At 32.9% G+C, this 57671-nt stretch carries 52 protein-coding genes (1 of these 52 running past the window's edge); 1 reads left to right on the forward strand and 51 read right to left on the reverse strand.

Annotation, left to right across the window (positions count from 1 at the left end):
• Positions 1-229: 229 nt before the first annotated feature.
• From glgA to spoIIIAA, 27 genes are all read right to left on the reverse strand, one after another.
• Entirely contained in the window at positions 230-1666 is a 1437-nt protein-coding gene (glgA, locus tag KQI85_RS14055; protein WP_216576698.1) for a glycogen synthase GlgA, read from the reverse strand.
• A 104-nt stretch (positions 1667-1770) separates the two neighbouring features.
• Positions 1771-2562, reverse strand: coding sequence for a sporulation transcription factor Spo0A (gene spo0A / locus KQI85_RS14060; RefSeq protein WP_216576699.1), 792 nt, complete (start codon positions 2560-2562; stop codon positions 1771-1773).
• A gap of 182 nt (positions 2563-2744) precedes the next feature.
• Positions 2745-4805 (reverse strand): glycoside hydrolase family 127 protein, encoded by a 2061-nt coding sequence (locus KQI85_RS14065; RefSeq protein WP_216576700.1) that lies wholly within the window; start codon positions 4803-4805, stop codon positions 2745-2747.
• 433 nt (positions 4806-5238) lie between these two features.
• Positions 5239-8679: a collagen binding domain-containing protein gene (locus tag KQI85_RS14070; RefSeq protein ID WP_216576701.1), complete on the reverse strand. Its 3441-nt coding sequence runs from the start codon at positions 8677-8679 to the stop codon at positions 5239-5241.
• A gap of 515 nt (positions 8680-9194) precedes the next feature.
• Positions 9195-9929, reverse strand: coding sequence for a tRNA pseudouridine(38-40) synthase TruA (gene truA, locus KQI85_RS14075; protein WP_216576702.1), 735 nt, complete (start codon positions 9927-9929; stop codon positions 9195-9197).
• A 217-nt stretch (positions 9930-10146) separates the two neighbouring features.
• Positions 10147-10362: a hypothetical protein gene (locus KQI85_RS14080; protein WP_216576703.1), complete on the reverse strand. Its 216-nt coding sequence runs from the start codon at positions 10360-10362 to the stop codon at positions 10147-10149.
• A gap of 294 nt (positions 10363-10656) precedes the next feature.
• A complete protein-coding gene (locus KQI85_RS14085; protein ID WP_216576704.1) occupies positions 10657-12267 on the reverse strand; it encodes a hypothetical protein in 1611 nt (536 codons plus the stop codon).
• Positions 12268-12481: 214 nt separating this feature from the next.
• Positions 12482-13744: a SpoIVB peptidase gene (gene spoIVB / locus KQI85_RS14090; RefSeq protein WP_216576705.1), complete on the reverse strand. Its 1263-nt coding sequence runs from the start codon at positions 13742-13744 to the stop codon at positions 12482-12484.
• A 199-nt stretch (positions 13745-13943) separates the two neighbouring features.
• On the reverse strand, positions 13944-15620 hold the full coding sequence (gene recN, locus KQI85_RS14095) for a DNA repair protein RecN (RefSeq protein WP_216576706.1): 1677 nt from the start codon (positions 15618-15620) through the stop codon (positions 13944-13946).
• Positions 15621-15673: 53 nt separating this feature from the next.
• Positions 15674-16129, reverse strand: coding sequence for an arginine repressor (argR, locus tag KQI85_RS14100; protein ID WP_216576707.1), 456 nt, complete (start codon positions 16127-16129; stop codon positions 15674-15676).
• 117 nt (positions 16130-16246) lie between these two features.
• Complete coding sequence (locus KQI85_RS14105; RefSeq protein ID WP_216576708.1) at positions 16247-17110, reverse strand: NAD(+)/NADH kinase; 864 nt, start codon at positions 17108-17110, stop codon at positions 16247-16249.
• Positions 17111-17160: 50 nt separating this feature from the next.
• Positions 17161-17967, reverse strand: a complete 807-nt coding sequence (locus KQI85_RS14110; RefSeq protein WP_216576709.1) for a TlyA family RNA methyltransferase — start codon at positions 17965-17967, stop codon at positions 17161-17163.
• A gap of 1 nt (position 17968) precedes the next feature.
• Positions 17969-19843 (reverse strand): 1-deoxy-D-xylulose-5-phosphate synthase, encoded by a 1875-nt coding sequence (dxs, locus tag KQI85_RS14115; RefSeq protein ID WP_216576710.1) that lies wholly within the window; start codon positions 19841-19843, stop codon positions 17969-17971.
• A 20-nt stretch (positions 19844-19863) separates the two neighbouring features.
• Positions 19864-20775 (reverse strand): polyprenyl synthetase family protein, encoded by a 912-nt coding sequence (locus KQI85_RS14120; protein WP_216576711.1) that lies wholly within the window; start codon positions 20773-20775, stop codon positions 19864-19866.
• Positions 20765-20968 (reverse strand): exodeoxyribonuclease VII small subunit, encoded by a 204-nt coding sequence (gene xseB, locus KQI85_RS14125; RefSeq protein ID WP_216576712.1) that lies wholly within the window; start codon positions 20966-20968, stop codon positions 20765-20767. The genes KQI85_RS14120 and xseB overlap by 11 nt, the downstream gene beginning before the upstream one ends.
• Positions 20952-22184: an exodeoxyribonuclease VII large subunit gene (gene xseA / locus KQI85_RS14130; RefSeq protein WP_216576713.1), complete on the reverse strand. Its 1233-nt coding sequence runs from the start codon at positions 22182-22184 to the stop codon at positions 20952-20954. Before xseA ends, xseB begins: the two co-directional genes overlap by 17 nt.
• Before the next feature lie 82 nt (positions 22185-22266).
• Entirely contained in the window at positions 22267-22665 is a 399-nt protein-coding gene (nusB, locus tag KQI85_RS14135) for a transcription antitermination factor NusB (RefSeq protein WP_216576714.1), read from the reverse strand.
• 166 nt (positions 22666-22831) lie between these two features.
• Positions 22832-23221, reverse strand: a complete 390-nt coding sequence (locus KQI85_RS14140) for an Asp23/Gls24 family envelope stress response protein (RefSeq protein ID WP_216576715.1) — start codon at positions 23219-23221, stop codon at positions 22832-22834.
• 86 nt (positions 23222-23307) lie between these two features.
• Entirely contained in the window at positions 23308-23988 is a 681-nt protein-coding gene (locus KQI85_RS14145) for a SpoIIIAH-like family protein (RefSeq protein ID WP_216576716.1), read from the reverse strand.
• Between the two features lie 17 nt (positions 23989-24005).
• Complete coding sequence (locus KQI85_RS14150; protein ID WP_216576717.1) at positions 24006-24635, reverse strand: hypothetical protein; 630 nt, start codon at positions 24633-24635, stop codon at positions 24006-24008.
• A 33-nt stretch (positions 24636-24668) separates the two neighbouring features.
• Positions 24669-25253: a stage III sporulation protein AF gene (locus KQI85_RS14155; protein WP_216576718.1), complete on the reverse strand. Its 585-nt coding sequence runs from the start codon at positions 25251-25253 to the stop codon at positions 24669-24671.
• A gap of 74 nt (positions 25254-25327) precedes the next feature.
• Positions 25328-26707 (reverse strand): stage III sporulation protein AE, encoded by a 1380-nt coding sequence (locus KQI85_RS14160; protein WP_216576719.1) that lies wholly within the window; start codon positions 26705-26707, stop codon positions 25328-25330.
• Between the two features lie 3 nt (positions 26708-26710).
• On the reverse strand, positions 26711-27085 hold the full coding sequence (locus KQI85_RS14165; protein WP_216576720.1) for a SpoIIIAC/SpoIIIAD family protein: 375 nt from the start codon (positions 27083-27085) through the stop codon (positions 26711-26713).
• Between the two features lie 36 nt (positions 27086-27121).
• Complete coding sequence (gene spoIIIAC, locus KQI85_RS14170; RefSeq protein ID WP_216576721.1) at positions 27122-27316, reverse strand: stage III sporulation protein AC; 195 nt, start codon at positions 27314-27316, stop codon at positions 27122-27124.
• A gap of 15 nt (positions 27317-27331) precedes the next feature.
• Complete coding sequence (locus KQI85_RS14175) at positions 27332-27853, reverse strand: stage III sporulation protein AB (RefSeq protein ID WP_216576722.1); 522 nt, start codon at positions 27851-27853, stop codon at positions 27332-27334.
• A 376-nt stretch (positions 27854-28229) separates the two neighbouring features.
• Entirely contained in the window at positions 28230-29594 is a 1365-nt protein-coding gene (locus KQI85_RS14180) for a citrate/2-methylcitrate synthase (protein WP_216576723.1), read from the reverse strand.
• A 135-nt stretch (positions 29595-29729) separates the two neighbouring features.
• On the reverse strand, positions 29730-30641 hold the full coding sequence (spoIIIAA, locus tag KQI85_RS14185) for a stage III sporulation protein AA (RefSeq protein WP_216576724.1): 912 nt from the start codon (positions 30639-30641) through the stop codon (positions 29730-29732).
• Positions 30642-30750: 109 nt separating this feature from the next.
• Here spoIIIAA and KQI85_RS14190 point away from each other — a divergent pair, with 109 nt between their 5' ends.
• The gene (locus KQI85_RS14190) at positions 30751-31632 is read left to right on the forward strand and encodes a DUF368 domain-containing protein (protein ID WP_216576725.1); all 882 of its coding nucleotides are present in this window, start codon (positions 30751-30753) and stop codon (positions 31630-31632) included.
• Positions 31633-31770: 138 nt separating this feature from the next.
• Here the strand turns inward: KQI85_RS14190 and KQI85_RS14195 are convergent, their stop codons facing one another.
• The 24 genes from KQI85_RS14195 to pta form a co-directional block, all read right to left on the reverse strand.
• Positions 31771-32595: a transglutaminase domain-containing protein gene (locus KQI85_RS14195; protein ID WP_216576726.1), complete on the reverse strand. Its 825-nt coding sequence runs from the start codon at positions 32593-32595 to the stop codon at positions 31771-31773.
• A gap of 228 nt (positions 32596-32823) precedes the next feature.
• Positions 32824-34788 carry a fructose-1,6-bisphosphatase gene (locus KQI85_RS14200; RefSeq protein WP_216576727.1) on the reverse strand — a complete coding sequence of 655 codons (1965 nt, stop codon included), beginning with the start codon at positions 34786-34788 and terminating at the stop codon, positions 32824-32826.
• Between the two features lie 12 nt (positions 34789-34800).
• Positions 34801-35559, reverse strand: coding sequence for an HD domain-containing protein (locus KQI85_RS14205; RefSeq protein ID WP_216576728.1), 759 nt, complete (start codon positions 35557-35559; stop codon positions 34801-34803).
• An 82-nt stretch (positions 35560-35641) separates the two neighbouring features.
• Positions 35642-36706 carry a PTS transporter subunit IIC gene (locus KQI85_RS14210; protein ID WP_216576729.1) on the reverse strand — a complete coding sequence of 355 codons (1065 nt, stop codon included), beginning with the start codon at positions 36704-36706 and terminating at the stop codon, positions 35642-35644.
• A 154-nt stretch (positions 36707-36860) separates the two neighbouring features.
• On the reverse strand, positions 36861-37709 hold the full coding sequence (locus KQI85_RS14215) for an MYG1 family protein (protein ID WP_216576730.1): 849 nt from the start codon (positions 37707-37709) through the stop codon (positions 36861-36863).
• Positions 37710-37724: 15 nt separating this feature from the next.
• Positions 37725-38609 (reverse strand): N-carbamoylputrescine amidase, encoded by an 885-nt coding sequence (aguB, locus tag KQI85_RS14220; RefSeq protein ID WP_216576731.1) that lies wholly within the window; start codon positions 38607-38609, stop codon positions 37725-37727.
• A gap of 4 nt (positions 38610-38613) precedes the next feature.
• Complete coding sequence (gene aguA, locus KQI85_RS14225) at positions 38614-39717, reverse strand: agmatine deiminase (protein ID WP_216576732.1); 1104 nt, start codon at positions 39715-39717, stop codon at positions 38614-38616.
• A gap of 328 nt (positions 39718-40045) precedes the next feature.
• Positions 40046-41185, reverse strand: coding sequence for a carboxynorspermidine decarboxylase (gene nspC / locus KQI85_RS14230; RefSeq protein WP_216576733.1), 1140 nt, complete (start codon positions 41183-41185; stop codon positions 40046-40048).
• Between the two features lie 42 nt (positions 41186-41227).
• Positions 41228-42427, reverse strand: a complete 1200-nt coding sequence (locus tag KQI85_RS14235; protein WP_216576734.1) for a saccharopine dehydrogenase family protein — start codon at positions 42425-42427, stop codon at positions 41228-41230.
• A gap of 41 nt (positions 42428-42468) precedes the next feature.
• Positions 42469-43320, reverse strand: coding sequence for a polyamine aminopropyltransferase (speE, locus tag KQI85_RS14240; RefSeq protein ID WP_216576735.1), 852 nt, complete (start codon positions 43318-43320; stop codon positions 42469-42471).
• Between the two features lie 2 nt (positions 43321-43322).
• Positions 43323-44777, reverse strand: coding sequence for an aminotransferase class I/II-fold pyridoxal phosphate-dependent enzyme (locus KQI85_RS14245; RefSeq protein ID WP_216576736.1), 1455 nt, complete (start codon positions 44775-44777; stop codon positions 43323-43325).
• 900 nt (positions 44778-45677) lie between these two features.
• Positions 45678-45959, reverse strand: coding sequence for a DUF6465 family protein (locus tag KQI85_RS14250; protein WP_216576737.1), 282 nt, complete (start codon positions 45957-45959; stop codon positions 45678-45680).
• A gap of 77 nt (positions 45960-46036) precedes the next feature.
• On the reverse strand, positions 46037-46285 hold the full coding sequence (locus tag KQI85_RS14255) for an HPr family phosphocarrier protein (protein WP_216576738.1): 249 nt from the start codon (positions 46283-46285) through the stop codon (positions 46037-46039).
• A gap of 80 nt (positions 46286-46365) precedes the next feature.
• On the reverse strand, positions 46366-47217 hold the full coding sequence (locus tag KQI85_RS14260; protein ID WP_253293911.1) for an ATP-binding protein: 852 nt from the start codon (positions 47215-47217) through the stop codon (positions 46366-46368).
• 115 nt (positions 47218-47332) lie between these two features.
• Entirely contained in the window at positions 47333-48550 is a 1218-nt protein-coding gene (gene ilvA / locus KQI85_RS14265) for a threonine ammonia-lyase (protein ID WP_216576740.1), read from the reverse strand.
• 150 nt (positions 48551-48700) lie between these two features.
• A complete protein-coding gene (ftsY, locus tag KQI85_RS14270) occupies positions 48701-49645 on the reverse strand; it encodes a signal recognition particle-docking protein FtsY (RefSeq protein WP_216576741.1) in 945 nt (314 codons plus the stop codon).
• A 112-nt stretch (positions 49646-49757) separates the two neighbouring features.
• Complete coding sequence (gene smc, locus KQI85_RS14275; protein ID WP_216576742.1) at positions 49758-53324, reverse strand: chromosome segregation protein SMC; 3567 nt, start codon at positions 53322-53324, stop codon at positions 49758-49760.
• Between the two features lie 7 nt (positions 53325-53331).
• Positions 53332-54045 carry a ribonuclease III gene (gene rnc / locus KQI85_RS14280; protein WP_216576743.1) on the reverse strand — a complete coding sequence of 238 codons (714 nt, stop codon included), beginning with the start codon at positions 54043-54045 and terminating at the stop codon, positions 53332-53334.
• A 48-nt stretch (positions 54046-54093) separates the two neighbouring features.
• A complete protein-coding gene (gene acpP, locus KQI85_RS14285) occupies positions 54094-54324 on the reverse strand; it encodes an acyl carrier protein (protein WP_216576744.1) in 231 nt (76 codons plus the stop codon).
• 3 nt (positions 54325-54327) lie between these two features.
• On the reverse strand, positions 54328-55356 hold the full coding sequence (gene plsX, locus KQI85_RS14290) for a phosphate acyltransferase PlsX (RefSeq protein WP_216576745.1): 1029 nt from the start codon (positions 55354-55356) through the stop codon (positions 54328-54330).
• 234 nt (positions 55357-55590) lie between these two features.
• Positions 55591-55770 carry a 50S ribosomal protein L32 gene (rpmF, locus tag KQI85_RS14295; RefSeq protein WP_216576746.1) on the reverse strand — a complete coding sequence of 60 codons (180 nt, stop codon included), beginning with the start codon at positions 55768-55770 and terminating at the stop codon, positions 55591-55593.
• 2 nt (positions 55771-55772) lie between these two features.
• Positions 55773-56231 (reverse strand): DUF177 domain-containing protein, encoded by a 459-nt coding sequence (locus KQI85_RS14300; protein ID WP_371820663.1) that lies wholly within the window; start codon positions 56229-56231, stop codon positions 55773-55775.
• A 174-nt stretch (positions 56232-56405) separates the two neighbouring features.
• Complete coding sequence (locus KQI85_RS14305; RefSeq protein ID WP_216576748.1) at positions 56406-57605, reverse strand: acetate kinase; 1200 nt, start codon at positions 57603-57605, stop codon at positions 56406-56408.
• A 63-nt stretch (positions 57606-57668) separates the two neighbouring features.
• On the reverse strand, positions 57669-57671 hold the final stretch of the coding sequence (pta, locus tag KQI85_RS14310) for a phosphate acetyltransferase (protein ID WP_216576749.1). It continues 990 nt past the right edge of the window; the window shows 3 of its 993 coding nt (coding positions 991-993); its start codon lies off the right edge, out of view; it ends in the stop codon at positions 57669-57671.

The following is a 57671-nucleotide window of genomic DNA, read 5'->3' on the forward strand; positions in this document are numbered from 1 at the left end:
CCGTAACTTTGAGAATTTTAGAAATAGAATTTTGCTATCAACGACTTAGTTATATTAAAGAAACCTGATGCTTATGCACCAGGTTTCCAATATGGGATTTTACCCCCGCTCTTGACAAAGAGCCATTAAAAAGACAGATGAGTTAATTACATATATTGCTCATCTGTCTTTTTTAATCTATACACTTTAACTTATGTATAATAACCTATACAACATACTTTGCATTATACTACAGTGTATCATATAATTCTTCATATTTCTTTGCCGAAGTCTTCCATGAAAAATCAGCTTTCATAGCTCTGTCAACAATCTTATTCCACTCACGTTTTCTATCATAATAGATTCTCTCAGCATATCTTATTGTTGAAAGCATCTCGTGAGCATTATAATTAGCAAATGAGAAACCTGTTCCTTTGCTCTCGTACTCATTATATGGTTCAACAGTATCTTTTAATCCACCTGTCTCTCTTACAATCGGAACAGTTCCATATCTAAGGCTCATAAGCTGGCTTAATCCACATGGTTCAAATAATGAAGGCATTAAAAATGCATCACATGAAGAATATATCTTATGACTCATCTCTTCTGAATAGTAGATATTAGCTGATACTTTATTACCATACTTCCATGCAAAATGTCTGAACATATTCTCATATCTTGCCTCACCTGTACCAAGAACAACTATCTGAACAGCATCATTACAAAGTTCGTCCATAACACACTGGATAAGATCGAAACCTTTCTGATCAGTAAGTCTTGATACAATACCAATCATAAATACTTTATCATTCTGTTCAAGTCCAAGTTCAGCCTGAAGTGCTCTCTTGTTTTTAATCTTTTCTTTTCTAAATGTAATCTGATTATAATTTTTGACTATATATCTATCTGTCGCCGGATTATATACATTATAATCAATTCCATTAACAATTCCCCACAGATCATTAGATCTAGCACACATAAGACCATTAAGTCCTTCACCATAAAAATCAGTCTTAATCTCTTGTGCATATGTCTCACTTACAGTTGTAATCTTATCTGCATATACAAGACCACCTTTTAAGAGATTACCATCCTTATATGATTCAAGCTTGTCTGGTGTAAAGAAATACTCTGAAAGTCCTGAGATATTCTTAACTGTATCAATATCCCATACACCCTGAAACTTAAGATTATGTATTGTCATTATCGACTTTATATCTCTAAAGAATTCGCCTTCATGGAATCTCTCCTTAAGATATACAGGCACAAGTCCTGTCTGCCAGTCATGGCAATGCACAATATCCGGTCTGAAATCAAGTAATGGCATAGCTGAAAGTGCTGCTTTACTAAAGAAAGCGAATTTCTCAATATCCCACTTTGTATCGCCATAAGGTGCCTGACCACTGAAATAATATTCATTATCTATAAAATAGAATTTCACACCTTCATATTCAGTCTCAAGTACGCCAACATACTGTGTTTTCCATGCAATATCAAGATAAAAATGCGTTCTATATCTAAGCATATCCTTATATTCCTGTTTCATACACATATATTTTGGCAATATAACTCTTACATCATATTTCTCCTTGTCAAAATATTTTGGTAATGAGCCCGCAACATCAGCAAGACCACCTGTTTTAATAAAAGGTACAGCTTCTGATGTAATAAATAAAACATTCTTCATTCCACAATTCCTCCCATACTTTTACATCTCCCTCTTATTATACCTTATAATATAAATAAATTAAAGGTAAAACAAGAAATATTATGTACAATTTTAAGAAATTGTTAATTTGCTCGTTCCAAATTGAGTTTATCTACAATAAGTGCTACAAATTCTGAGTTTGTCGGTTTTCCCTTGCACTTATTAATTGTATATGAAAATATACTGTCAATTGTATCTATCTTTCCTCTTGTCCATGCCACTTCAATCGCATGTCTTATTGCTCTTTCAACACGACTTGGTGTTGTTGCATTCTTCTTAGCTATTGCAGGATACAAAATCTTTGTGATACTCTCTAACATCTCACTGTCATTATATGACATAATAATCGCATCTCGAAGATATTGATATCCTTTTATATGTGCAGGAACACCAAGTTCATGTATTATCTCTGTCACTTTTGTCTCAATTCTTCTGTCATTTTCTGGCATATTCATATTCACATTAGCGGTAACAACAGCGATATCTTTTTTTGCTTCCTTATCCCCATACTGTTTAATTCGTGCAATTAGATGTTCATTATCAAAAGGTTTTATTATATAATAATCTGCTCCTTTCGAAAATGCTTCGACTGTAATCTCGTCTTTTGCAACCCCTGATACCATAATAAATACCGGAACTTTCTTTATGTCTTTATCATTTCTGACATTTTCTATTACATTTATTCCATCTTTTCCCGGCATACATAGATCAAGAAGCACTACATCCGGTTCCTGTTTCTTAATAAGACTTATTATCTCATTGCCATCTCTTGCATCCCCAATTACTTCAATGTCGTTATCTGTCTTTAGTATGTTGTATAAAAGTTCTCTCATCCTCTCGTTATCATCTGCTATTGCCACATTCAATCTCGCCATTTTAAAGAAATTCCTCCCTGCATATTTCTACTATATATTTTCTATATTTAACATTATACCTTTATACAGTGATATCTTGCAAGAATTAATGCTCGCAACATACGACACTATTCGACATATATTCTATACTCAATTCCATTATTTGTATACATTATCTATGCAATTTCAAGTAAAAAATATAATTATGCTTCTTCATATCCTCTTACGAACACACTCATCTCGCCTTCCCCTCTATTCGCCCATTGAAAATATGGAACAAACGTAATATCAAATGGCTCATACTCATCTTCAATGTCTGCATCATAATATAATTGTCTATTATTATTGTCTAAATACTGTTTTTTGTCATTGTTAATATCATCATCAAGTCTTATTTTTCTTCCATTAGCAATAATTTTCTTAGTCTTATTGGCAAAAATATCATTATCGCAAACAGTAAGTTCAGCCTTTTTTGACAACTCAATCAGATGAAGATTTGCACCATTATCAGCTTCCTCCATACAATATACAAGCGGACCTCTTACAACAGCATATTTACCTATTTCTTCTCTCACACGTCTATCTGCCTTGACAATCGCCGGTTTCATATCAAAATCGACTTCAATTACTGTCTCTTTTTCAAACATCTTAGTAATGTATATATATCCATCTTTTATAATAATCTCATCATCAGTCACATTCTTAAGTGAATATATATTATTGCACCAATAAGGTATTCTTAATGCCAAAGTTGTCCTAACAGGTTCATCTGCTAATACTGTAATCTTTACATTTCCATCTTTTAGAAGATTGGCATCCGTTGATATATTAAGAACCTTTTGATTAACAATTCTCTTAAACTCGCTTTTTACATATAGATTGAAGAATAATATATCTTCATTTTCTGTATAGATATATGTATTAAAAGATCCTATAATTCTCGCTATATTAGGCGGACAACATGCACATCCAAACCATTTTTGTCTTATTGGTTTGACATGAAATTTACGTTCATCAAGATGACATGCTTTTGGAACAACAGATAAGGGGTTAACATAGAAAAAGCTCCTGCCATCTTCTGCCATACCACTTAATATTCCATTATAGAATACTCTCTCCATCGTATCCGCATATTTAGAATCCGGTCTTATCTCTAACATTCTTCTTGCAAAAAAAGCCAGTCCTATCGAAGCACATGTCTCTGCATAAGCTGTATCATCCGGAAGATCATATTCAAATGAGAATGCTTCACCTATATGAGTTCCACCGATTCCACCTGTTATATACATCTTTTTTCTTATTATATTATTAAATATCTTCTCACATGCTTCATACAATTCATCATCATCAGTAAGTTTTGCAAGATCTGCCATTCCTGAGTATAGATATACTGCTCTTACTGCATGTCCAACAGCCTCATCCTGTCTTCTTACCGGTCTGTGTGCCTGATGATACTGATAACGTTCGCTCTTTTTGTCATCTTTAATTCCATGCTCTATATCAAAATAGTATGGTCTTTTTCCACGCTCATCAATTAGATATTTGCATAGATTAAGATATCTAATCTCCTTTGTCACATTATATAATCTGATAAGTGCCATCTCAGCAATCTCATGTCCTGGATATCCATGTATCTGATTATCAGCCGGACCAAACTTTTCACATAACAAATCTGCATATTTTTTCACAGCATTAAGCAATTTATCTTTGCCTGTTACTTCATAATATGCTACTGCACCTTCGCACAGATGTCCAAAGCAATAAAACTCGTGATGATCTCTAAGATTTGTAAAACGTTTATCCGGATTATTAATGATATAATATGTATCAAGATATCCATCATCCATAGCAGCTGCACATACTATATCAATCGCTTCATCTGCAATCTTTTCAAGTTCTTTGTCCGGATAATTGTTAAGTGAATAACTTACTGCTTCTATCCATTTTGCAAAATCACTATCCTGAAATACGAATCCATAGAATTTATCTTCAAGATTATCATAATCTTTAGGTAAAGTTTCAAATATATCTGTCGGAAATACCGGTGTCACTTCACCTGATTTTCTTCTCTTAATGAGTTCACCTGCAAGTCTGTAATTTCTCATGCAAAAGCTCTTCGCTGCTTCAGGAATTCTATCATTAAGTGCATCCCACTGATATGGAATTACATTCTCTCTTATCAGTCTTATCTGATTACTCCAGAATTCATCCTTAACCTTAACATCTGATATTGTAAGTGTATGTGTATAATTATTCTTGTTCAAAATGTTTCCCCCTTGGCGTTTTTAGTTTTAATTTTGTTCATTTCCATGATTTTGTTCATTTCCATGATTTCCATAATTTTGTTCATTTTTAGTTTCATTTTTTCAGGTTTTACATTCCCGGTTGTCAATTTTCTAGTTATACATTCCTAGCTTTCACTTTTTATTTTGTTTTTAGTTTTTTGTCAACTATTTTAATTATACAAAAAGATTGATGAATTACAATATATTCATCAATCTTTTTTAAGTTTCGTTATAATATTTTATTAAAATATGTATAATTGATATTCTATATGATGTAAGGCATCACTGTCAACTCCCCACCACCTAAAGGTAGTGGACTTCCGCCTATGACAAACGAAAGGATTTTATATATGAATATCTCTCACTATCTGACTACATATATAATCTTGTTAGATATTATATTACTCATATATTATTTGTTACTCTTTCTCTTACGCTGATTAGACATATATACAAGCAATGATACTATAACTGCTAATGATACTATTGCAATTATTGACATTACTACTGGTGATACGCTATCATCGCCTGTTTTTACAAGGCCTGCTCCGATTACACCTGTATTCTTATTCTTATCAGTATTCTCTTCTTCTGTTGCAAGAATCTCTGGTTTCTTAGTTATATTCTCATTAAGCACACCAGTATCTTCTGTTGCATTAATCTCTTCATTCTTCTTGGTTGTTATCTCTGCAGTTGTTATCTCTGCAGTTGTTGTCTCTTCCTGAGTTTCTCTTGTTGTTTCTTCTGGAAGAACTTCATTTCTTTTTAATTTAATCTTAATACCTGAAGCATATCCTATTGAATCAAAATCTGTATAATATACACTATCAGCTGTTATATTCTCATCAAGTACCATTGATTTACCATTCTTTATAAGTGAAACTGCATTAGTTATAGTCTGTTCACCAGACTCTGTAATCTTAGAAACAGCAGTTGTAAATTCTACAACCAATGGAGTTCTCGCAAGTTCACTGCCAATCTTAAAAGAAAATCTGTCATAATCTTTTACAAGTTCTAAAAGTTTATCTTCACTAATCTGTTCACCTTTTTCAAATGAACCATCTGATGCTACTTTTGCTTCATATACTTTAAATGTATCTGGATATAATTCAAGGTTTTCTGCAAGGATATCGCTTACTGTATATCCTGCAAAGTTAACACTATCTCTGTTAAGTTCAATAGACCAATCTGTCTCAAATACACCAGTTGCTTCATTGTAGAATGTTTCTTTTCCTGATTTTGTAACAGGTACAAGATTATCATTCTGCTTTGCACTTACTTCAATAGATGCTACATTGCCATCACTAAAAGGTACTCCTTCTATATCGCCAGTAAGAACTGCTTTATTCTCTACTGTAACACCATTAACAACATAGTCTTCACTTATTCTGGCATCTTCTTTTAACTCAGTTGTATAATATATGTCATATCTGTCATTCTTAATATCAATGCTGTCATCTAATGGTTTTATCTGTAATTCAATATTAGATGTTGAAGCTGTATATGATATAAGTACATTAGCAACTTCAAAAGAACCATTTACAGTTGTTCCTTCAACTGTTGGAAGAGGTATTCTCTTGCCTAATCTGTATTCCCTATCATTAATCTCAACTATATCAACAACAACTGTTGAGGTATCATCAGGAAGAATATCATTAATCTTGATATTCTCAAGAGGAAGATTATATGGATTAACAACAAACTTCCATTTATTACCATGGGCTGCATAATCATATCCATCAGCTACATTTTCTTTTGATATAAGTCTGTTTGAATATTCAAGTGAAGCTGTTGCTTCTCTTATCTGATCCCCATACTCAACACTTGCTGTATTACTAAGTACAAGACCTGTTTTTTGCATTGCAAGTTTCTCAGGTGATGTAACTTTTGTCTCAACTGTAATTATATAATTTTCTGTAGCGTCTACATTGCCAAGATTAACATGAAGTATCTTATTATCTTCTGATATGCAATAAGAAAATTCTCTATTACGGCATTCTTCTTCACTATCAACTCTATCAAGTGTAACTTCAGTTGCAAGACCATCTCCTGCAATCTCTTTAAGTACTGTAGATATCTCTCCGGTATACTCCATACCTTCATCTGTCAAATCATCCGTTACAATTGTATAATCTGATTCGCCAAGAAGATTACCACATTCGTTAATTGAGATATCAAATTTAACTTTCTGTGTATATGGATTGTAATCACCATTAACAGTTTTCTTAATTGCTCTAAAATAAAGAGTCTTTGTCACATCTGCATTGCCTTCTGGAATAGTTCCTATAATTCCATCTCCACTTTGTGCACTTCCCCACAGAATTCTTGCACTGTTAGAGATATCCACTCCTTCTGTAAGATTATCTGTTATATCAATAATATCTGTATAATACTTAATTGTAAAAGGACTATTTAATGCTTCTGAGTCAAGAGGAATTATAAGCACCTGGCCATCGCCATATGTATAATATGATGGTCCTTCTAGTTCAAGGCTCTTGATTGTATCTATACTCATATTATCATATGAATATTCTTCACTTTCAAACTCACCAATATCAGTAAGTGTTCCTTTATAATTATGTTCTGCATAATTATCATATGTTATAGTTATTGGCTTTTCATTACTAAATACATGGCTTTTTGTATCAGGAATATAATCAACTACATATACATCTTCACAATATGTAAAATATGTATTACCTTTTAATTCCCATTGCATGCTATGTCCATAATAACCTGCCTGTGCTCCGGATTTCGCAAAAAATTCTGTATTATCAAATATCTTGCTTGTATCTTCGGCTGTTGCAAGAAGTTTCTTTTCAGTTGTTTCTTCTGAATCTTTAGCATATAGACTAACTGTATTATTAACTTCTATTCCATCTTTGCTATTCTCAACATATTCAATATATTTATCTGATGTAAGTACTGCTTTTATAGTAAGTACTACCTCTTTTATATTATATTGTCTGTCTGGTATAACATAATTAATAACATCTTCTGATACTGCTTCTTCGCTAACTTCTTCTGTCTCTGATACTCCATTTTCATCATAAAATTCTGCACTTGCTGATACAAAATCAAGTTCATCAGGAAGCATATCTGTAATTGTATTACCTGCAAGTGAAACACCTGCTTCATTAGTCACAGCATTAATTGTATATGTAATTGTATTACCCTCTACTTCTCCCACTTTGGATATCTCATAAGATTTGAGCTCTTCATCTTGTTTTTTATCATCATAGATATAAGATAATCTGTAGACATCTTCATTTTCTTCATAAGTAAGTTCTGTTTTTGTATGTTTTTTGGCATCTGATGACACATCGAGTGCGAACTTACATCCACATGCAACATCTTCAAGATCATATATACTCTTGCCATCAAGAATAATATTAATGTCTATTGTGTCATCCTGTGTTATAATCTCATAATCACCATAGTCTTCACCTGTCGCAGTAAGCAAATCACCACTATCGGTCTCACCTACTGATATAGGATATTCGTCACTCTTTGCAAATGAACATGTATATACAAGTTCCATTCCGTCTTCGAGTTCATCACGCACTTCATCAAGCTGTTCATTATCAAGTTTTAAATCAACCGAAAATGGTACGTATTTGTTTTGTTCTTTTGTACTTGCCACTGAACCTGATTTGACAGTTGCTTCATCAACAATATCTCCTACATAGGATAATACGGTCTTATTCCCCGCTGTCACTACTTTTACTGGAGTATTTCCGATTATCTTTTGTCTCTCTGCCGCTGTTATTATGCCATTACCGACACTACACAGTCCTGCGATCAGTGTCACTGCTACTACTGGTGACACAAGTCTTTTAAAGCGTTTTTTCATTTTGTTTCAGCCCCCTAATATAATGTTACCTATTGCTGTCTGATAATTAAGTTAATCACCGACTATTTTTTCCATATCTGACATCATATCATACTATTTTACTTTAGTAAAGTTGTTTTAAAATATATTATTTCGGCTATTAGTAAAAGAAACTGAATATTGTATTTTGTTTTCCTAAATTTTACGCAAGTATATATACTATTTTGTAATATTTAGTTTTTCAGTTTTCTAATATATCCAAAGTTAATCATATAACATTCTACAATTTATATTGTTTTGTTCTATAATCTATCTTCTGTCATTACCTCTTACATTATATCTAATTTTTTTGATATTTAATTTTCCTTAATATCTGGCTTTTCTTAATACCTAATTTTTCTCAATATCTGGCTTTTCTTTAATATATAACTTTCCTTAATATCTGACTTTCTTTAATATATAACTTTCCTTAATATCTGGCTTTCCTTAATATCTGGCTTTCTAATAATTACATTTTCCTAATATCCAATTTTCTACTAATAATCGACTTTCTCAAGGCAAAGACCAAGTGCAGGTGCTGTCGGACCACCTTTCATTCTTTCTTCGCTATTAAGTGCCATTATTATATCTTCTGTAGTAATCTTCCCATATCCCGCTTCTAGTAGCGTTCCTGTAAGAATTCTTACCATATTCTGCAAAAATCCATTTCCATGAAAAGAAAAACTATAATATCCATTTTCTTCTTTTATATCAATTCTATCTACAATTCTTACTGTCGATTTCTTCATCTGTGGATTAATACTAAAATTTTTGAAATCATGTTCGCCCTGAAGAACCTTAGCTGCTCTTCTCATAAGTTCAAGATCCGGTTTTTTATCAAGACAATTAACAAAACGTCTCTTCCATACAGGTTTATTCTCACCATAATAGCATGTATAACAATATGTCTTACCTGTTGCACTGTATCTGGCATGAAACTTATTACTGACTCTTTCAACATTAGTTACTACAATATCATCCGGCAAAAGTCTATTAAGTTCATCTCTTATCTCTTTTTCATTAAGTCTTGTATGAAATCTTGCATTAGCACACATAGCTCTTGCATGCACTCCGGCATCTGTTCTTCCTGCACCAAATACTTCTGTTTTTTCACCACAAAGTTCGCTTACAACTTTCTCCATATTACCCTGAATTGTATTCTGATCCGGCTGTTTTTGCCATCCGTAGTACCTCGTCCCATCATACATTATTGTAAATTTATAATTTTTCATCTTAATTTCTCCATATCTTTTAGTTTATAATTTAACTGATTAAACTCTTCTAATCTTGGTTTCTCCACTTCGTAATTTTATTGATCAATCACTATTAGATTTGGCAAATCTGCTCTTAATAATATATCATCAGATATTAAACTGTGCAAATATAAAAATCCCCACAGTCAATTTGAGAAGTTCTTATCATCTCAAATTGACTGCGGGGATTTTTATATTATCTTACTACAGTCTTAACAAGTCCTATAACTGCTGCAATTATAAGTAATGGAACTGCCACATATACAAGGCCTGCTACTACAAGTGCTATAATAACAATTGGTGCAATAAGCGTAACAATAACTTTTGATATTGCCCATGATGCTTTAAACGCTATCTTTAGAATATTGCTAAATATTGCTAACGTAAGTAATACGATAATTGCTGTAATCATAATTAATCGCTCCTTTTTCTGTCATTTTTCCAAGAAAAATCTGTTTTTTAATATCAGACTAATTATCAATCATATTGGCTAATATGTCAACCTGACTGCTCCCACTGGCAAGCCAATGGGGTTCTGATTGTCAAGTGTAGCTTGTAATCGTACACCATTTGCAGGCTTTGGAGTTACAAGTGTAAATCTATTTGAATCAGGACTTTCATTACCAAGCAGTCCGTCGACCACATTAACGGTAAATTTCTGTTTTTCAGCAAGGAAGTACAGTCAATCTCCCTTATTATTAAGTTGTTAAGCTATTTTAATTCCACTGTTTAATACTTTAATCTTATGAGCCTTAATCCATGTGATTAGGGCTTTTTCTTTCTTGCAGCAATTATCAAATTCTGTAATGCATTTATCTTTATCTATATCCTGCGTCTTATGGTTGTAGCAATAGAGCAGGAATGATGAATACCAATCTCTTTGTACTTCCGTACCATCTTGTAGCTTATACAATCGGTCAGACAGTTTCTTTTTGATATAGTCATCAACTGTATGGTCGTACTGTGAAGCTCTGTAATTGTTTGGTACTTCTATATATGTGCCACTCGTTGCCTTGAATTTCTTTTCCACTGTAGTCTGAAATCCAGAAGGGCATCTGTTCTTTATAGATTTACCAAAACGCTTTTTCTTATTGAACTTGCCCTTATCGTTTTTGGTAGTTTCTTTGGCTCGTCTCATAAGCCTGCTTGCGTTCTTTGGCTCTGTGACGAATATATCTCCGAGACTTCGTAAATGGTTGGCATCTTCGTTTATTGCAAGTTGCCTGTTCACTGCATTGATACGGCATAATTCAAAATGTTTTGCTTTCAGCTTCTTATAATGATTTGAATATGTCCAAGTCTTTCGACCTTTCTTAACAGTACTATCTTCATTGTAGTTTTGAGGATTAGAGGCTCGTCTTGACCTGTCCATAGCACGATAGAGCAGGCGTTCTTTTCTTTCAGAAGTTTGTATGCTGTTACCACGTTCTGAAAGATTCTTTAAACCGACTTCCTTGTCAGATGTATAAGCAACAGTCTGTGTACCAATATCGGCACCTATCATTCCTTTACCATACTTGTGACGAGGATTGCCATGCTTATCATATTTTGGTTTTGCTTTACCCTCGATAGTAAGATGCAGATATACCCTGTATTTACCTCGTATTATTTTAGGAACAAGCGTAGCATAGCAAGGTCTGTATGTATCTATGCAATAAGCATCTTTTATGAAGGTATTTACCGCTTTGTTATCCACAACCTCAGGTTCGGCAAGATATGTTAAAACGGCATTTACTTCGTCCTGTTGAAATCTGTCATTTACCTGGATTCCGAAAGTGGTTTTACCAAGTTTGAACTGCAGTCTGTCATCTTTTACAGACACTGGAATGCCACGATTTATCTGTTTTGCACGGATACAAGGCAGTTCTCCATATTTTGAGAAATGAATAGCATTGCCATTACCATATAAGCATTTTTCGATACCTCGCCAAATATCTTCGGCTTTCGTCAGTGCGAATACAGCGTCTATACCATATTTCTTACCTATCGGTATCATGGATGTTCTGCAATATTCCCATGTAACATTAAATTGTTTTTGCATTTCGTTAAGTTGATTAGCATAAATTTTGCGTTTATCTTTATCTTTGGTGCTGCCATACAGAAATAGTAATTTACGGTATCTCTTTGTACGCAGAAGTTGGTCATAATTCTTTCTCATAAGACTAACAAGCTCATTGCCTGCTTTGCGTATCTTATCAGAAAGAGCCACAACTTTAAGCACATCGTAATAAGGCATATCGGTCTCAACAACCAAAATATGCCTGTCAGAAAGTTTATGATATTGTTTCAGAATTTTGTTGTATTCTTTGTCACTCATGGCTTTTCTGTTCCTCAATGTACTTAATTACTGTAGCTTCGCTTATATGTCCTACTGCGTTTTATTTATACATAGCTTATATCTATTCTATGTCATTGTCAAGTCAAAGAAAAACGGCTTTCATCCCACACGCAAGCGTGTGGGTTTTCGCCGCAAATTTATAACGTTTAGCACCTTAACATAGTTAATATGCATATAATATCACTCTATCTTCTCATTCTGTCGAACCTCTTAACATATTTTCAATAAATATTCCATAGCCTTTTGTCGGATCACTTACAAATACATGTGTAACAGCTCCTATCATTTTTCCATTTTGAATTATTGGACTTCCACTAAGCCCCTGTACTATTCCTCCTGTCTTCTCAATAAGTCTGTCATCTGTAACTTTGAATACTATTCCTTTATTGCCTTTATCATTAATATCTACTTTTTGAATGTCTATATCATATTCAGAGATTATATCATCAATACAGCATATAACTTTCGCTTCACCATTCTTTATCTCATAAGCATATCCAACCGGCATATAATCACATATACTCTGTTCTTTAAGTTCATTAACAGCTCTACTATCAAGAGTCCCAAATATTCCAAGTTCTGTATTATTTCTTATAATTCCAAGATAATTTGAATCGCCATACATAACTTTACCAACAAGTTCTCCCGGAACACCAATCTTTCCTTTTATTACTGAAAAAATATTCGTTTTATATAATTCTCCTTTTTCTATCTCAAGAAGTTCTCCTGTATCAACATCACTTATTCCATGTCCTAATGCTCCAAAGTTAGCATTTGAATCCATATATGTCAAAGTTCCTATTCCCTGAGTATCATCTCTTACCCATATTCCGAGCTTATATATACCTTTAATATCTTCAATTCTCTCAAGCATAACTTCTATATTCTCATCATTTCTTCTAACTTTAAGCACCATACTGTCTTGTTCTGATTCATTAATGAGTTTTACAAGTTCTGCTTTTGTATACACATTAATGCCATCTGCACTTATTATATAATCTCCTTTTTTCAATTTGTTTCTTGCAGGTTCACATACATTACCAAGATAATCTGTAATCTCACCTGTTCCTACCACAAGAACACCTGATGTCTCCACATATATTCCAGTCTGCATTCCAAGTGGCATAACTTCTTTTGTATCAACAATATTAACATCTATATCTTTAATATCAAAGAGTCCAAACAATTTAAACTTTATCTTATAATTGCCTTCTTTTTGTCCTCTAATATTAATTGTTTTTGCAAGATCCACGTATACTTCGCTGTCTATATACTTAGAATCAAAAGTTCCAAGTACCGGTACATTAAGATCAATATGCTGTTCTGTTCCTGCCCCAAACGTAAGTGTATCAGGAATACTACTTTTTATATATCTGTCTGAAAAAAATATAATAAGCAATATACCTGATGTAGCAAGCAGTTTTAAAATAACTCGATACCACTTTTGATTTTTCATATTATATAACATCCTTTCTGGTATACTATAGTGAATAGCTCTTGACAACGAACCAAAAAAAATAAGAGAGAATCTCTTCTCTCTTATTATGTGTATTTGTAATTATATAATACATTATTTTGTTTTATCAACATATGATCTCATCACTTTATATTATCAATAGATAAATTCATCATCTATATCATAACAGATAATTTCATTATTTTGTTTTATCGGCAAGTGCTTTCATCTCTCTTGCATTCTCGATTACTGCATCTGTTATCACAGTTCCTCCAAGTAATCTTGCAAGCTCTTTTATCATCCCTTCATTATCAAGCTCTTCTATAGATGTTATTGTTGAATTATTAACAACATTCTTCTCAATAAGATAATGATAATCTGCCATCGATGCAATCTGTGGCAGATGTGTTATACAAATTACTTGTCTGTTCTTGCCTATAATACCAAGTTTCTCCGATACTTTTTGAGCTGTTCTTCCACTTATACCTGTATCTATCTCATCAAATATAAGCGTCTCTATCTCATCCTTATCTGCAAGAACAGTCTTAATAGCAAGCATAATTCTTGAAAGTTCACCACCTGAAGCTACTTTTGCAAGTGGTTTCATCTCCTCACCTGGATTAGTCGATATAAGAAATTCTATCTCATCATATCCATTTGCAGTATAATTATCTGTCTTTTCAAATGCTATATCAAATTGTACATCAAGAAAATTCAATTCTATAAGTGCATTTTTTATGTCTTTTGACAAAAGTTCTGCTTTCTTTTTTCGAATATCTGATATCTTCTCACATAGCGCTCTTACTTTTTCTTCCTGTTCTTTGTATAGCTTTTCTGTCTCAGCTTTTTTCTCTTCATAATTAACCAAGAGATCAAGCTTTTCTTTTCGTTCTTCAAGATATTTAAGCACATCCTCGATTGTATTACCATATTTTACTTTAAGATTATTAATCAAATCATAACGCTCAATAATCTCTTCATATTCTTCATCACTGAATTCCATATTAGAAGTATATATATTAATATCTCTGTTAACATCATTAAGTAATGCTTCAATATCTTCAAGCTGTGAAAAGACGGATGCAAGCTCATCATCTAGTTCTGCAAGCTTTGCAACTTCTCTTATAGCCTGACCGATAGCATAAGAAGCTGATGTGGAACTTTCATTACCAATCAGTTCATCTACCTGGGAAAGCCCTGATAATATATTCTTTGAACGGCTTATCTTAGTTGACAGCCTTGCTAATTCTTCATCTTCACCAATCTTAAGTCTTGCATTCTCTATCTCGTCAATCTCAAATTGTGTAAATGATATATCTCTTAATCTCTCATCTTCATCTGTTGTAAATTCTAAAAGCCTGTCTCTTAATTCTGAATATATCTTATATTCAGTTTTTAATTGTTCTTTTAACACTATAAGTTCATTCTTGGCATATTTATCAAGAATTGTAAGATGAGTATTATTATATAATAATGATTGGTGTTCATGTTGACCATGCACATCAATTAACTGTCTTGTTATCTTTCTTAATATTGACGCTGTACATGTCACACCATTTACTTTAATTATACTCTTATTATTCATAAGTCGCCTTGTTATTAATATCTGACCATCTTTGGCATCAATATCATATTCATTAAGGCTCTTTATCTTCTCTGGCGAATCTATCTGAAAGAGAAGTTCAACCAAAGCATAATCGCAATCTTTACGAATAATATCTTTTGGTACTTTTCCTCCAAGTCCTATATTAACAGAACCTATTATGATAGATTTACCTGCACCTGTCTCTCCACTTAATATATTAAGTCCATTATGAAAATAGACATCTGCTTCCTCAATAAGTGCCAGATTCTTTACATGTAGATTTAAAAGCATTTTTTTCCTCCTTCGGTCTTTTTAAAAACCAGTCAGAATTGTAATTTACTTTCTTATTTGGTAGCTACTACTTTTTTTATTTTCTCCATTAATATTAATGTATCATCTGCAGAGCGTACAGCACACATAATCGTATCATCTCCTGCTATACATCCTACAACTTCATTCCATTGCATGGCATCAAGAGCTGCTGCTACTGCCATTGCCATACCTGATACAGTCTTTATAACAAGAATATTCTGTGCCATATCCATTGATACATAGCCATCACGTAATACTCTTATATACTTATCGCTCATCCAGCCTTCTTTATTCTGGATAACAACATATTTTTGCTTACCGCCTTCAACAGGCATCTTTGTAAGCTTTAACTCTCTTATATCTCTTGAAACTGTAGCTTGCGTAACATTATATCCTTCTTTGTTGAGTAATGCTGCTAATTCTTCCTGTGTCTCAATCTCATACTTACTTATTAATTCAACTATTTTAGAATGTCTCTCAATTTTCATTATCCTACTCCATTCCTGTTTGTATGCTATGCCTTTAGCCACTTATCGTTATGTTCACTACTTATATCACTTTTAGCATACATAATATTCTTTATTATCTTTGTCTATATAATGTACTTAACCATTTATCATCTTCTTGCTTATCGTCTGTAATATACTTCTTTGCTGTGTTCTTACAAGTTGTGTATGAACTTTTGCCATCTTAATCTCCACTCTGTCACCACTCACAAGATTACAATGTAATTCTCCGTCAAATGATGCCACTCTCTCTTCTTCAACGCCTTTATTATCACACATCTCAATAACAATCTTATCATTAGCACCAAGAATAATACTGCTCTTATTAAGTGAATGTGGACATACAGGTGTAATTACAATAAGCTTCGCTCCCGGTTCTACTATCGGACCTCCTGCTGACAGATTATATGCTGTAGAGCCTGTAGGTGTTGATATTATAACACCATCTGCTGTATATGAGTTAAAAAATTCTTCATTAACATATATCTTAAAATCAATTACTCTTAATGCACCATTTCTATTAATAACAATATCATTAAGTGCAACATTAGAATATATATGTTCTTCAGCTATATTATAGGCATTGCCTTCTAACATCATTCGCTCATCAATAAAATATCTGTTTTCAAACAAAGCATCAATAGCTTTAAAAGTATCTTCTTTCTCAATATCAGTAAGAAAACCCAAAGTTCCAATATTAATTCCAAGCAATGGAATATTCATATCATGTAAATCTCTTGCTGCCTGGATAAGTGTTCCATCTCCACCTAATACAATAGCACATTCAGTATCAGAAGGGATAAGTTCTGCATTTGTATATTGATACTTTGTATTCTTCAAAGATACATCTGGTGACTGCATTGCGCATTTACCACCCTTTTTCTCAATATAATTCATTACTTCGTATGTAAATTCAAATTTTTCATCCTTAACTTTGTTTGTAATTATAAAAAACTTATCCATTAGTCTGCCCTCATTACCTTTCAAAAATAAGCTGTAATTGTATATTTATACTACAACATTTCGTGTGCTTTTTCAACCACTGACTTAATATCTACTGTTTTATTCTCATATATTCTGCCATCTGTATGTTTATTAATATATAATAAATATTCAATATTGCCTTCAGGACCTTTTATAGGTGAATAATCAAGATTAAGTACTTCAAAGCCAATACTTATTGCATAATTAATCACCATATCTATTACTTCCATATGAACTGCTTTATCTCTGACAACACCCTTTTTACCTACTTTTTCTCTTCCGGCTTCAAACTGTGGTTTTATAAGACATACGATCTGACCATCATCAGTAAGAAGTTCTTTGACTGGTCCAAGTACTTTAGTTAAAGATATAAATGATACATCGATACTTGCAAAATCAATAACATCATCAATATCTGCCGGTGTCACATATCTTATATTGGTCTTCTCCATTACTACTACTCGTGAATCCTGTCTTAGCTTCCAGTCAAGCTGTCCATGTCCTACATCTACAGAGTATACTTTTTCTGCACCATTTTGAAGCATGCAGTCAGTGAATCCTCCTGTTGATGAACCAACATCCATACATATCTTATCGGATAATTTTACTCCGAATACATCCATAGCTTTTTCAAGTTTTAATCCGCCTCGGCTGACATATTTTAATGTACTTCCTTTAATCTCTATATTAACTGTATCTGCAAATGTTGAGCCGGCTTTATCTTCTCTTGCTCCATCTACAAATACATTACCTGACATAATAATTGCTTTTGCTTTTTCTCTTGATGGAGCCAGATTACGGTTCACAAGCAAAACATCAAGTCTCTCTTTTGCCATTCTAATCCTCCTTAGCTGTATCACAGTATTCCATAATTCTCTCACTTATAGATTCACTGTCTATTTTTAATGCTTTTTTTAAGATATCAACATTACCATGCTCGACATAATCATCAGGCAATGCAATATTGATAAGATCCATATCTATCTTCTCTACTTTCATAAACCTTGCTATAGCCATACCCATTCCACCGGATATAACATTTTCTTCCATTGTCACAAGTAGTCTATGCTCTTTATTAAGATATCTAATCATATCTTCATCAAATGGTTTTACAAATCTTGCATTAACAAGTGTTACATTATATCCAGCCATTTTTAGTCTATCTCTTACTTCCACAGCTGTCTTTACCATATTACCTGCTGCAAATAATGCTATATCTGATTCTTCATATATCATCTCGCTCTTACCATATTCGATAGGTGCATAGAATTCTCTAAGCCCTTTGTATGCTTCACCTCGTGGATATCTCACTGCTATCGGTGCTTCATAAGTCATTGCATAACGCATAAAATCTTTAAGTTCATACTTGTTCTTAGGTGCAAATACTGTCATATTAGGTATCTGCGATAAAAATGATAAATCAAATATTCCCTGATGTGTCTCACCATCATTACCAACAATTCCGGCTCTGTCAATTGCAAATATTACCGGAAGATTCTGTATACATACATCATGCAGAATCTGATCATATGCTCTTTGTAAAAATGACGAATATATCGCAACAACCGGTCTCATTCCACCTGCTGCAAGGCCTGCTGCAAAAGTAACTGCATGTTCCTCTGCTATTCCGACATCAAAAAATCTGTCCGGATATTCAGCCTGAAATCTCTTAAGCCCTGTTCCGTCTGGCATCGCTGCAGATATAGCGACAAGATTGTTATATTTTTCACCAAGTTCCATCATCATTTTTGAAAAAACATCTGTATAATTGGCATTAACTTTTTTTACTTTTGGCAATCCTGTTTCTTTTACAAATGGTCCTACTCCATGGAAATGTGAAGGTCGCTTTTCAGCCGGTGCATATCCTTTTCCTTTTTTTGTAACAACATGTACCAAAACAGCATTATTTATCTTTTTTGCCACTTTAAATGCTTTGGTAAGCTGTTCTATATTATGTCCGTCAAATGGTCCAAGATAAGTTATTCCCATATCTTCAAACATCATACCTGGAACAACAAGCTGTTTAATGCCACTCTTAGTCGTTCGTATTGTCTCAACAAGTCTATCACCATATACTGGTATCTTAGATATATTCTTAGCAACATTATTCTTAAGCCCATTATATGCCGATGCTCCTCGAATCTTGCCAAGTACAACTGACAAAGCTCCTACATTCTCTGATATTGACATATTGTTATCATTAAGAACCATTATGTAGTTCTTCTTGATATTGGCTGCATTATTAATAGCTTCTATCGCCATTCCTCCGGTAAGTGCACCATCTCCTATTACAGAGACAACATAATTATCTTCTCCTTTAAGATCTCTTGCATAAGCATAGCCAAGACCTGCTGAAAGTGATGTTGAGCTATGTCCTGTATTGAATGGATCACACTTGCTTTCTTTTCTCTTTGGAAATCCACTCATTCCTCCATAGCTTCTAAGTTCATCAAAGCCTGCTCTTCGTCCTGTGAGTATCTTATGCGTATATGCCTGATGACCTACATCCCATATTATCTTATCTTTTGGCAAATCAAAAGATAAATGAAGAGCCATTGTTAGTTCAACAACACCAAGATTTGATGCAAGATGTCCACCTGTCTGACTTATCTTATCAATCAGAAACTCTCTTATCTCTGCTGCTAACTCATTATATTTCTCTGGTGGCACATTCTTTATATCATTTTCCCTATTAATATTTTCAAGTATCATTATTTCCTCCTAACGAAGCATTAACTTCTCCTATTAACAAGAGACATTACAAGTTCTACAAGGAAATCTCTCTCTGATGTGTTATCACATTCAAGTTCCCTGATAATCTGAACTGCTTCGTTTGACATTCTATTAACTGTCTTTTTAGATATATCAAGACCTTTTAAGCTTACAAATGTAGTCTTTTTATTCTTCTCATCACTTAATATAGGCTTTCCAATCTCTTCAAAACTTCCTGTTACATCAAGTACATCATCTTGTATCTGAAATGCAAGTCCAATAAGTCTTGCTGCTTTTTCTATATTCAGTATATTCTCTTTGCCTGCATCTGCCATAACTGCTCCAACCATCATAGAAGCTTCTATAAGTGCAGAAGTCTTAAGCCTGAATATAAAATCAAGCTGTTCTTCAGACAGATTCATTCCATTAGACACAACATCAAGTGTCTGTCCACCTATCATTCCATATATTCCGGCTTTTCCAAAAAGTACCTTTAGTGCTGTTATAACATCTGTCTTTGAAACATCTGGCACATCAAAAGCTTTTAGAGCTGTCTCAAAAGCATAGTTAAGAAGTCCATCACCTGCAAGTACGCCCAATGCCTCGCCATACTTGGCATGTGTTGTAAGCTTACCTCTTCTATACTTATCATCATCCATAGCAGGAAGATCGTCATGAACCAGCGAATATGTGTGTACCATCTCAATTGCAGCAATGAATGGTCTTATCTTTTCATCACTATCTTTGTCATTACTAAACATATTGAATACTGTTTTCATAATTAATGGACGAAGTCTCTTTCCTCCAGCTAATATGCTATAATTCATAGCTTCAATAACCGGTGCCTGATGACCTTCTTCCTTAGGTAGGTAATCATTAATCACTTCATCAATATATTTAACTCTTTCTTTTATCTCGTTATTAATGTTCATCTGCATCCTCTTCTTCCAATATTATAATCTTCTTCTCTACTTTATCCAGTTGGTCATTACATATCTTTACAAGTTTTAATCCTTCATTGTATAACCTAAATGATTCATCAAGTGATATATCATTCTTAGCCAGTTCAACTGTAAGTTCATCAAGTCGCTTAAGTGCTTCTTCTATACTAATTGTCTTTGCCATGGCGGTTACTCCTTTTTATATTATGTTTATCATCAACAGTTGCTTCAATCATACCATCTGCCATGTGAATATTAAGTCTGTCACCTTTTGTGATATTGTTAACTGAAGATATAGTATTCCCATTCTTATCTTCTACAACAGCATAGCCTTCACTAAGTTTTCTAAGTGGTGACAGACCATTAAGTCTCTCTGACAATAATACAAGCTCCTGTCTCTTAGAATCAAGCCTGTTCTTCATAAGTACATCAAGTCTGTCTGACAGACTCTGTACATACATTCTTCTCTCATTAAGCATATTAGACGGCGAAAGATGCGATAACTTAAGTTGTTTATGTTCAAGTTCGTTTCTAAGTCTGTATATCTTATCTGACATAATATCTGCATATTGCTTTTTATATCCATCTATACAGCTCTCTAATATGCTTACATCCATAACTGCAAGTTCTGCCGCAGCCGAAGGCGTAGGTGCTCTCATATCTGCGACAAAGTCAGCTATTGTAAAGTCGGTTTCATGTCCAACTGCTGATATAACAGGTGTATTACAGTTAAATATAGCTCTTGCGACAACTTCTTCGTTAAATGCAAACAGATCCTCTAATGATCCGCCTCCACGACCAACAATTATAACATCAAGATTCATTGAATCAAGTTTCTTAATTCCTCTCTCTATGCTATGTGCTGCATATCTACCCTGAACAATTGCCGGATATAGATATAGCTGCACATAAGGGTTACGCCTTGTAGATATGTTAATTATATCTTGTATGGCTGCTCCTGTCTTTGCTGTAACTATTCCAATTCTCTGATTAATCTTTTTAACAGGCTTTTTATATTCTGTAGCAAACATTCCCATCTCTTCGAGTTCTTTTTTTAGTCTCTCAAATCTAAGATATAGTTCGCCATCACCAGACTTTTCTATCTTCTTAGCATATATCTGATATTTACCATCCCGTTCATATACGCTTATAGTTCCGGTAACAATAACTTTATTACCATTCTCCATCTTAAAATCAAGTCCTGTATGTCTGTTCGAAGCAAACATAACTGCCGCCATCGTGCTGTCGCTATCTTTTAGTGTAAAATAAATATGACCCGATGTATGATACTTAAGGTTGCTAATCTCACCACTTATGCTTACTTTATTAAGTACAAAATCCTGCATAAACATATTCTTAATGTATCCATTTATCTGTCCGACAGTATATACGCTTCCCATATTATCTCCTTCTTATTAATCAGTCCTCTTATATCAGTCCTTTGTGAACTACCCATCACCTAAAGGTAGTGGGGTTTACGCTCTAGTTTATAAAATTCTTAAGAACACCATTAACGAATGCTGGTGCATTGTCACCACTGAATTTCTTGGCAAGTTCAATTGCTTCATTAACTGATACTTTTGCAGGAATCTTATTATCAAATTCAATCTCATATATTGCAAGTCTTATAATTGAAAGTTCAACTTTACCAAATCTGTCTGTCTTCCAACCTTGTGTCTTCTCATTAATCTTACTATCAATATATGGGATTTTATCAATTATATTGCTTACTCTCTCTCTTATCTCATCTTTTTCTCTGTCTGTAAGCTCTTCACTATCTTCTAAATAGAGCACATCCTGTTCATCTAACTCTTCTGGATCATGAAATTCTACACGAAACAGCATCTTAAAAACATGTTCTCTATATTCTCTTCTTGTCATATAAACCTCCTGCGGCACATGCCATATTACTAAAACTATCTTAATATAATTCATTGCATAATAGCATCTAATCTGCATTACAATGATTGTCATACTAAAAGGGCGTCTTATACACAGACACCCTTATTATACATTAACACGTACAATATAAAAAGTAAATTTTGTATTAATTACTTTTCTCCATGCTTACACTTGCAATTCTGATATTAACTTCAGAAACATTAAGTCCTGTCATTGTCTCAATAGCTGACTTAACTTTATCCTGAACTTTAGCAGAAACTACTGGTATACTATAACCGAATTCAAGATTAAGTGCAAGATCTACTGTTACTGAACCTGGTGCTACCGCAACCTTAACACCTTTTGATAAATTCTTCATTCCAAGTTTGCTTACAAGTTCGTTAGTAATATTACCTGCCATTGATGCAACACCTTCAACTTCAGTTGCTGCAAGACCTGCAATAATCGCAACTACTTCATCAGCTATCTGTACTTCGCCAATCTGACCATTCTCGTGTATTTTATAAGTATTTCTATTATTACTCTCTTTAGACATCTTGTAATACCTCCTGTTTTTTAATTATTCATAAGTCACATATATGTACATTATAACAAAATATATTTATTTTGCAAATCAAAAAATTATTCTGTCGTATTTTCACCTTTAGTAACTTCTTCACCCATTGGTACTATTGTTATTTTATCAGCTGTAACGCCTGTTTTTCTCTTAATAATGTCTTCTATCTGAACAATATTATCATCATTAACATAAGCCATATCAATCACTATGTCAGCCTTATCGTCACTTATAGAGACTATTGAATCATAAAACCCCTGACTTTTTAGCATTGTCTCTGCTGCATTTTCCCTCTCCATTATGTCAGTAATTGCTAACATCTGGTCAATCGCTGCTGTTTTTTGCTGTTCCATTATATCCGGATTATTAATTATAGATAAGAGAGTTTCCTTATTCTTTGCTCTTGTCTGTTCTCTCTCAAGCTTTATACTGCTTACAATGCCTGTTGCACTAGTACTTGTAAGAACTGCACTTCCCGGATCTACTAGACTTATACTGTCAGGATCCGGATCAACATCGTTTACAGCTACTTCTTTTTTATCACTAAGAGTACTTTGTACACTGCTATCATATGTAGTATTAGCTGATAACTCATCTGTTGCATCATATTCTATCTCTTCCATAACATTATGATATTCTTCATCCTTTGATGGAAGAGCACTACTGCATCTTATATATCCTGCTACTGCTATTAATACTGCAAGTGCAGATATTATAACCTGATTTTTCTTTATTCCTTTCTTCACTATGATTACCCCCTGGACTATTTATATTTCATTACTTTGATCTTATTACTCTCAATGCCAAAAAGAGCTTTTGCTGCATCATTTATCTCTTTTTCAATAACCGGATTATCACCACCTTCACTAATAATAAGAACCCCACATACTTCTGGCATATCTTCTTTTATAAGATATGGTACTTCTCCTTCATATATTGCATTCTTCTTCTCACTATTTTGCATAATCTGCCTTGTTCCTCCATTTGAATCAGTCTCTTTCGTAATGCTCTCACTTACTTCGACATCACTATATATGTATTTTTCTCCATTATTTTTAAGTGTAATCATAACTTCAACTTTGCCTGCACCATTTACTTTAAGCAGACATTCCTCTAATCTGTTCTCAAGATATGTTATATATTCTGTTGTAGTATATGCTTTATTGCTATCTTTATATGATACATTTTCACTCTGCCACGCAACATCTTCATTATCACCACTATTATCATCTCCACTAATATCATTAAGACTCTCAAGTGGTGTTGCAAGAATTATTATCGCAATTCCTGCCATAATGCACATAAGTATCTTATTAAATGTAATCTTCTTAAGAATGCTATCTTTAATTCCTGATATCTGGTTACTTTTTAAAAGATCTTTATTAATATTCATATGCCACCTGCTTAATTCTATGCTAAGATTTTATTATTTTTCAAATTGTATATTCACCTGACTCTCATCTATGCCAAAATAAGTATATATCTTGTTAATGACTTCTATCTGTTTTGGAGTATATTCTACTTTTTTATATTCACAAGCAACATCTTCTACATCAATACCACTATTGTTCTTATATGCGTATACCGACAATACTATGTCTATTCTATTATCATCTGTATATTCAAACTTCTTTACATAATAATCATAATCTGCTATTAATTCATTAATTTTCTCTTTGAATGCCATTGTATATATACTATTTTCATTTTTATCATAATCATTCCATACTTCCTCTACATATTCATCACTCATATATGTCTTCATAATATTATTTGGTAAATCTTTTTCTTCACTTACATATTCATCAATCTTTTTATGCAAATTATATTCAAATATTCCTTCGCTATGTATAAGCACCATAACCGGTCTTATGACAACCAGTATCATAATAATTCCAATCGTCATATCTGCATATTTTGAATATTTATCATTAGGAATTATTTTCTTAAAAAAAGATACAAATAAAGATACACATGCTATCTGCTTAACATAATCTGTTATCCATTCCATCTTACTCCGCCTCTATCTAGTAGCAACATAGTTATAATTATTATCATTCATAATTCAATTAATAATACAATTAATTATCCACTAAACGATACACATACAAGACCTATTGTAATCATAAAAATTGCAAGTACTGTAAATATGCATTTTAAAATAAGCATTGCACTGCATGATGTGTCTGATATAATATTCACAATTTTTTTATCAGCTACGGGTTCTATTATTGCACTTATAAGCATGTACATTAATATATATATTCCAATCTTAATAACCGGTAAGGCAATTATCACTGCCATAACAAGAAGTCCGGCAAAGCCCGCTCCATTGCGAACCATTACAGCTGCTCCATTAATACTGTCAGCAAGTCCACCTGCTATATTACCGGCTCCGGGAATCAGTTTTATGACATTAATAATCATATTTTTTTTAGCTGTAACTATAGGCTGTGACATCTGCTTTACAACATTCATTCCAATTACTCCGGTTATTATAATCCGTAACGAATATTCTGTACATTTCTTAACCAGTTCTGCCATCTTGCCAAACATTGTACCTGTTATCTCATTAATATATGTTATTAGCATATAAAGACATGGCATCTTTAACAACACTCCTGATATAATCACGTTAACAAGCCATATTATAAGCAGTGCTATCTCATAATATACGGGCATCATCTGCGTTCTATCCACTAATGTAACTGATAAAAAATATGCCGGTAAAAGCACTTTCATAAATTCTGTCATCTTTGCACATATCTCTACTGCTTCTTTATATATTGTTATAAAACCTGTACTAATTACACCAGCAAGCATAAGAATGATTATATAAAAAGATGCATCTGTTACTTTTGCTTTTACAAATACATTTTGAACATTCGCAATAAATGCTGATATTACAGCTATTATAATTATTGTTTTTATCTGACCTTTCTGGTTTACAAACTGTTGTCTAATTGATTCTGTGAATTCTGATAAGCATACTTTAAGATAATTTTTATCACCACCTTTTACTATTTTATATACAATTTCGCTAAATACTATTCCTTCTTCTCTTGACACTTTATCCACATTACTAAAATTGAGTAAATCTATTAATTCTTCTATATATGTATCTTCTTCATATATCTCTTCTTCATATATCTCTTCATCTTTTATCTCTTTAACTTTTATTTCTTCATTTTTCATCTCTTTATTATCTGCATCATTTATATAATCTTCTTGTTTAATATCTTCATTATTAATATCTACCTTATCTATTATACAAGTTTCCTGTTCTCTTTTTAATATATTGTTCTTTTGTGAATTTTTTTCTATTGTATTAATTGTAGAATACTTATGTATATCACTTATCAGACATCTGCTGCTTGCCATTACATAACACATATTTGCTTTAGCAGATATTAGAATTATCATTAGAATTATATTGATTTTTATTATTTTTTTTAATATATTCACTATTCACATTCCTGTAATTGTCTCAAATAATGCTAATAATACCGGTATGCTTATTGTAAGTATTGACATTCTTCCAATCATCTCAATCTGACTTGCAATAGTTCGAAATCCTGCATCTTCACACATTGTTGATGTGATATCAGATATATAGGATATTCCTGCAATTTTTATCATTATTACAATATAATCCGGATTAATATCAATGTATTGTTGTAATTCTTCTAAACTGTTTTTTATTATCATAAATCTTGATATTACCATAAATATAAGTATTATTCCTGCTGCAAAACTTATATATACAGCATATTCACTTTTACTATTCTTAAATTGCATTGCAAATAATATTGCTACTATTCCTGTAATTGCTGCCTTTAACATATCTCACCCTTTTAATTGTCTATATCTTTATTATCATTACAATACAAACAGTTCTTTAATTGTCTCGAATAACTCATATATATATGGGACAAGCCAAAACAGGACTATAACAAGTCCTGCCAGGCTTGCTAAAAATGCATGTTCTTCTCTTCCACTATGTTTTAAAACCTGACTTATAACTGATACAAGGATTCCTACTGCTGCTATCTTAAATATTATGCCAATCTCCATTATCTCCTCCAGGTACTATACTATAAGCAGTACTATAAATATTCCGGTTAATATACCACATACATTATAGATCTTACATTTTTCATCTGTTTTTGATGTGAGTGATTTTATATCTTCGTCAAGACTTTCCAGATATAGATCTATATTACTAATCTGACTTTCAACATCAAGAAAACCAATATTCTCTCCAAAATCTAAAAGTCGATTCAGTTCTTCTCTTGACAAATCTGAATTATTCTTAAGTTCAATAATTCCATCTCTCCATATCTCTTTAAATTCTCTCTTGTCATTCTCTTTAATTCCTTTAAGTACTGTATTAAGCATTATATCTATCTTATCGCCACTTCGCCCAAGTATATTCTTAAGTGCTTCATCTATTGGTGTCTTGTGATATCTTATCTCTCCTCTTAACAGAATAAGGAATTGTTTTACCATCTTTAATTGAGCTATTCTCTCTTTGTAGTTATTACCAAGTTTGAACCCGGCAACTGTAGAAAATGCAATTACAAGTACTGAACCAATAATCTTCATATACATAATTGTATGCCCCCTTCTATTATTATGTTTTTCAAATATAAAGTACTGTAAATATCTATTAGTGTAAAATATTACTATATCTACAGTTCTTATATTTATCTAACCTGTTTAGTCCAATATATGTACAACCTGATTAGTTTATAACCTGCATTTTTATTATTTATACAAAGAGTTTCGAGATTAAAAATAAAAAAGATAACATATAATCCAAAAGATTATTATATGTTATCTTTTTTTTATTCTTTATTTATCCTTAATTAACATAATTATTGTTAATTAAGGATATGTGTGACTTATGCCAAATCACATAGATATATATATATGAGTTATATTACTATATATATTCGTATGTGATATGCGTGCGTATTCTTATAGTCTATCTGTCTTCCATTGGGACAAATTCTCTTCGTTCTGAGACACTCATATATGCCGGTCTTATTATCTTGCCACAGTTAATAAGTTCTTCAATACGATGTGCACTCCATCCTGATATTCTTGCTATTGCAAATATAGGTGTATATAATTCCATTGGCAATCCAAGCATTGAATATACAAATCCACTATAAAAGTCTACATTGGCACTTACGCCTTTATATATCTTTCTATTTTTAGCAATTAATTCTGATGAAAGTTTTTCAACTCTGTCATATAGCAAGAATTCTTCATGCTTTCCTTTTTCTTCAGAAAGCATCTCAACAAATTTTTTAAACACTCTTGCTCTTGGATCTGATATTGAATATACTGCATGTCCCATACCATATATAAGACCTGATTTGTCAAAAGCTTCTTTATTCAGTATCTTTGCCAGATACTGTTCTACTTCTTCTTCATCATTCCAATCTTTTAGATGTTCTTTGATATCTGCAAACATCTCCATTACTTTGATATTAGCACCACCATGCTTAGGTCCTTTTAATGAACCTAATGATGATACGACTGTTGAATATGTGTCTGTTCCTGATGATGATACGACATGTGTAGTAAATGTTGAGTTATTACCACCTCCATGTTCTGCATGAAGAATCAAAGCAATATCTAATATCTTAGCTTCAAGTTCTGTATATGAACTGTCTGGTCGTAAAAGGTGAAGAATATTCTCTGCTGTTGATTTCTCCGGATCAGGTGTATGAATAATAAGACTTCCACCTTTATGATAGTGTTCATACGCCTGATAACTGTATACTGCAAGCAGTGGGAACTGTGATATAAGTGCAAGTGACTGTCTTAGTACATTAGGTATTGATATATCTTCAGCTTTTTCATCATACGAATATAATGTAAGAACACTTCTTGCCATTGCATTCATAATATTCTGACTTGGTGCTTTCATAATTATATCTCTTACAAAACTTGGTGGTATTGAACGGTAAGCTCCCATTATTGACTTAAATTCTTCGAATTCTTCTGCATTTGGAAGTTCCCCGAAAAGTAAAAGATATGTTATCTCTTCAAAACCATAAGGTGAGATTCCATTAAGTCCACCAATGATATCTTCTACATTATATCCTCTGTAAAAAAGCATACCATCGTCAGGAACTGCTTCACCATTAACTATTTTTTTTGAATATATCTCTGAAATCTCTGTAAGACCGGTAAGAACACCTTTACCATTAAGATCTCTAAGGCCTCTTTTTACATCATATTTTTCATACAGACTATTGTCTATATTACTATTGTTCATACACTTTTTAGATAATAGTTCTATCTCTGGTGTAATCTCTGAAAATGAATTAAACTCCATTTACATCCTCCTATCTGTTTTAACACTTATAGCTTTTCAAATCTGTTATTTGCTGACATATTCTTATTATAACAGACTTCCAAACGTCTTAGCTTTAGAACTTTACAAGAGTATAACACAAAACAGCATAGTTTTTCAACCTACATTTTTATTTATTTGCATAATTTTACCATTTTTATTAACATATATGTTCTTTTTATAGTCATTTCCAATCGTAATTATACGTTCAAATGTTGAATCTTTGATAAGTTCTCCAAGATATGGTTTGTTAATGACCTCTGAAAGTGTCCTTCCGTGAACTGTTGCTATTATTCTGCAACCTGAATTAATTACATATCTTATCGCTTCTATATCTCTTATACCACCTATCTCATCCACAGCTATTACTTTTGGTGACATACTTCTGATTAACATTAACATTCCGATTTCTTTTGGGCAGCAATCTAATATATCTGTTCTGCTTCCTACATCATTATATGCTGTGCCAAGATGCGAAGCTGCTATCTCTGAACGTTCATCAACTACACCTACATCGATTCCGGCAAGGAATCTGCTTCCATCTGATAACTGTCTTATTATATCACGAAGAAGAGTTGTCTTACCACAACATGGCGGTGATATTATGAGTGTATGACATACATTATCTCCATCTATAATTGCAGGCAATACATAATCTGCTATCCCTTTATGTTCCATCGCTACTCGTATATTAATTGATGATATATAATTAATATTTTTTATGGATAGTGTAGAAGTATCCATTACGATCTTACCGCATATTCCTATTCTATGCCCACCTTCAATTGTTATATATCCCTGCTTTAATTCATCTTCGTATGCATATATTGAGTATCTGCTTACATATTCAAGTATCTTTCTAATATCTGACATTGTAATTGTTAATGGCAGTTTTATCTCTCTTTGTGATTCTTTTATTATTAATTTCCGGTTATTACGCAGCCTTATCTCCTGAATTGAGTCTACATCTCTTATCTCTGTTTCTATCGCTGTCTGTATCTCTTCAGGAAATATTCTTAATATTTCCATAATTTTTATATCTCCTTCTTGAAACCATCACTGATTAATGCTATTCTATTACAAGTTGGTTGTTATACCAGCTAATCACTTTATAATATATTACAGAAGGGACTTTATTATGCGATTTATTATTGATTTTATCAAAGGTATATTCGTTGGTGTTGCCAATATTATACCTGGTGTAAGCGGTGGAACTATGGCTGTTTCTATGGGCATATATGATAAGATGCTCTATGCCATTAACAACCTGTTCAAAGAATTTAAGAAATGTATTGTTTTAATTTTTCCAATCTTACTTGGAATGATTGTTGGTATTGGCGGTTTTACTTTCATTATCCCGGTACTGTTAAGTGAATATCCTCTTCCAACATGTCTTTGCTTCATTGGTCTTATTCTTGGTGGTGTTCCAATGATTATTGAAAGTGTCAAAAAAGGACTTGAAAAAGAGTCTAAGACTAAGATTGGTGCAAGTCACATAATTGCTTTTATAATCCTATTTGCAGTTGCAATTCTTCTTGCAATGGGCAATAGTTCTGAATCAACTAATACTTATATTGATGCTAATATTATTAATATAATTATTCTGTTTGTTGTAGGTGTTGTTGCTTCTGCTACTATGATTATTCCTGGTGTAAGTGGTTCAATGGTTCTTATGATTCTTGGATATTATGCTGGAATTACTGGTACACTTAAGGACTTTATTACTGCTCTTACAACTTTTAATACAGAAGTATTGATTCATGGTTTTGCAATATTATTTCCTTTTGGAATTGGAGTACTTCTTGGCATATTCCTTATTGCCAAATTAATAGAATTCTTATTTAACAAATATTGTTCTATTACTTATTGTGCTATCCTTGGTCTTATTGCATCATCACCTGTTGCTATCTTAATTAAGATGGGACATAAGAATATTAACGTATTCACAATTGTTCTTGCAATCGTTCTTCTTATTGTCGGTACATGGTTTACTTATTGGATGGGAAGTAAGGAAGAATAATTAATTGTTTATTCGACCTTGATTTATTCGAAAATATTAATTTTATACAATATATAAAAAATACCAGCCTTAACTTTTTCTAAGTTATAGCTGGTATTTTTTCTGAAATTACTTTTTTACTATCATCTTACACATTGTCTAATCCATATCAATTAAATATGTAATTATCTGTGTATTTCTAATCGCATCATGTTCTATTGATATTCTGCATCCTGTCTCGTTAGTATAATATACTTTCGTAACTGCTGCATTAATATCTGACATACTAATTCCTGCATCTTCTGAATATAATATTTGGAATTCAAATACTCCATCTTTTTCATACTGTGCTATTATGTCTTCAATGCCATCACTTGTGTCTACAAAAGTATAATTCTCACATAATATTCTATCTAGTGCATATTTTATATATGTATCATCTGTACACATATATTTATCATCTTCGATTGTATGCGAATATTCTATCACATTGTCTGATACGAGAAAATAATCATATCGTATATTCATGCCATCATAATTATCATGACTTTTAATCGTAGGATCATCTGCAGCAAGATCTATATTATACCATTTGCCATCAAGTTTTATTCTATTCCATACAAATTCTTCACCATCATAATTGCCTCTTGCTACCGAACAGTCCATACCTACATCTTTCATAATGTCCATAAATACTTTAGCATATCCGTCGCTTAATGATTTTTTTAATACAAGTGCACCATAAGCCTCATAATAATATTTTGGTACTATCTCATTATATTTTTTATCTTCACGTGTAATGTATTTTATCAGGTAATCATGTAGTGTTTTTATTTTTTCAAAGTCTGTTAAAGTGTTAAGTTGCAATTCATCTATTATACTCTGTTCTATCTCCCCTACAGTTTTATCTTTTTCTTCATCATATATATCTTCATTATTAATATACTCTGTTGAAGTATCAGTTGTATTATAATTAGCTGACATCTGTGTTGTACCTTCATATTTTTTTCATTTGCTTTACATGAAGGTATACCAAGTATTAATCCTGCAAATATTACCATATAACATATTTTTTTCCCCATAATACACTCCTTAATGCAAAAATCAGTACACTAATTCTTTTACTGTACTGATTTTGCGACATTATATCATTGTATTTATCGTCTTTCTTTTTATGTTAATTAATATTATCTGCATATAGTAAGTAATCGCCTATTCTCTGATTACCTGATTAATTCTTCCGGTACGATATGCTTTTAACAATTCTTCAAGATATGTTATATTCTCTTTAAGTTCTGCTCCAATATCTGTATCTCCAACATTTTTTCTTGTCTTAAATACTTCTACAATACAGCTATCTGATACTATATCTGTCTCTTCTGTAATTGCTTTCTCTGTTGTATCAAACTTTTCATGTGATACAAGTCTCATACCTCTTGAGTTAGATACAAGTGTATATCCTGCAATTCCTGTTTTTTGATGATATGCTTTTGAAAAACCCCCATCAATTACAAGTACTTTGCCATTACATTTTATCGGTGATTCACCTTTTTTCAACTCAACCGGTACATGACCATTGATTATGTGTGATTCATCATGCGAAAGTCCAAATTCATCAAATATCTTACATACTGTCGCTTCATCATCTATCAATGAATAATATGTATCTTTTTCTTCTATATATGTTGACTTGTCAGATATGAATATTCGCTCAAAGGTTGACATCTTATTTCTTCCAAATGCCGGTGACTTTGGTCCATTCCATAAATACCACAGTATATCTCCACCTTTTCGCCTATCTGCAGTCCCTTCTTTTGCAAAATATCCTTTTCTTGCATACGTCTCAAGTACTTCATACAGTTTTATCCCTGAATAGTATTTACCAAATATATTTACTTTTGAGAACTCTCCGTCTTCATCAAGTGGTATACATCCATGGAAAAGTAAGTTTGAATTATATTTCTTATATAATCCGCCTTTTGAATATAAAAACTTTGTATGCTTTTGTAGTTTTTCGCTATTCATAAATGCATGTCCTAATCTTTCAAGCACCATCTTTTCATCTTTTGTAAGTTCATATGGATTCTCAGGATTGATTGTTGGAAGGTCTATATCATTAATTTGATATTCTTTTTCATCTATTACAACTGTTCCTTTTTTATAATCAATTTTGTCAAGTAAAAGTCTGTCATCCATACCAAATTCAGGGTTTCTCTTAATTATCTGTCCTTCAACTTTAAATTGAATTATCGCAATCGCTTTATGCATAAGTGTCTCAATATGATTCTCAACTCCGGTATCATACTTATCATTGGATTTTACTTTAAAGCACTCGCAATCTGAGTTTCCATATTCTTTTATCGCAAATGACGCAAGTGGCATAAGATTAATTCCATATCCTTCTTCAAGGACATCAAGATTGCCATATTTGGCTGATAATCTTATTACATTAGCAAGACAACCATAATGTCCTGCTGCTGCTCCCATCCATACAAGGTCATGATTGCCCCATTGTATATCAACTGAATGATAATCGCACAATGTATCCATAATTATATGTGGACCAGGCCCTCTGTCATATATATCTCCTACAATATGTAAATGATCTATTACAAGACGCTGTATAAGATTGCATAATGTAATTATTACTGCATCAGCTTCACCTATTCTTATTATTGTCTGAATTATCTCATTATAATAAGCTTCTTTATCATATACTTCTGCTTTCTCTGTTATAAGTTCTTCTACAACATATACAAAATCTTTAGGTATTGCTTTTCGGACTTTTGAACGTGTATATTTGGAAGATACACTTTTTATTATAAGTACAAGGTGATGAAGAATGAACATATACCAGTCATTCATATCGCTTTCTTCTTTTTTTACTATCTCGAGCTTCTCTTTGGGATAGTATATAAGAGCGGCAAGTCTTCTCTTAAAGCTGTTACTCACTGCATTGCCTTCTACTTCTTCTATCTTACGTCTTACTGCACCTGAACCATTCTTTAATACATGATTAAACTGTTCATATTCACCATGAATATCTGTTAAAAAATGTTCTGTTCCTTTTGGCAGACATAATATTGCCTGAAGATTGATTATCTCGGTTGCTGCATCAAGTTCTGTTGGATATTGTTTTGCTAAAACTTTTAAATATCTGTCAGTATCTTTTTTCAAAAGAAATACCTCCTATTCTAAATATGTTGTCATAATTGTCTTTAGTTCTCTAAACTGCTCTTTAGTCTTAGAATTATCTGTATCGAATCCAAGCAATTTATCAAGGTATCCCTGCTTTCTGACTATCTCTTTGCTAACCGGATAATATAATCCAAACACTAGTGCTATATGTCCACATATATGATCTACTGGTGTCTTTCTTAGAGATTTAAGAATTGTATTATGGCTTCTGAATTGTTCCATAACTTCCGGTGTAATCTGTGCATTCTTAAGTTCCTCTGTTGTAACATTATAGATCTGTTCTGTCGGTGTATCTATATTGACTTTGAGAATGTCTATCTTGTCTGCATCACGAAGTATATTACTAAATATCTGCTCTCTCTTTGTAAGATCCTTTGGAAGTTCAAAACTGCTATGATATTTAATCGCTTTATATACTTCATTATCATATATATCTTCACTTACATAATCTCTTATATGACCTTCATCAAATAGAATTCTGATTCCTAATTCTGCATGATCTACAGATTTTTGGTCATCAAAAGTTCCAAATCTTCTTATCTGCTCAAATCTTCCAATGTCATGTAACATTCCTGTAAGCCATGCTATATCAACATCTTCTTCATTAAGTGAATTGCTTATCGCAATTTGCTCACATAACTCACTTACACGATATGTATGATCAATCTTTAATTTTATTTTTTCATCTTTTGAATTATAGTTTTCAACATATTCGCTAAAAACCTGTTTAACTACTTGCCTGTTTATCATCTTCAATACCTACCATTCTGTTTTTGTTTTCCCTATTTATATCCCTTAAATTATAACACAGGATTTATTATATATACCTTAACTATATATCAAGTTTCATATCTCCATCTTTTATTATGCCTTTTTTTCTCATATATTCTGATATTGCAAGTGTAATGACTGCAGGAAGAATAAAATGCATTAAAAGTATCTTAAGCATAACTGTTGTTCCACTTTCTGTCGCTATCATCGTCTGATATGTCATTATCTGACCTACAAAACCGGCTGAACCCATACCTGATCCTGTAGCATTATCTGTCATATTAAATATAAGAGTTCCAACCGGTCCAAGTATTGCACTTGATATTATTACCGGAAGCCATATAACTGGTTTTTTTACAATATTAGGAACTTGCAGCATAGATGTACCTATTCCTTGTGCTATAAGTCCACCTGTTTTGTTCTCTCTATAGCTTGCTACTGCGAATCCTACCATATTGCAACAACATCCGATTGTTGCTGCACCGGCTGCTATTCCACTGAGATTAAGAATTATTCCAAGTGCCGCTGACGATATTGGAAGTGTAAGAATCATTCCCATAAGTACTGATACTATTATTCCCATAAGAAGTGGCTGTTGTGCAGTTCCCCAATTAATCAGTTCTCCTAGTTTTATCATAAATTCTGAGATAGGTGGACCTACTATTATTCCAACTATCGAACCTGTTAATATTGTTGTTACAGGTGTTATGAGAATATCAATCTTAGTCTTTCCAGAGACTATATGTCCACATGTAACTGCAACAAATGCCGCAATAAATGCTCCTAGTGGTTCGCCCGGACCTGCAAGTGTAATTACTCCATCTGCAAGTACTGTTCCTGCTATTATCTTAGATGCAAATGCTCCAACAAGTCCTGCTACAGCAGCTGATATTGTAACAAGTGGACTTTCCTTATATTTGTAAGCTACTCCAACTCCAATACCAGCTCCCGTAAGTGCCTGTGCAAGCTTGCCAAATATAACAAGATAATGTCCTGCAATTCCTCCGATAAGGCTTCCTGCCTGTGTTATAATTGTTCCAACAATAAGTGTTGCAAACAATCCTAATGCCATTCCACTTAATCCATCAATAAATATATGGTTAAGAATCTCTTTCACTTTTTTCATACAGCATACTCCTCTCATACTTATTATGATAAAACACTTTCCTATTATGTTTCTGTATAGTCAACTGTCTTGTCAGTTTTTGTTAGATTACCATAAGTCATAAGAAAAAGCAATAAGTTTGTTAAATTAATAACGAACTTATTGCTTTCTCATTTTAATTATCTTTATTCTCTTGATTAATCTTCATACATTCAATACATGCTTTAACAACATCTTCCTGTGTATCTGCTGCAATTAAGAATCCACTATTATGACAGAATCTAAGTGTCGCAATACCTGATATATCAGGTAGTAATGAAGAATCTACTCCTCGCCATTCTTTTGGAAATGGACATAAGAGTTCTCTTGTCTCGTCATCTTCAACACACTGTGCTGAATAACCACCTCTTTGTGATGAATATACTACAAACATATAGGAACTGCCTTTTACATATTTTTTCCATGGTGCATGCTTTGGTAATATAAGTATTGTTCCATCTGACTGTTTCATCGCTTCTGTTACCATATCTTTGGCACGAATCATTCCAAATACACTTTTAAAATGATTGTCAAGTATTATATATGCGACATTAACAGCTTTTTCAAATAGTTCGTCCTGACTCTCGTCACTATCCCAGGAAGGATTGAATTCTGATATCATATAGCATATAGCATTATCACTTCCTGTATTATCACTAAGATCCATATCTTCTATGAATTTGCGATCATATTCTGCTGCTTCTTCTTCTCCAAGAATCATACTGCCATATCTACGCCATAACAGTCCAAATGCTGCATAAGGAACGCCATCTTCTCTTACTGCTCTATCACTCTGGTGATGATCAAATTCTCCAAGCCCTATATCATATACTATCCCATCATAATTCTCTGGTACACTAAACCCTCTTGTTATCTTAATATCAGGGTTCATATATCTTAATAATGCTGTTGCAAATACATCATCTGAATGAAATTTGCCACCATGTGTAAAACCATAATCTGGTATATTATATATATTTTTCATGTTATTTACTTCATCCTATCTATTATTTTCAGCAATCTGTGTATACATCTCTGGTCTTCTATCACGATACAATCCCCATGAGAATCTCATCTCTCTTATAGCATCTAAGTCAAATTCATGAATAATTACAGTTTCCTCACATCTGTCAGCACTTTCAACAACTTCTCCTGTCTCGTCAGTTATGAATGATGAACCATAAAAAGTAAGTGATGATGATTGGTTATTATTATCTTCTGACGGTATAACTGTCTCTGTTCCAACTCTATTAGCCGCTATTACCGGAACTATATTAGATGCTGCATGTCCTTTCATGCAATTTCTCCAATGTGGCATTGAATCACATTCTAGTACAGGTTCTGAACCTATCGCTGTAGGATATAGTATGACTTCTGCTCCCATAAGTGCCATGCATCTTGCAGCTTCAGGAAACCACTGATCCCAGCATATTCCTACACCGACTTTTCCTTTTTTAGTATCAAATACTTTAAATCCTGTATTACCAGGTGTAAAATAGAATTTTTCCTGATAGAAATGATCATCTGGAATATGTGTCTTTCTATATATTCCAAGTATGCTTCCATCTGCATCTACCATTACAACTGTATTATATGTTACATATCCATCAAGTTCATATATGCTTACTGGAATAACTATATTATATTCCTTTGCAACTTCCATCATAATCTTTACTGCCGGATTATCTTCTACTGTTGTTGCAAGGTTATAATAATCATAATTTTTTTCCTGACAAAAATATGGTGTTTCAAACAGTTCTGGTAACAATACAATATCTGCTCCGTTTTTTGCCGCTTTAATAACCATATCTTTTGCTTTTTGTAATGTCTTTTTTCTATCAGATGACATACTCATCTGTATTGCTGCTACTTTTATTTTTCTCATATTCTCACCTCTTTATTCCTTTTGGAAGCTGCTGTGTTATGCAATGAATATTTCCACCGCCAATAAGAATATCTCTTGAATATATTTGTATTACTTCTCTGTCTTTAAATATATCTTGTATTATATTCTTTGCAACTTCATCATTATCATCACCAAATCCCGGCATTATAATATTTTTGTTGGAAATATAGAAATTAACATATGATGCTGCAAGTCGCTCATGTTCTTCTCTTATTCCAAATCCGTTAATGCTAGAAAGTCCTGCCCTCTCATAGTCTGTAAGGTATACCGGCTTTGGAAGTGGTATTTTATGAACTTTTATCTTTCTTCCTCTTGCATCTGTTTCATTAATAAGTGTATTATATGCATCCTGTGACATTGAATATTGCGGATCATTAATATCATCTGTTACAGCAAGAAGTATCTCACCTGGTCTTGCGAATGCACATATATTATCTATATGCTCATTAGTCTCATCATTATAGATTCCGTTGTTAATCCATATAACTTTACTTACATTAAGATAATCTTTTAACTTATTCTCTATCTGCTCCATACTCATATCAGGATTACGGCCTTTGCTTAACAGACATGCTTTTGTAACAAGTGCTGTTCCTTCACCATCTACATGTATTGCTCCGCCTTCAAGTACAAAATCACTTGCGTCATATACATCTTTTTCAAGTATATCACACATCTTTCTTGCTACTTTATTATCATTAGACCAGTCATCATATAATCCGTCATATTCGCCACCCCAAGCATTAAACTGCCAATCTATTCCTCTTACACTGCCTTCTTCATTAATTACAAAAGTTGGTGCAAAATCTCTTGCCCATGCATCATCAGTTGTCATCTCGATTACCTGTATCTTATCACTTAACATAGCTCTCGCATTATCATACTGTGCATTGCTTGTAAGCATAATTACTTTTTCAGATAATGCAATAGCTTCTGCTACCTGCACAAATGCTTTTCTTGCTGCAACAGCACCATACTGCCATGAATCTGCTCTCTCAGGCCATACCATAATACAGCCTGTATGTTCTTCATATTCAGCAGGCATACGATAACCATCCATAACTGGTGTAGTATGTAATATTCTCATATTCTCTGCTACTAATGCCATATACCAATATGTATATGTTAGATGATTAAATTACCGATTAATCTCGGTTCATTCATATAAATCCACTCTGTCTAATTAGATATAATATATAATCAGATAAAGTTTTTCATCTAATTAGTTTTTCCTTTCCTATAGTTAGTTGTATGAGTAGTTGTAAAATTATAAATTTGCTTAATAATATCTACAATTCATTATACAATTACATCTGCTTAATATTATCTGCAATTCATTATACAATTACATCTGCTTAATATTATTTGCAATTCATTATACAATCAGACATCTGCTTAATACTATCTGCAATTCACTATGATAATCTCATCTTAAAATCTTCATATCCAAATCGCTTAATAAGTCTAAGCCCTTTTTCTTCACTAAAAAGATATATTGATGGCAAATTAATTCCATTAAATGTATTATTCTTAACCATTGAATATATTGACATATCTTCAAATATTACTCTGTCGCCTGCTTTTAACTGTTTATCTGTTGAATAGTCTCCGATTATATCACCACTTAGACATGTATTACCACCAAATCTGTATGTATATTTTTTCACATCTGCCATATCCATGTCTATTGCATTAGGTCTGTATGGCATCTCAAGTACATCTGGCATATGGCATGCTGCTGATGCATCAAGTATTGCTATATCAATATGGTTATGAACAATATCCATAACTTCTGTTACCATATATCCTGTATCTACTGCAATTGCTTCTCCCGGTTCAAGATATACTATAAGGTTATATTTTTCTCTTATATATTTTATCGCATCAATTAGTGCTTTTCTGTCATAATCCGGCTTGGTTATATGATGTCCACCGCCAAAATTTATCCATTTAAGTTGTGAAAAATATTGTCCAAATTGTTCTTCTACAACTTTAAGTGTTGCAACAAGTGCGTCTGAATTCTGCTCACAAAGTGTATGAAAATGTATTCCTTCAATTCCTGTAAAATCATGTTTTTCAAATTCAGAAAGTGTAATTCCCATTCTAGAACCAGGCTGACATGGATCATATATCTCATGACCTTCCTGTGTACTAAATTGCGGATTAACTCTTATTCCACAGGATATACCTGCTTTTTTTACGCTGTCTTTATATTTAGCAAACTGATTATATGAGTTAAATATAATATGATCACATATCTTTACAATCTCATCAAACTCATTTTCTTTATATGCAGGTGCAAATATGTGATTTTCTTTGCCCATATATTCATAACCAAGTCTTGCTTCATTAATTCCACTTGCCGTTGCTCCTGATATATATTCACCGATAAGCGGATATAAGCTATACATGGAAAAAGCTTTTTGGGCAAGTAAAATATGTGCACCTGATTGTTCCTCAACATCATGAAGTATCTGAAGATTTTTTCTTATCAAATCTTCAGATACTACATATGCAGGAGTCTCAACTTTAGCAAATGCTTCTTCTATTCTCATCTGTTATCTCCTGTATTATACATTAACTATCAAAACCACTAATTAATCTACTAAATCTGGTGTATAGCTTTCTTTGTAAGGAAGTCCAAACTTATTGAGTGCTTCCATGAATGGATCCGGATCAAATTCTTCAATGTTATATACGCCTTTTTTGTTCCATGTCTTAGTCATAAGCATCATTGCTCCAATCATTGCCGGAACACCTGTTGTATATGATACTGCCTGTGATCCTACTTCTTTATAACATTCTTCATGGTCACATACATTGTAGAGATAATATGTTTTATCTTTGCCATCTTTTTTACCTCTAAAGATACATCCTATATTAGTCTTTCCTTTTGTTTTTGGACCAAGTGATGCTGGATCTGGAAGAACTGCTTTTAAAAACTGTAATGGAACAATCTGTTTACCTTCGAATTCAATTGGCTCAATTGATGTCATTCCTACATTCTCAAGACATTTAAGATGTGTAAGATAACTCTGTCCAAATGTCATGAAGAATCTTATTCTCTTAATGCCTTTAATATTAAGTCCAAGTGATTCAAGTTCTTCATGATGAAGAAGATACATATCTTTTTCACCTACTTCAGGGAAATTATATACTCTCTTAATCTCCATAGGTTCTGTCTCTACCCATCTGCCATCTTCCCAATAACTTCCTTTTGCACTTACTTCTCGTATGTTAATCTCAGGATTAAAGTTAGTTGCGAATGGATATCCATGATCACCTGCATTACAGTCAAGTATATCTATATAATTAATCTCATCGAATTCATGCTTCATTGCATACGCTGAGAATACGCCTGTTACACCTGGATCAAAACCACTTCCAAGAAGTGCTGTAATTCCAGCTTCTTTGAATTTTTCTCTATATGCCCACTGCCAGCTATATTCGAACTTTGCTGTATCAAGTGGTTCATAATTAGCTGTATCAACATAGTTAGTCTTTGTTGCAAGACATGCATCCATGATTGTAAGATCCTGATATGGTAATGCAAGATTTAATACAACATCTGGCTTAAAACTGTTAATAAGCTCGATTAATTCATCTACATTATCTGCATCTACTTTTGCTGTATGAATAATTGTCTTTCCACCATCTAATTTTGCTTTTAAGGCATCACATTTACTTTTTGTTCTGCTCGCAATCATAATCTCTTCGAATACTTCGCTATTTTGACAACATTTATGAATCGCTACACTTGCAACTCCACCACATCCAATTATTAAACATTTACCCATTTTTAATTCCTCCATATATATCTTATTTTTTTACTTGTTATTTATTCTACTTCTTTTAATACATTTTCAACATAATTAGGAAGTGCAAATGCACCAACATGAAGTCTTGTATTATAATATTTTGTATCTATTCCAAGTGAACTCCATCTAACTGCATCAAGATCTCTTATTGGATGATATTTCTTAGATGCAAATCCAAACAGCCAATGACCTGCCGGATATGTTGGAATATGTGCCTGATATACTTTAGTTATTGGAAAAGATCCAACAATACGCTTATGTGTTCTGTTCATCACGTATACATCTTCGCCATAGAATGGACTTTCATGCTGATTAACCATTATTCCATCTTCACGAAGTGCTTTATAACAGTTTCCATAGAATTCTTTTGAAAAAAGTCCTTCGCCTACTCCAAAAGGATCTGTAGGATCGACAATTATCAAATCATATTCATTCTCACATTTTCTTATATAGCGAAGTCCATCCTGATGATGTATCTTAACTCTGTCATCACCAAATCCACAACCTGTCTGAGGAAGATATTTCTTACATACTTCTACTAAAAGTTCATCAACTTCTACCATATCTATCTGCTCAACCTGATTATATCTGCATAATTCACGAAGAACGCCGCCATCTCCTGCTCCTATTACAAGTACTTTTCTCACATTAGGATGTACTGCCATAGGAACATGTACAATCATCTCATTGTAGATGAATTCATCTTTTTCTGTAAGTATCATATTGCCATCAAGTGTTAAAAAACGTCCAAACTCCTGTGAATCAAAAATATCTATTCTCTGATATTCACTTTGGCCACAGAATAATTGTCTGTCTACTTTTATTGAAAATTTTACATTAGATGTATGTTTTTCTGAAAACCATAATTCCATAATCAGCCCTCCTTAAGAACATTAATCATCTCAATGTTCATATCTTCTGTTCCTGTAAGTTCGCAGCCTTTTGCTTTGGCATATTCAACATAATCAATAATCTCTTCTGTTATCTCTTCACCAGGTGCAAGTATAGGAATTCCCGGTGGATAACACATAACAAATTCCGTACATATCTTTCCTGCACTTTCTTTTAGTGGAATAGATACTTTATCTGAATAGAATGCCATCTGAGGTGTTGTTACAACTTTTGGATTAATATATTCATGATCAAGCATACCCGCTTTATCTTTTTTATGAAGTCGTCTTATCTCTGCAAGTGCGCTTACCAGACGCTCAAGATCCTGTATTCTGTCACCAACAGATACATAAGCAAGTATATTGCCAATATCACCAAATTCAACCTGTATGTCATAATCATCTCTTAAAATGTCATATACTTCAATTCCTGCAAGTCCGGCATTAATCGTATTAACTGATAACTTAGTAATATCAAAATCATATATTGAATCACCGTCTACTATCTCTTTTGAATATGCATAATAGTCTCCTATTCGATTAATCTCTTCTCTTGCATATTCAGTCATGCTAATAACTTTTCTGAATATCTCTTTTCCGTTCATCGCAAGATTCTTACGTGATACATCAAGACTTGAGAGTAATAGATATGAACCACTTGTAGTCTGTGTAAGATTAATTACCTGTCTTACATATCCAGGATTCATTCCCGCTCCTACAAGCAAAATCGAACTCTGTGTTAATGAACCACCAGATTTGTGCATTGATACTGACGCAAGATCCGCACCAGCTTTCATTGCTGATACCGGAAGATTCTCTCCAAAATACAAATGTGTTCCATGTGCTTCATCCGCAAGCACTTTCATCCCATGTGCATGTGCATATTTTACAATCTCTGTGATATTAGAACATATACCATAGTATGTAGGATTATTAACAAGTACTGCTTTTGCATCAGGATTCTCATCAATAGCCTTCTTAACGTCAGAAAGTGACATTCCAAGTGCTATTCCAAGTTCTTTTTTGGACTGTGGATTAATATATACTGGCTCTGCTCCACATAAAATCAATGCATTAATTACACTTCTATGCACATTTCTTGGGAGAATTATCTTATCACCTCTCTTGCATACAGATAATACCATACTCTGTACTGCACTTGTCGTTCCATTTACCATAAAAAATGCATGTTTTGCTCCAAATGCCTGCGCTGCAAGTTCTTCTGCATCTTTAATTATTGATACTGGATGACACAGATTATCAAGTGGCTTCATAGAGTTAACATCCACTGATAAGCATCTCTCTCCCAAAAAATCTGTTAATTCCTTGTTTCCTTTTCCTCTCTTGTGACCTGGCACATCAAAGGGTACTACTCTCATCGTTCGTAAGCGTTCTAACGCTTCTAATATAGGAGCCTGATTCTGATTTAACTTTGACATTATTATAAGCTTCCTTTCCAAAATGATATTATCTTCAGTACAATCTTATAATTGTACTCTTTCACACATTGGATCAATATTTGGGAATCGTATTTTCATATAAACTAAAAAAGAATCCAAGTAACTGTTTACACAATACACTTGAATTCCAATAAATCACATACACAGAATATCTACTATTTTATAAAAACTGTTTCATGATTAGAGTCTATATAGCAGGAAATACTTTTACTACTCTTATTGATTTTTTCACAAGTGTGATGTGCATCATCGCACACGGTTATTAAGTAACCAACTTATAAAATTTGAGTAATTTCACTCAATCAGTGCATATATCACTGAATCAATAATGCAACCCAAAGTTGCGGCCGGCATTGACCCCAGCTGTCCGTATGGCTTTAATTCCCAATTGGGAAAGGTCAAAATATATTTGCTCGGTTCATACATAATGTTACTGTATGAAAGCAGTAAAGGCTCTAATCGCCTAAAACATAAATATTATTATAAAATATTTATAAACAAAATGCAATTCTTTTTTCATTCCTTTGCTATCTCTATATATATGATTGTATGACGTTTATACACACTTTTTCAATGTAACATTCCACTTTAATATAGCACATGGCATATCTTTCTCATATTATAAACTTATAGTATTCTCATAAAATTCATAATATTCTGATATATAATGATTAGAGAATCACAAATTAGCATTTAATCAATCTATATCTAATATATAGACTGATTAAAATGAAAATAGCCACCTTGACATCTTGTCTATCCACAAGCCTGTCTTAGTGACTATTATCTCTTTAACTCATTATGCACTCTATATAACCTGCCTATCGTGCATAACTGATATCATAATCTTTGTGTTCTAATGCTATTAATAAGCTCAGATTAAATATCATATTTTCCTGTAATATCATTATTCACAACATAATATACAGCATTATCTTCTGGTTTTACATACATCGTAAGCTCTGTAACAGTAACACCTTCAGCATTCAGTTTTTCTTTTATCTGGCTTGATATTTCATTCATATCAATCTCTTTACTATTATACTGAACAACAGTCTTTTCAATTACAGAATTAGTTACAACCTTATTATCTACTCTAGACACAGCTGCCATAGTACTTCTAGCAGATGCTTCCTTTGGTGTTAATCTTTTTTTTCGCATAGTGCATCTCCCTTCAAAATATAAATATATTAATGTAATAACTTAGATTATTCCTTGCAATTACATATCAATATTAACTAGCTAAAAAATTCTGTTAATGCTTCAATTGCTTTATCCTCGTCCTGACCTTCAGCTACAAGATTTATATCCATACCTTCTGAAGGATTAAAAGCCATGATTCCCATAATGCTCTTTGCATTAATCTGCTTTGTGCCACTCTCAAGAATAATTCTACTATCGAACTGGCATGCTACCTGAACAAGTTCTGCAATTGGATTACTGTGCTTCTTTGATAAATCTGAAACTATAACTTCATTTTTTTTCATAATAATACCCTCTCTATGTACTTTTACATTTTTAATACCTAACAATATCTTATTATAAGTATCTTTGTTCATTTTTGCAACTACATATTTTTATTATATGCTTTTTTATCTTTGTAGTATTTATTAAATGGCTCATTGATAGTTCTTCCATCATTATGAAAGCCAATTATCTCATCAATATTAACATCATGCACACTCTTAAATATGTTATATTCAACATTAGGAATGTCACTTCTAAGTTTCTCTATCATATCTTTGATATCACTTCTCGCTGAACGAAGCTCTCCTGATTCTTTTAATTTAACTCTGCTGCATGCACAATTAATAAAATGCAAATCATTATACTCTGAAAAAGTTATTATATCTCTTTCTTTTATAAGAAACATTGGTCTTATAAGTTCAATACCTTCAAAATTCTTGCTTCTAAGCTTAGGCATCATACTCTGCAGCTGTCCACCATAGAGCATACTCATAAGAACTGTTTCTATCACATCATCAAAATGATGTCCAAGTGCTATCTTATTGCATCCAAGACTCTGTGCTGTTCTATAGAGAAATCCTCTTCGCATTCTTGCACATAAGAAACACTGATTAGCATCATTTTCTTCAACTACTTCAAATACATCAGAATCAAATATCTCTATTGGAATTCCCATTAGCTTTGAGTTCTCCTCGATTATCTGGCGATTAACTTCGCTATATCCCGGGTCCATAGATATATATCTGACAGTTACTGAATTGTCTATATGTCTTACATATTCCTGCATAAGTTTTGCTAATAGCATGGAATCTTTACCACCTGATATACACACTGCAATCTTATCACCCGGAGATATAAGTTCATACTTATTAATGCCATCAAGGAACTTACTCCACAGAGATTTGCGATATCTCGTTATAATACTTCTTTCTATCTCTTTATATCTTTCCATAAACATCCTTTGTCATACTATATTGCCTGTAATATTACTGACAGCATATATTCTGATAACAGTTATAAGACTGCAAAGTTATACAACTAACGCAGTCTTACTGTTCTAATTCATATTACAGATTAGGCTGAATAACCTTAGCATCGTATCCATTATCTTTTAATGCTTTTGTAATCTGCTCTTTATGTTCATTGCCAAATGCTTCAAGTGTAATCTGTAATTCAACAGCTTTACTTCTGTTAATACTTACAAACTGATTATGTTCAAGTTTTATTACATTACCTTGTTCTTTAGCTATTATACTTGCAACTTTTACAAGTTCACCTGGCTTATCTGGTAATAGTACTGATACTGTAAAGATTCTTCCTCTCTGTATAAGTCCATGCTGAACAATTGATGCCATTGTTATAACGTCCATATTACCGCCACTTAAGATTGATACAACTTTTTTACCTGTAAAATCAAGATGCTTAAGTGCTGCTACTGTAAGAAGACCTGAATTCTCTACAACCATCTTATGATTCTCTACCATATCAAGGAATGATACAATAAGCTCATCATCTTCAATTGTTATTATTGAATCAATATTTTCTTTAATATATGGGAATATATTGCTACCTGGTGTCTTAACTGCTGTACCGTCTGCTATTGTACTTACTGATGGTAATGTTACAACTTCACCTTTCTCAAGTGATGCTTTCATACAGCTGGCTCCTGCTGGTTCAACACCAATAACTTTAATCTTAGGATTAAGAAGTTTTGCAAGTGTTGATACACCTGTTGCAAGTCCGCCTCCTCCAATTGGTACAAGAATATAATCAACAGTTGGCAGTTCCTTGAATATCTCCATTGCAATACTTCCCTGACCTGTTGCTACATCAAGATCATCAAATGGATGAATGAATGTATATCCTTTTTCATCTGCAAGTTCATAAGCTTTTGCACATGCTTCATCATATACATCTCCATATAATACAACGTCTGCACCATAACTTCTTGTTCTATTAACTTTAATAAGCGGAGTACTTGTAGGCATTACAATTGTAGCTTTGCAGCCATAAAGTTTTGCAGCATATGCAACGCCCTGTGCATGGTTACCAGCTGATGCTGTTATTAATCCTTTGCTTCTTTCTTCATCTGTAAGAGTACTTATCTTGTAATATGCTCCTCTTACTTTATATGCACCTGTATATTGCATATTTTCAGGCTTTAAATATACTTTATTACCTGTCTGATTACTAAAATACTCACTATACATAAGTTTTGTATCATTAGTAACTTTTTTAACTATTTCACTGGCTTCTTCGAATTTTTCTAAAGTTAATTTTTCCATTCCATTTTCCTCTTTTACTAATTAATATCTGATTCTCTAATATATAAGAATCCTCTTTTATCTAATAACTCTTAGCATTATCATCATATTTATAAATTATATCATCTATTCACAACTTTGCAATGCTAAATTTCAAAAAAAGAATGTATACTATTGATTCTCTTCATGATGTTCTACATTAAATAATGCATTAACGAATTCATCTGCATTAAATTTCTGAAGATCATCAATATGCTCACCAACACCAATATACTTAACCGGTATACCGAATTCTGACTGGATAGCAACCGCTATACCACCTTTTGCTGTTCCATCAAGTTTTGTAAGAATAATACCTGTTACATCACATATATCCTTGAATTCTTTTAACTGTGACAATGCATTCTGTCCTGTTGTTCCATCAAGTACTATAAGATTCTCTCTATATGCATCCGGATATTCTCTATCTATAACTTTATTAATCTTTCTTAATTCTTCCATAAGATTCTTCTTATTATGGAGTCTTCCTGCTGTATCACATATAAGAATATCTGCATTCCTTGCTTTTGCTGCAGCAACTGCATCATATATTACTGCTGCCGGATCTGAACCTTCATTCTGTGCAATTATATCAACACCTGCTCTATGTGACCACTCAGTAAGCTGTTCTATGGCTGCTGCTCTGAATGTATCAGCTGCCGCAACTATAACTTTCTTACCCTGAGCTTTTAACTGACCAGCCATCTTACCAACAGAAGTTGTCTTACCAACACCATTAACACCAATTACAAGAACAACTGATTTTCTGTTTTCAAAATCATAGGCATTCTCGCCTATATCCATCTGTTCTTTTATACTGCTTATAAGAAGTTCTTTACATTCTGAAGGTTCTTTAATCTTATTTTCTTTTACTTTTGCTTTTAGATTCTCGATAATATCATTGGTAGCATTAATTCCTATATCACCCATTATCAGAATCTCTTCTATCTCTTCATAGAAATCTTCATCAATACTTGAAAATCCAGAAAAAATGGAATCAATCTTAGAAACGACATTATCTCTTGTCTTAGTAAGCCCTTCTACAAGCTTCTTAAAAAATCCTTTTTTCTCTCCCATATCTTATTTCTCCTTTATAACATTATCTTTGTGCTAATTAGTGCTGTTAATCTGTTAATTATTTAACACATATATTTTTTACATATACTCTAACATATAATCTTATAATTAACTACTCTTTTTTATCTTCAAGTTCATTCTCTATAAGATCAACTGATACAAGCGTTGATATACCTTTTTCCTGCATAGTAATACCATATAGTCTGTCTGCTGATGCCATCGTTCCACGTCTGTGTGTAATTACAATGAACTGCGTATGCTTAGTCAGCTTATGAAGATATCTTGCATATCTGTCTACATTAGAATCATCAAGTGCAGCTTCTATCTCATCAAGAAGACAAAACGGTGATGGCTTAAGATTCTGTATTGCAAATAAAAGTGCAATAGCTGTAAGTGCTTTTTCTCCACCTGACAACTGCATCATATTCTGAAGTTTTTTACCTGGTGGCTGTGATATTATTCTTATACCAGCTTCAAGAATATCTTCATCTTCTACTAACTCAATAGAACCTTTTCCTCCGCCAAAGAGTTCTTTGAATACTTTATCAAACTCGTCTTTTATCTCTGCAAATTTTTCTGCAAATTGAGTTCTCATTCCGGCGTCAAGTTCATCTATGATTCCTACAAGTGTCTCTTCTGCTGTAATCAGATCATCATGCTGTGTCTTCATAAAAATATATCTCTCTGATATCTCCTTGTAGTCTTCAATTGCATTAACATTAACATCTCCAAGTTCTCTTATATCTGCTTTAAGAAGTGATATCTGCTTTTTCATCTCACTAATATCTGTAAGCTCTTCATCTCTAAATTCCTGTGCTGCACTATATGTAATCTCATATTCATTCCACATATAGTTAATTCTTGATTCGTTAGCTTCCTGATACTTCTCATATAGACTTTCAAGCCTTAGCTTTTCTTTTTCAAGATTTGTTATGTTCTGTTGTATATTATCTCTCTTTTCAAAGAAAGTCTTATGTGTTTTTTGCATTTCTTCTCTTTTTTGTTTATGCTCAAATATACTTTCTTCACATTCACTAATCTTTTGTTCTAATGCTGTAATCTCTTTTCGTATATTATCAAGTTCTTGTTCTTTATCACTGACTTCTTTAGCTGACTTGCCAAAATCTCCAGTAATTCTTTCAAGTTCCTTTACTATCTTTTCTTTTTCTCTCTCAGTTCTGATAATATTCTCATTGATAAAGTTCTTTCTCTGATTAAATGATGCCATTGAAAGTGTTTTGCTCTCACATTCTTTTGCTTTAAGTTCTTCTTCTGTTTTACACTTTTCATATTCTCTTGATAATATATCAATTCGTGTTCTGGCATCTGCTTCTGCTGTATCATATTTTCTAAGTGCAGCATTAATCTCTACAGCTTCATCTTTAATCTCTTTAATCTGTTCTTCAATATCACTACTCTCTTTTACAGTATCATTATATTCTTTTTCAAGTTCGCTCTTTCTGTCCTTTGCCTGTCTAAGATTAAGTTTAGCAGTATTAAATACAAGATATGTATCCTGTAAAAGTTTATTATTCTCTTCTATAGCTTTCCTAACTTCAAAAAGTTCTATATTTTTCGCTTCTTTTTTAGCTGCAAATTCAGTTCTTATTCGCTCTGATTCTTTTACTTTATCATCAAGTTCTTCTATCTCTCTTCTTCTTCCAAGGAGGTTACTGTTATTCTTAAATGCACCACCTGTCATTGAACCACCAGGATTAAGCAATTCACCTTCAAGTGTAACTATTCTTGTTGAATACTTATATTTTCTTGCAATCTGAATAGCATTATCAATTGTATCAACAACCAGATTTCTTCCAAGCAAGTATTTAACAAGCCCAGTAAACTGCTTATCAACATGCACAAGATCCGAAGCAATTCCTATAACTCCTTTTTCTCTAAGAATAGCTTCATTACTGATACTATCTTTACCTGATATTGATGATAATGGAAGAAATGTCGCACGGCCTGACTTACTTGTCTTTAAAAATGTAATAAGATCTCTTGCTGTATTCTCATTATCAGTTACAATATTTTGAATACTTCCACCAAGGGCTGTTTCAATTGCTACTTCATATTTTGAATCAACTTTTATTATATCTGCTACAACACCTATTATACCTTTATTAGTATCTCTAAGCTCCATAACTTTTCTAATACTATTACCATATCCGTCATATCGCTCTGTTATATTCTTAAGCGACTCAAGTTTTGATTTGTCAATATGATATTGCTGCTGTGCTTTTTCCATATCAGAATCAATATTCTTAATCTCGTCTTTTTTAGCACTCTCTTCGCTTTGCAATTCACTGATTGTAGCATTAATACTCTCAGCTCTTACATTAGCTTCATCACACTCATGTTCAAGTCTCTCGATTGTACTATCATGTGCATCTGCATCGCTCTTGGCTTTAAGAAGTCTCTGCGTAATCTGTGCTTTTCTGATATTAATCTGATCAAGCATTGTCTCATAATGCTGAACTTTTGATTTTATATTAGATTTCTCATTGAGATTATCAATAATAAAAGATTTCAGTTCATTAATCGTACTATTTAACTCTTTTATATGCTCTGTTAATTCTTCAAGCTGCTTTTCATCTTCATTATCATTGGTCAAAAGACTTATCTCTTTTTCTATTGCTTTCAAATCTTCCTGATATTCTAATAACTCTTTTTCTTTGCTATCTATCTGCTCACTTAACTGAGATTTTCTCTCATTAAGATGTTCATCATTGAGCTTCACCGTCTTTATCTGTTCTAATAAAAGATTGATTCTGCCTTCAAGATTCCCTTTATTAAGTGCATACTCATTCTGAGCTTCTGTATTATTAGTTATAGCATCATTAATCTGTTCAATCTCTTCTTCTAACTTTTCATACTCAACTTTTGTATTCTCATATACTCTATTAGTTTCATCAAGATCATTACTACAGATATCTTTTTTCTCTTCTACTTCTGCAATCAGTTCTTTAGTCTTTTTAAGTTCATTAAGAAAAAGATTAATATCATATTTTTTAAGTTCAGCTTTGTATCTTAGATAAGTTCTGGCTTTTTCTGACTGCTTTTCAAGTGGACCAACCTGTTTCTCAAGTTCTGCAAGAATATCATTAACTCGTACAAGATTCTGTTTCTCATCTTCAAGTTTTTTCTGAGCTATCGCTTTTCTTCTCTTAAATTTTACAATTCCTGCTGCTTCATCAAACAGTTCTCTTCTCTCTTCAGGTTTACCACTTAATATCTTATCAATCTGACCCTGTCCAATTATTGAATATCCTTCTTTACCTATACCTGTATCATAGAACAATTCATTGACATCTTTCAAACGACATGCAGTTCCATTGATAAGATATTCGCTCTCACCTGAACGATATACACGTCTTGATACTGTTACCTGATCATAATCTATTGCAAGTGCCCTGTCTGAATTATCTATAGTAATTGCAACATATGCAAAACCTACAGGTTTTCTAAGTTCTGTACCTGAGAATATTACATCTTCCATCTTAGCTCCACGAAGCTGCTTTGCACTTTGTTCACCAAGTACCCATCTTACTGCATCTGCTACATTACTCTTACCACTTCCATTCGGACCAACTATGCCTGTTATTCCATTGTGAAACTCAAAAACTATCTTGTTTGCAAATGATTTAAAACCTTGCACCTCAATACTTTTTAAATACATAACGCACCTACTTGTCTTTTTTATTTATAGTCATTATTGCATTATATGCTGCTTCCTGTTCAGCAGCTTTCTTGGTTCTTCCAATTCCTTTTCCTACAATCTCATCTCCAAGCATGGCATTAACTTCAAATTGCTTATTATGATCAGGTCCATTCTCTCCAACAAGTTTGTAGACCAGATTCTTGTCACCTTTTGCCTGTACTATCTCTTGTAGGATAGTCTTGCTATCATAAAAGAGCTGTTTATCTTTTATATCTGCGAGAATAAACTTATCAATAAACTCTTTTGCATTAGCAAAACCACCATCTAAATATATAGCTCCAATAACTGCTTCAAACGCATCTGATGTTATAGATTTACGTTCTCTACCACCTGTTAATTCTTCACCTTTTCCAAGAAGAAGGAATTCACCAAGTCTTATGTCTTTACTACATAATGCAAGTGTAGGCTCACATACTATACTTGCTCTCATCTTCGTTAGATAACCTTCTGGTTCGTCAGGGTATCTGTTATATAGATATTCACTTATTGATATTTCAAGTACTGCATCTCCAAGAAATTCAAGTCGCTCATTATTGCTCATATAATTTAATCTATGTTCATTAGCATATGAACTATGTGTAAGTGCTTCTGATATAAGACTTTTATTTCTAAATGAATACCCGATTATCTTTTCAAATTCTTCAATTCTCTTATTATTAGTCAAAATCTTTTCCTCCATAAAAATTAGGCTGCCTCTATTATGAAACAGCCTTTTATAATCTCTTAATTAATTTAAAGCGTTCTTAATCTGCTCTACTGCATCGCCTACAGTAACTATACTTTCTGCAGCATCATTTGCTATTTCAATATCAAATTCTTCTTCAATTCCCATAATAATCTGGAAAATATCAAGAGAATCTGCGCCGAGATCATCAACAAATGTAGTATCCATTGTAATATCGTTTTGATCCACATTAAGTACCTCAGCAATTATTTTTTGTAATTTTTCAAATTCCATTTTTTAGTCAATCCTTTCTGATTCTTGTTTATTTAAAATGCTCTCCTTAATTTTTGAATTAACATCCTGCTCTTTAAATGTAACACATTGAATTATAGAATTTGTCACTTCTTTCGCTTTAGAATTTCCATGAGTCTTTACTACAAGACCATTGAGTCCTAAAAGTGGTGCTCCACCATATTCACTTGCGTCAAATGTTTTAAGTGTTTTCTTTAAAGCAGGTTTTATCAGCATTGCGCCAATTTTACTTCTTAATGATGACATAAGTCCACCTTTGATTTTACTAATCATTGTACTACCAATGCCTTCATACAGTTTAAGGATAACATTACCAACAAAAGCATCACAGACTATAACATCTGCATAACCATTTGGTATCTCTCTTGCCTCTATGTTGCCTATAAAATTAATATCAGTACAATTAGATAAAAGTGGATATGTCTCTTTTACAAGCATATTACCTTTATCTTCTTCAAGTCCAATATTAACAATAGCAACTCTTGGATTCTTTATTCCAACTACATGTTCCATATATATAGAGCCCATTCTCGCAAATTGCACAAGATGTGATGGTCTTGCATCAACATTAGCACCACAGTCTATTAATAGAGATACTCCATCCTTTGATGGAATAAGAGAAGCTAATGGTGGTCTCTCTATACCTTTTATTCTTCCTACTATAAACTGTCCGCCTACAAGAACTGCTCCTGAACTTCCAGCCGAAACAAAAGCATCTGCTTCTTTTGATTTTACAAGGTTTAAAGCCACAACAATCGATGACTGTTTTTTCTGTCTTATTGCCATAACAGGTGGTTCACCAGTTTCAATCACTTCGTCTGCATTAACAACTTCTATTTGTTCTTTATTGTAATTATACTTAACAAGTTCTTTTTCAACAATATCTTCTTTTCCTACAAGAATAACTTTTATATCAGCACGTCTATTAACGGCGTCTATTGCACCTTTGACAATCTCTACCGGAGCATTGTCGCCACCCATTGCATCGACAGCCACCCTCATCATATTCTGCATGTTCAATCCTCCTTGCGTTATCTATTACTTAATATACTAAATATTATAATATAAATCAATATGTTTTTTTTCACAAAATGGACACTCTTTTTTTGACAATCAGACATTGAGATAAACACTGATAATTACGCAAAAAATTAAGGGATACCATCTATACATGGTACCCCTTTTCTACGTTTTCTGTTATGAACAACACTTTAGTATGACTAAAACATATTAAATAATATATTATAATTAGTCAACAGCAACGATTTCTTTTTTGTTATAAGAACCACAAGCTTTACAAACTCTGTGTGGCATCATAAGTTCTCCACATTTGCTGCATTTTACTAAGTTTGGAGCGCTCATTTTCCAGTTAGCTCTTCTCTTATCTCTTCTAGCTTTAGAAGATTTATTCTTTGGACAAATAGACATGGTTACACCTCCTTAAAATTGTTGAAAATATCACGGATAACTGACATCCTCGGATCAAGTGACTCTCTATCACAGCCACATTCACCATAATTGAGATTCATCCCGCATCTATTACAAATACCTTTGCAATTGGGTTTGCAAAGTACTTTCATAGGTAAATTTAGTAAAATCTCGTCATAAACAAGCTCATCTACATTAAGATTATAGCCCTCAACATAGCTCTTCTCGCCTGACTCTTCTCTACTCTCTGCTCCTGACTCACTCATATCAATATCCTTAGATATCTCAATTTCTATATCACTCTTTACAGTTTCAAGGCATCTTGCACATGGTATATCCAATGTAACCTTAGAAACAGCTTCAACCATGAGTTTTTTCTGTCCCATATTTGTTATGGATACCGCTACATGGTCTCTGTTGGATATAGGATATTCGCCAAGTTTACACTTGAACGCATCCATCTCGATATCAACAACATATTGTTGGGTTTTGCCCTCTCGGGATAAAATTTCTGTTAAATTAATTAACATATCTGAACCAATCCTTATTTAAATTCGGTTCTATTTCACACCTAGACCATTATACTAGCGACATCCATTTTTGTCAACCATAAAATTCTACTATATTATGTATAATTATTTTACTAATGCTAATGTATCTCTTGCAATAGCTAATTCCTCATTTGTAGGTATTACACATAATTTAACTTTTGAATCAGGTGTTGAAATAATACCTGGAACACCTACTGCTTTTTCACTTGCAGCTTCATCAAGTTTAATTCCAAGATATCCTAAATATTTGCATACCATTGGTCTTAACCATACTGCATTTTCACCAACACCTGCTGTAAATGTAATTGCATCTACACCATTCATTGCTGCTACGTATGAACCAATATATTTTGCTACTCTGTAAGCATATGCTTCAAGAGTCTGTGTTGCAATCTCATCGCCTTCGCTCATTGCTGCATTAAGATCTCTGAAGTCACTTGAAAGTCCATTTGATAATCCGTAGATACCTGACTTCTTATTAAGTATATTAAGTACTTCTGAAACTGAAAGATTCTCATGATTGCAAAGGTACTCAATAATCGCTGGATCAAGGTCACCTGAACGTGTTCCCATTATAAGACCTTCAAGTGGTGTAAGACCCATTGATGTATCTACACATTTACCACCGATTGAAGCTGAGATTGAAGCACCATTTCCAAGATGACATACAATAACTTTTGCTGTATCTTTATCAAGATTAGCAAATTTGATTGTCTCACCTGATACAAACATATGGCTTGTTCCATGGAAACCATATCTTCTGATGTGGTATTTTTCATAATATTCACGAGGAATAGCATAAAGATATGCTTTAGGTTCCATTGTTCCACCAAAAGCTGTATCCCATACTGCTACGTTTGGCTTACCTGGCATAGCAGCTTCAGCTGCTTCGATACCGATTAAGTTAGCTGGGTTATGAAGTGGTCCAAGGTCAAAACATTCTCTTACTACCTTCTTAACATCTTCTGTTACAAGGCATGATTCTTTGTATGCTTCACCTGCATGAAGTACTCTATGACCAACAGCAGCGATTGCATCTGTTGATTCGATTACACCATGTTCTTTATCAACAAGTGCATCAAGAACAAGCTTAACAGCTACATTGTGATCTTTAATAGGTGTCTCGATTGCATATTTATCTTTTCCTGTTGGTTTATGTACTAAGTTTGAACCTTCAATACCAATTCTCTCAACAAGACCTTTTGCAATTACGCTTTCATCATCCATGTTGATAAGCTGATATTTAAGTGATGAACTTCCGCAATTTAATACTAAAATATTCATTAGATAAACTCTCCTTATGTATATTATATTCTACCTGATTATCAGGTTGTTATTGGTTTATTATTA

Origin of the sequence: Falcatimonas sp. MSJ-15, assembly GCF_018918265.1 — a bacterium.
In the GTDB taxonomy this organism is placed as follows: domain Bacteria; phylum Bacillota; class Clostridia; order Lachnospirales; family Lachnospiraceae; genus Falcatimonas.

Excerpts from the sequence above, each read along its gene's own strand:
- glgA (WP_216576698.1), bottom strand. The coding sequence starts at position 1,666 with ATGAAGAATGTTTTATTTATTACATCAGAAGCTGTACCTTTTATTAAA.
- spo0A (WP_216576699.1), bottom strand. The coding sequence starts at position 2,562 with ATGGCGAGATTGAATGTGGCAATAGCAGATGATAACGAGAGGATGAGA.
- KQI85_RS14070 (WP_216576701.1), bottom strand. The coding sequence starts at position 8,679 with ATGAAAAAACGCTTTAAAAGACTTGTGTCACCAGTAGTAGCAGTGACA.
- truA (WP_216576702.1), bottom strand. The coding sequence starts at position 9,929 with ATGAAAAATTATAAATTTACAATAATGTATGATGGGACGAGGTACTAC.
- KQI85_RS14080 (WP_216576703.1), bottom strand. The coding sequence starts at position 10,362 with ATGATTACAGCAATTATCGTATTACTTACGTTAGCAATATTTAGCAAT.
- KQI85_RS14085 (WP_216576704.1), bottom strand. The coding sequence starts at position 12,267 with ATGAGTGACAAAGAATACAACAAAATTCTGAAACAATATCATAAACTT.
- spoIVB (WP_216576705.1), bottom strand. The coding sequence starts at position 13,744 with ATGAAAAATCAAAAGTGGTATCGAGTTATTTTAAAACTGCTTGCTACA.
- recN (WP_216576706.1), bottom strand. The coding sequence starts at position 15,620 with ATGCTTTTAAATCTACATGTAAAGAATCTGGCACTTATTGAGGAAGCA.
- argR (WP_216576707.1), bottom strand. The coding sequence starts at position 16,129 with ATGAAAATTGAGAGACATTCTAAAATAGTTGAATTAATAAGTAAGTAT.
- KQI85_RS14105 (WP_216576708.1), bottom strand. The coding sequence starts at position 17,110 with ATGGATAAGTTTTTTATAATTACAAACAAAGTTAAGGATGAAAAATTT.
- KQI85_RS14110 (WP_216576709.1), bottom strand. The coding sequence starts at position 17,967 with ATGGCAAAAGAGAGACTTGATGTTTTGCTTGTGAACCGTAATCTGGCT.
- dxs (WP_216576710.1), bottom strand. The coding sequence starts at position 19,843 with ATGATACTTGAAAATATTAATAGGGAAAATGATATAAAGAATGTGCCA.
- KQI85_RS14120 (WP_216576711.1), bottom strand. The coding sequence starts at position 20,775 with ATGAACATTAATAACGAGATAAAAGAAAGAGTTAAATATATTGATGAA.
- xseB (WP_216576712.1), bottom strand. The coding sequence starts at position 20,968 with ATGGCAAAGACAATTAGTATAGAAGAAGCACTTAAGCGACTTGATGAA.
- xseA (WP_216576713.1), bottom strand. The coding sequence starts at position 22,184 with ATGGGAAGCGTATATACTGTCGGACAGATAAATGGATACATTAAGAAT.
- nusB (WP_216576714.1), bottom strand. The coding sequence starts at position 22,665 with ATGACAAGAAGAGAATATAGAGAACATGTTTTTAAGATGCTGTTTCGT.
- KQI85_RS14140 (WP_216576715.1), bottom strand. The coding sequence starts at position 23,221 with ATGTCTAAAGAGAGTAATAATAGAAATACTTATAAAATACACGAGAAT.
- KQI85_RS14150 (WP_216576717.1), bottom strand. The coding sequence starts at position 24,635 with ATGAATATTAATAAAGATCTTTTAAAAAGTAACCAGATATCAGGAATT.
- KQI85_RS14155 (WP_216576718.1), bottom strand. The coding sequence starts at position 25,253 with ATGGAATGGATAACAGATTATGTTAAGCAGATAGCATGTGTATCTTTA.
- KQI85_RS14165 (WP_216576720.1), bottom strand. The coding sequence starts at position 27,085 with ATGTTAAAGGCAGCAATTACAGGAATAGTAGCAATATTATTTGCAATG.
- spoIIIAC (WP_216576721.1), bottom strand. The coding sequence starts at position 27,316 with ATGGAGATTGGCATAATATTTAAGATAGCAGCAGTAGGAATCCTTGTA.
- KQI85_RS14175 (WP_216576722.1), bottom strand. The coding sequence starts at position 27,853 with ATGTATATGAAGATTATTGGTTCAGTACTTGTAATTGCATTTTCTACA.
- KQI85_RS14180 (WP_216576723.1), bottom strand. The coding sequence starts at position 29,594 with ATGGAGTTTAATTCATTTTCAGAGATTACACCAGAGATAGAACTATTA.
- spoIIIAA (WP_216576724.1), bottom strand. The coding sequence starts at position 30,641 with ATGGAAATATTAAGAATATTTCCTGAAGAGATACAGACAGCGATAGAA.
- KQI85_RS14190 (WP_216576725.1), top strand. The coding sequence starts at position 30,751 with ATGCGATTTATTATTGATTTTATCAAAGGTATATTCGTTGGTGTTGCC.
- KQI85_RS14195 (WP_216576726.1), bottom strand. The coding sequence starts at position 32,595 with ATGTCAGCTAATTATAATACAACTGATACTTCAACAGAGTATATTAAT.
- KQI85_RS14205 (WP_216576728.1), bottom strand. The coding sequence starts at position 35,559 with ATGATAAACAGGCAAGTAGTTAAACAGGTTTTTAGCGAATATGTTGAA.
- KQI85_RS14210 (WP_216576729.1), bottom strand. The coding sequence starts at position 36,706 with ATGAAAAAAGTGAAAGAGATTCTTAACCATATATTTATTGATGGATTA.
- KQI85_RS14215 (WP_216576730.1), bottom strand. The coding sequence starts at position 37,709 with ATGAAAAATATATATAATATACCAGATTATGGTTTTACACATGGTGGC.
- aguB (WP_216576731.1), bottom strand. The coding sequence starts at position 38,609 with ATGAGAAAAATAAAAGTAGCAGCAATACAGATGAGTATGTCATCTGAT.
- aguA (WP_216576732.1), bottom strand. The coding sequence starts at position 39,717 with ATGAGAATATTACATACTACACCAGTTATGGATGGTTATCGTATGCCT.
- nspC (WP_216576733.1), bottom strand. The coding sequence starts at position 41,185 with ATGAGAATAGAAGAAGCATTTGCTAAAGTTGAGACTCCTGCATATGTA.
- KQI85_RS14235 (WP_216576734.1), bottom strand. The coding sequence starts at position 42,427 with ATGGGTAAATGTTTAATAATTGGATGTGGTGGAGTTGCAAGTGTAGCG.
- speE (WP_216576735.1), bottom strand. The coding sequence starts at position 43,320 with ATGGAATTATGGTTTTCAGAAAAACATACATCTAATGTAAAATTTTCA.
- KQI85_RS14245 (WP_216576736.1), bottom strand. The coding sequence starts at position 44,777 with ATGTCAAAGTTAAATCAGAATCAGGCTCCTATATTAGAAGCGTTAGAA.
- KQI85_RS14250 (WP_216576737.1), bottom strand. The coding sequence starts at position 45,959 with ATGCGAAAAAAAAGATTAACACCAAAGGAAGCATCTGCTAGAAGTACT.
- KQI85_RS14255 (WP_216576738.1), bottom strand. The coding sequence starts at position 46,285 with ATGAAAAAAAATGAAGTTATAGTTTCAGATTTATCAAAGAAGCACAGT.
- KQI85_RS14260 (WP_253293911.1), bottom strand. The coding sequence starts at position 47,217 with ATGGAAAGATATAAAGAGATAGAAAGAAGTATTATAACGAGATATCGC.
- ilvA (WP_216576740.1), bottom strand. The coding sequence starts at position 48,550 with ATGGAAAAATTAACTTTAGAAAAATTCGAAGAAGCCAGTGAAATAGTT.
- ftsY (WP_216576741.1), bottom strand. The coding sequence starts at position 49,645 with ATGGGAGAGAAAAAAGGATTTTTTAAGAAGCTTGTAGAAGGGCTTACT.
- smc (WP_216576742.1), bottom strand. The coding sequence starts at position 53,324 with ATGTATTTAAAAAGTATTGAGGTGCAAGGTTTTAAATCATTTGCAAAC.
- rnc (WP_216576743.1), bottom strand. The coding sequence starts at position 54,045 with ATGGAGGAAAAGATTTTGACTAATAATAAGAGAATTGAAGAATTTGAA.
- acpP (WP_216576744.1), bottom strand. The coding sequence starts at position 54,324 with ATGGAATTTGAAAAATTACAAAAAATAATTGCTGAGGTACTTAATGTG.
- plsX (WP_216576745.1), bottom strand. The coding sequence starts at position 55,356 with ATGCAGAATATGATGAGGGTGGCTGTCGATGCAATGGGTGGCGACAAT.
- rpmF (WP_216576746.1), bottom strand. The coding sequence starts at position 55,770 with ATGTCTATTTGTCCAAAGAATAAATCTTCTAAAGCTAGAAGAGATAAG.
- KQI85_RS14300 (WP_371820663.1), bottom strand. The coding sequence starts at position 56,231 with ATGGATGCGTTCAAGTGTAAACTTGGCGAATATCCTATATCCAACAGA.
- KQI85_RS14305 (WP_216576748.1), bottom strand. The coding sequence starts at position 57,605 with ATGAATATTTTAGTATTAAATTGCGGAAGTTCATCACTTAAATATCAG.